51 protein-coding genes and 1 tRNA gene are annotated in these 48,257 nt (G+C 59.7%); 27 read left to right on the top strand and 25 right to left on the bottom strand.

Annotated features, from left to right (window positions below; genetic code table 11):
* Window positions 1-8 precede the first annotated feature (8 nt).
* The 7 genes from NWQ23_RS05395 to NWQ23_RS05425 form a co-directional block, all read right to left on the bottom strand.
* A complete protein-coding gene (locus tag NWQ23_RS05395; RefSeq protein ID WP_306165232.1) occupies window positions 9-512 on the bottom strand; it encodes a hypothetical protein in 504 nt (167 codons plus the stop codon).
* On the bottom strand, window positions 512-1,798 hold the full coding sequence (locus tag NWQ23_RS05400) for a SufD family Fe-S cluster assembly protein (RefSeq protein ID WP_306165233.1): 1,287 nt from the start codon (window positions 1,796-1,798) through the stop codon (window positions 512-514). The genes NWQ23_RS05395 and NWQ23_RS05400 overlap by 1 nt, the downstream gene beginning before the upstream one ends.
* Complete coding sequence (gene sufC / locus NWQ23_RS05405; protein WP_306165234.1) at window positions 1,798-2,553, bottom strand: Fe-S cluster assembly ATPase SufC; 756 nt, start codon at window positions 2,551-2,553, stop codon at window positions 1,798-1,800. Before sufC ends, NWQ23_RS05400 begins: the two co-directional genes overlap by 1 nt.
* 93 nt (window positions 2,554-2,646) lie before the next feature.
* A complete protein-coding gene (locus NWQ23_RS05410) occupies window positions 2,647-3,159 on the bottom strand; it encodes a hypothetical protein (protein ID WP_306165235.1) in 513 nt (170 codons plus the stop codon).
* Between the two features lie 231 nt (window positions 3,160-3,390).
* Window positions 3,391-4,914 (bottom strand): Fe-S cluster assembly protein SufB, encoded by a 1,524-nt coding sequence (sufB, locus tag NWQ23_RS05415; protein WP_306165236.1) that lies wholly within the window; start codon window positions 4,912-4,914, stop codon window positions 3,391-3,393.
* Window positions 4,915-4,926: 12 nt separating this feature from the next.
* Window positions 4,927-5,961: a cysteine desulfurase family protein gene (locus tag NWQ23_RS05420; protein ID WP_306165237.1), complete on the bottom strand. Its 1,035-nt coding sequence runs from the start codon at window positions 5,959-5,961 to the stop codon at window positions 4,927-4,929.
* Window positions 5,962-6,018: 57 nt separating this feature from the next.
* Complete coding sequence (locus NWQ23_RS05425) at window positions 6,019-6,480, bottom strand: Rrf2 family transcriptional regulator (RefSeq protein WP_306165238.1); 462 nt, start codon at window positions 6,478-6,480, stop codon at window positions 6,019-6,021.
* 172 nt (window positions 6,481-6,652) lie between these two features.
* On the opposite strand from NWQ23_RS05425, the gene NWQ23_RS05430 reads away from it, so the two are divergent.
* From NWQ23_RS05430 to NWQ23_RS05455, 6 genes are all read left to right on the top strand, one after another.
* Complete coding sequence (locus tag NWQ23_RS05430; protein WP_306165239.1) at window positions 6,653-7,306, top strand: alpha/beta hydrolase; 654 nt, start codon at window positions 6,653-6,655, stop codon at window positions 7,304-7,306.
* 3 nt (window positions 7,307-7,309) lie between these two features.
* Entirely contained in the window at window positions 7,310-7,684 is a 375-nt protein-coding gene (locus tag NWQ23_RS05435) for a hypothetical protein (protein WP_306165240.1), read from the top strand.
* A complete protein-coding gene (locus tag NWQ23_RS05440; protein ID WP_306165241.1) occupies window positions 7,685-8,278 on the top strand; it encodes an HD family hydrolase in 594 nt (197 codons plus the stop codon).
* A 127-nt stretch (window positions 8,279-8,405) separates the two neighbouring features.
* Window positions 8,406-10,556: a DEAD/DEAH box helicase gene (locus tag NWQ23_RS05445; protein ID WP_306165242.1), complete on the top strand. Its 2,151-nt coding sequence runs from the start codon at window positions 8,406-8,408 to the stop codon at window positions 10,554-10,556.
* Window positions 10,557-10,676: 120 nt separating this feature from the next.
* Window positions 10,677-10,844 carry a hypothetical protein gene (locus NWQ23_RS05450; RefSeq protein ID WP_306165243.1) on the top strand — a complete coding sequence of 56 codons (168 nt, stop codon included), beginning with the start codon at window positions 10,677-10,679 and terminating at the stop codon, window positions 10,842-10,844.
* 102 nt (window positions 10,845-10,946) lie between these two features.
* The gene (locus NWQ23_RS05455) at window positions 10,947-11,276 is read left to right on the top strand and encodes a TfoX/Sxy family protein (RefSeq protein ID WP_306165244.1); all 330 of its coding nucleotides are present in this window, start codon (window positions 10,947-10,949) and stop codon (window positions 11,274-11,276) included.
* Between the two features lie 80 nt (window positions 11,277-11,356).
* Here the strand turns inward: NWQ23_RS05455 and ndk are convergent, their stop codons facing one another.
* Window positions 11,357-11,779 (bottom strand): nucleoside-diphosphate kinase, encoded by a 423-nt coding sequence (gene ndk / locus NWQ23_RS05460; protein WP_007204997.1) that lies wholly within the window; start codon window positions 11,777-11,779, stop codon window positions 11,357-11,359.
* Window positions 11,780-11,902: 123 nt separating this feature from the next.
* Between ndk and NWQ23_RS05465 the strand changes: the two genes are divergently transcribed.
* Window positions 11,903-13,213 carry an MFS transporter gene (locus NWQ23_RS05465; RefSeq protein ID WP_306165245.1) on the top strand — a complete coding sequence of 437 codons (1,311 nt, stop codon included), beginning with the start codon at window positions 11,903-11,905 and terminating at the stop codon, window positions 13,211-13,213.
* Here the strand turns inward: NWQ23_RS05465 and NWQ23_RS05470 are convergent.
* Entirely contained in the window at window positions 13,210-14,103 is an 894-nt protein-coding gene (locus tag NWQ23_RS05470; protein ID WP_306165246.1) for a DMT family transporter, read from the bottom strand. The genes NWQ23_RS05465 and NWQ23_RS05470 overlap by 4 nt on opposite strands.
* A gap of 105 nt (window positions 14,104-14,208) precedes the next feature.
* Here NWQ23_RS05470 and NWQ23_RS05475 point away from each other — a divergent pair, with 105 nt between their 5' ends.
* The 4 genes from NWQ23_RS05475 (at window position 14,209) to NWQ23_RS05490 (ending at window position 17,460) form a co-directional block, all read left to right on the top strand.
* Window positions 14,209-16,062: an ABC-F family ATP-binding cassette domain-containing protein gene (locus tag NWQ23_RS05475; protein ID WP_306165247.1), complete on the top strand. Its 1,854-nt coding sequence runs from the start codon at window positions 14,209-14,211 to the stop codon at window positions 16,060-16,062.
* 84 nt (window positions 16,063-16,146) lie between these two features.
* Window positions 16,147-16,776 carry a MarC family protein gene (locus tag NWQ23_RS05480; protein ID WP_306165248.1) on the top strand — a complete coding sequence of 210 codons (630 nt, stop codon included), beginning with the start codon at window positions 16,147-16,149 and terminating at the stop codon, window positions 16,774-16,776.
* 16 nt (window positions 16,777-16,792) lie between these two features.
* Window positions 16,793-17,371, top strand: a complete 579-nt coding sequence (locus NWQ23_RS05485; protein WP_306165249.1) for a TIGR02281 family clan AA aspartic protease — start codon at window positions 16,793-16,795, stop codon at window positions 17,369-17,371.
* Window positions 17,368-17,460 (top strand): DNA polymerase III subunit chi, encoded by a 93-nt coding sequence (locus NWQ23_RS05490; protein ID WP_306165250.1) that lies wholly within the window; start codon window positions 17,368-17,370, stop codon window positions 17,458-17,460. The genes NWQ23_RS05485 and NWQ23_RS05490 overlap by 4 nt, the downstream gene beginning before the upstream one ends.
* A gap of 28 nt (window positions 17,461-17,488) precedes the next feature.
* Here the strand turns inward: NWQ23_RS05490 and NWQ23_RS05495 are convergent, their stop codons facing one another.
* Complete coding sequence (locus NWQ23_RS05495) at window positions 17,489-17,953, bottom strand: DNA polymerase III subunit chi (RefSeq protein ID WP_306165251.1); 465 nt, start codon at window positions 17,951-17,953, stop codon at window positions 17,489-17,491.
* Window position 17,954: 1 nt separating this feature from the next.
* Window positions 17,955-19,421 (bottom strand): leucyl aminopeptidase, encoded by a 1,467-nt coding sequence (locus NWQ23_RS05500; RefSeq protein WP_306165252.1) that lies wholly within the window; start codon window positions 19,419-19,421, stop codon window positions 17,955-17,957.
* Between the two features lie 143 nt (window positions 19,422-19,564).
* Here NWQ23_RS05500 and lptF point away from each other — a divergent pair, with 143 nt between their 5' ends.
* Genes lptF through rsmA form a run of 6 tightly spaced genes read left to right on the top strand, consistent with a single transcriptional unit; the run spans window position 19,565 to window position 26,976 of the window.
* A complete protein-coding gene (gene lptF, locus NWQ23_RS05505; RefSeq protein WP_306165253.1) occupies window positions 19,565-20,695 on the top strand; it encodes an LPS export ABC transporter permease LptF in 1,131 nt (376 codons plus the stop codon).
* Entirely contained in the window at window positions 20,692-21,786 is a 1,095-nt protein-coding gene (lptG, locus tag NWQ23_RS05510) for an LPS export ABC transporter permease LptG (protein WP_306165254.1), read from the top strand. Before lptF ends, lptG begins: the two co-directional genes overlap by 4 nt.
* Window positions 21,786-23,885: an LPS-assembly protein LptD gene (locus NWQ23_RS05515; RefSeq protein ID WP_306165255.1), complete on the top strand. Its 2,100-nt coding sequence runs from the start codon at window positions 21,786-21,788 to the stop codon at window positions 23,883-23,885. The genes lptG and NWQ23_RS05515 overlap by 1 nt, the downstream gene beginning before the upstream one ends.
* Before the next feature lie 20 nt (window positions 23,886-23,905).
* Window positions 23,906-25,126, top strand: a complete 1,221-nt coding sequence (locus NWQ23_RS05520) for a peptidylprolyl isomerase (RefSeq protein ID WP_306165256.1) — start codon at window positions 23,906-23,908, stop codon at window positions 25,124-25,126.
* Complete coding sequence (gene pdxA / locus NWQ23_RS05525) at window positions 25,123-26,085, top strand: 4-hydroxythreonine-4-phosphate dehydrogenase PdxA (RefSeq protein WP_306165257.1); 963 nt, start codon at window positions 25,123-25,125, stop codon at window positions 26,083-26,085. The genes NWQ23_RS05520 and pdxA overlap by 4 nt, the downstream gene beginning before the upstream one ends.
* Window positions 26,086-26,130: 45 nt before the next feature.
* Entirely contained in the window at window positions 26,131-26,976 is an 846-nt protein-coding gene (rsmA, locus tag NWQ23_RS05530) for a 16S rRNA (adenine(1518)-N(6)/adenine(1519)-N(6))-dimethyltransferase RsmA (protein WP_306165258.1), read from the top strand.
* Between the two features lie 39 nt (window positions 26,977-27,015).
* Here the strand turns inward: rsmA and NWQ23_RS05535 are convergent, their stop codons facing one another.
* The 7 genes from NWQ23_RS05535 to NWQ23_RS05565 form a co-directional block, all read right to left on the bottom strand.
* A complete protein-coding gene (locus tag NWQ23_RS05535; RefSeq protein ID WP_306165259.1) occupies window positions 27,016-27,549 on the bottom strand; it encodes a DUF4167 domain-containing protein in 534 nt (177 codons plus the stop codon).
* A 216-nt stretch (window positions 27,550-27,765) separates the two neighbouring features.
* Window positions 27,766-28,560, bottom strand: a complete 795-nt coding sequence (prmC, locus tag NWQ23_RS05540; RefSeq protein WP_306165260.1) for a peptide chain release factor N(5)-glutamine methyltransferase — start codon at window positions 28,558-28,560, stop codon at window positions 27,766-27,768.
* Window positions 28,557-29,612: a peptide chain release factor 1 gene (gene prfA, locus NWQ23_RS05545; protein ID WP_306165261.1), complete on the bottom strand. Its 1,056-nt coding sequence runs from the start codon at window positions 29,610-29,612 to the stop codon at window positions 28,557-28,559. The genes prmC and prfA overlap by 4 nt, the downstream gene beginning before the upstream one ends.
* 18 nt (window positions 29,613-29,630) lie before the next feature.
* Window positions 29,631-30,074: a DUF1499 domain-containing protein gene (locus NWQ23_RS05550; protein ID WP_306165262.1), complete on the bottom strand. Its 444-nt coding sequence runs from the start codon at window positions 30,072-30,074 to the stop codon at window positions 29,631-29,633.
* Between the two features lie 65 nt (window positions 30,075-30,139).
* On the bottom strand, window positions 30,140-31,081 hold the full coding sequence (gene speB, locus NWQ23_RS05555; RefSeq protein ID WP_306165263.1) for an agmatinase: 942 nt from the start codon (window positions 31,079-31,081) through the stop codon (window positions 30,140-30,142).
* On the bottom strand, window positions 31,081-32,049 hold the full coding sequence (gene speB / locus NWQ23_RS05560; RefSeq protein WP_306165264.1) for an agmatinase: 969 nt from the start codon (window positions 32,047-32,049) through the stop codon (window positions 31,081-31,083). The genes speB (NWQ23_RS05555) and speB (NWQ23_RS05560) overlap by 1 nt, the downstream gene beginning before the upstream one ends.
* A gap of 16 nt (window positions 32,050-32,065) precedes the next feature.
* On the bottom strand, window positions 32,066-33,226 hold the full coding sequence (locus NWQ23_RS05565; protein WP_306165265.1) for a M20 aminoacylase family protein: 1,161 nt from the start codon (window positions 33,224-33,226) through the stop codon (window positions 32,066-32,068).
* A gap of 63 nt (window positions 33,227-33,289) precedes the next feature.
* On the opposite strand from NWQ23_RS05565, the gene mazG reads away from it, so the two are divergent.
* Complete coding sequence (mazG, locus tag NWQ23_RS05570) at window positions 33,290-34,111, top strand: nucleoside triphosphate pyrophosphohydrolase (protein ID WP_306165266.1); 822 nt, start codon at window positions 33,290-33,292, stop codon at window positions 34,109-34,111.
* Window positions 34,112-34,174: 63 nt separating this feature from the next.
* Here the strand turns inward: mazG and NWQ23_RS05575 are convergent, their stop codons facing one another.
* The 3 genes from NWQ23_RS05575 to NWQ23_RS05585 are packed head-to-tail and all read right to left on the bottom strand — an operon-like array spanning window position 34,175 to window position 37,066.
* Window positions 34,175-34,486 carry a hypothetical protein gene (locus NWQ23_RS05575; protein ID WP_306165267.1) on the bottom strand — a complete coding sequence of 104 codons (312 nt, stop codon included), beginning with the start codon at window positions 34,484-34,486 and terminating at the stop codon, window positions 34,175-34,177.
* 36 nt (window positions 34,487-34,522) lie between these two features.
* Window positions 34,523-36,328 carry an ABC-F family ATP-binding cassette domain-containing protein gene (locus NWQ23_RS05580; protein WP_306165268.1) on the bottom strand — a complete coding sequence of 602 codons (1,806 nt, stop codon included), beginning with the start codon at window positions 36,326-36,328 and terminating at the stop codon, window positions 34,523-34,525.
* A 9-nt stretch (window positions 36,329-36,337) separates the two neighbouring features.
* Window positions 36,338-37,066 carry a GNAT family N-acetyltransferase gene (locus NWQ23_RS05585; RefSeq protein WP_306165269.1) on the bottom strand — a complete coding sequence of 243 codons (729 nt, stop codon included), beginning with the start codon at window positions 37,064-37,066 and terminating at the stop codon, window positions 36,338-36,340.
* Window positions 37,067-37,139: 73 nt separating this feature from the next.
* Between NWQ23_RS05585 and msrB the strand changes: the two genes are divergently transcribed.
* Window positions 37,140-37,532, top strand: a complete 393-nt coding sequence (msrB, locus tag NWQ23_RS05590; RefSeq protein WP_306165270.1) for a peptide-methionine (R)-S-oxide reductase MsrB — start codon at window positions 37,140-37,142, stop codon at window positions 37,530-37,532.
* 66 nt (window positions 37,533-37,598) lie between these two features.
* Here the strand turns inward: msrB and NWQ23_RS05595 are convergent, their stop codons facing one another.
* Complete coding sequence (locus NWQ23_RS05595; protein WP_306165271.1) at window positions 37,599-38,903, bottom strand: Hint domain-containing protein; 1,305 nt, start codon at window positions 38,901-38,903, stop codon at window positions 37,599-37,601.
* 269 nt (window positions 38,904-39,172) lie between these two features.
* Complete coding sequence (locus NWQ23_RS05600) at window positions 39,173-39,649, bottom strand: outer membrane protein assembly factor BamE (RefSeq protein ID WP_306165272.1); 477 nt, start codon at window positions 39,647-39,649, stop codon at window positions 39,173-39,175.
* 107 nt (window positions 39,650-39,756) lie between these two features.
* Between NWQ23_RS05600 and NWQ23_RS05605 the strand changes: the two genes are divergently transcribed.
* From NWQ23_RS05605 to NWQ23_RS05640, 8 genes are all read left to right on the top strand, one after another.
* Window positions 39,757-40,278: a DUF177 domain-containing protein gene (locus tag NWQ23_RS05605; protein ID WP_306165273.1), complete on the top strand. Its 522-nt coding sequence runs from the start codon at window positions 39,757-39,759 to the stop codon at window positions 40,276-40,278.
* A 163-nt stretch (window positions 40,279-40,441) separates the two neighbouring features.
* The gene (gene rpmF, locus NWQ23_RS05610) at window positions 40,442-40,648 is read left to right on the top strand and encodes a 50S ribosomal protein L32 (RefSeq protein WP_306165274.1); all 207 of its coding nucleotides are present in this window, start codon (window positions 40,442-40,444) and stop codon (window positions 40,646-40,648) included.
* Window positions 40,649-40,669: 21 nt separating this feature from the next.
* Complete coding sequence (gene plsX / locus NWQ23_RS05615) at window positions 40,670-41,794, top strand: phosphate acyltransferase PlsX (RefSeq protein WP_306165275.1); 1,125 nt, start codon at window positions 40,670-40,672, stop codon at window positions 41,792-41,794.
* Window positions 41,795-41,796: 2 nt separating this feature from the next.
* Complete coding sequence (locus NWQ23_RS05620) at window positions 41,797-42,768, top strand: beta-ketoacyl-ACP synthase III (protein ID WP_306165276.1); 972 nt, start codon at window positions 41,797-41,799, stop codon at window positions 42,766-42,768.
* A 99-nt stretch (window positions 42,769-42,867) separates the two neighbouring features.
* Entirely contained in the window at window positions 42,868-43,170 is a 303-nt protein-coding gene (gene ihfA / locus NWQ23_RS05625; protein ID WP_306165277.1) for an integration host factor subunit alpha, read from the top strand.
* 3 nt (window positions 43,171-43,173) lie between these two features.
* Window positions 43,174-43,770: a MerR family transcriptional regulator gene (locus NWQ23_RS05630; RefSeq protein ID WP_306165278.1), complete on the top strand. Its 597-nt coding sequence runs from the start codon at window positions 43,174-43,176 to the stop codon at window positions 43,768-43,770.
* 50 nt (window positions 43,771-43,820) lie between these two features.
* Window positions 43,821-43,897, top strand: a tRNA-Pro gene (locus NWQ23_RS05635).
* Window positions 43,898-43,959: 62 nt separating this feature from the next.
* The gene (locus tag NWQ23_RS05640) at window positions 43,960-45,039 is read left to right on the top strand and encodes a 2'-deoxycytidine 5'-triphosphate deaminase (RefSeq protein ID WP_306165279.1); all 1,080 of its coding nucleotides are present in this window, start codon (window positions 43,960-43,962) and stop codon (window positions 45,037-45,039) included.
* Window positions 45,040-45,109: 70 nt separating this feature from the next.
* Here NWQ23_RS05640 and NWQ23_RS05645 read toward each other — a convergent pair whose 3' ends face one another.
* Together NWQ23_RS05645 and NWQ23_RS05650 are read right to left on the bottom strand one after the other, a co-directional pair.
* On the bottom strand, window positions 45,110-46,573 hold the full coding sequence (locus NWQ23_RS05645; protein WP_306165280.1) for a pyridoxal-dependent decarboxylase: 1,464 nt from the start codon (window positions 46,571-46,573) through the stop codon (window positions 45,110-45,112).
* Window positions 46,574-46,733: 160 nt separating this feature from the next.
* Window positions 46,734-47,999: a serine hydrolase gene (locus NWQ23_RS05650; RefSeq protein ID WP_306165281.1), complete on the bottom strand. Its 1,266-nt coding sequence runs from the start codon at window positions 47,997-47,999 to the stop codon at window positions 46,734-46,736.
* Window positions 48,000-48,257 lie beyond the last annotated feature (258 nt).

Raw genomic sequence — 48,257 nt, forward strand, 5'->3', positions numbered from 1 at the left:
ATCGACTGTCATACTGAGCTTTCAGCCTCGCGTAGGGATTGGATCCAGATGATCATAAAGGCCGCGATCCACAAGGCCCCGACCAGATTTGTTTGCGGCCCGGGTCCGACAAAACCAGCAGCCAGCCCATACAACAGCAAAAGCGGCGTTGTCGCCAGCAGGCTCCAGAAAAGCGCAAGCCGTGCGCCGTAGAAGTCGCCTTTGCCTCCGACCACTTTGGCAACCAGATGCGTAAAGCCTGCCAGAAAATAAAGCAATAATGGCCAGACCATGAGCCATGCAAAGAACTCGTAAGTCATCAGCCGGTCCAGCTCTGGCACCTCTGCGCCGGGCGGCAATTCAAAGCCCGCAGCCTGACGCGACAGGCGCGGCCATTGCGCCACGAAGATCAGAAAGCAACTGATCATCAGATAGGCAATGGCGCGGTCCTCGCGTTTGCCCTGCGCCAGCAGATCACGCATGACCGCACGCGGCCGGCGCCATGTCCGGACAATGTCGTTGGTGACTGCCATCAGCTATGCCGTGACAACCAGCCTTCCAGCCGGTCGCGCAATTCATCAGCCAGCGTGTCGTCTGCGATTTCTTCAAGCGCCTCCGCGACAAATGACAGGGTCAGCAAATTGCGCGCCTCATTGTGTGACACGCCGCGCGAGCGCAGATAGAACAGGGCTGTTTCGTCAATCGCCCCAGAGGTCGAACCGTGCGAGCAGGCCACGTCATCGGCGTAGATTTCAAGCTCGGGCTTGGCAAGAAACTGGCTGTCATCATCCAGCAAAAGCGCTTGGCTGATCTGATAGCCATCGGTCTTTTGCGCGCCCGGCTTGACCAGGATCTTGCCTTGGAACACGCCTGTCGCCCCGTTGCGCAAGACCTTCTTAAAGACTTGTCGGCTTTCGCAATTCACCGCGTCATGCGTGACAAAGACCGTATCGTCGTGATGGAAATCCTTCCCGTCACCGACGCAAGCGCCCGCGACATGGGCCACGGCATCATTGCCCACGATCTCGAGGATGCATTCGTTGCGGGTCAGTACCCCGTTGAAGGTCAGGGTAAAGGATTTGAACGTCGCTGCCGCACCGAGGCGCGCAAAACAATGGGTCACCGCGCGCCGTTCGTGGTCGCGGCCTTGGGCGCGCACGTGGTGAAACGTGCCGCCATCTGCGATGTCGACTTCGAGTGCCTTGGAAAAGCGCGCCGCAGCGGGGCCGGTTTCGAGCAACGTCACCTCTGCACCCGCCTCGACCTTGACCACATTGTGCAAGATCGCATCCGAGTTTTCATCCTGATGCAGGTAGATCAGATTGACCGGCTTTGACGCTTTGCCTGTCACACGGATCACAACACCATCAGTGGCAAGTGCCGTGTTCAGCGCCGCCAAAGGCCGCGCCACAGGGGTCTGCCCGCGCGTTTCAAGCACGCCATAGACGTCCTTGGCCCAATGGATATCGGTCTTCATGGCATCGGACAGCCGTTCAATCTCTAGCCCTTCGGCGCGCAGATCGTCCGAAGCATCGGCATCAAACACACCATCCACAAAAACGACGCGTACCCGATCCACAGCTGTGAACAAAGGGCCTTCGTCATTGTGAAAAAGCGCAGCTTTCGGGGCGTCATGTGCCACCAGCGAAGCCGGATCAGTGTATTTCCAATACTCGTCCCGCTTGGTCGGCAATCCCATCGCCTGCACCCGCGCCAAAGCATCCGCACGCGCCGCATTGCCCCAAGCCGCGCCATCCGGCAGCACCACATCGGCCAGACGCGCCTGTGTTGCGTCCATTTTCAGTTTTGCCAATGCCATCAGGCGACCTCTGCCAGAATATCGGCATAGCCGTTGTTTTCGACTTCCAGTGCCAGATCAGGGCCGCCTGTTTTGACGATCCGGCCATCGGCCATGATATGGACGACATCGGGTTTGATGTGATCCAGCAGGCGCTGATAGTGGGTGATGACCAGGAAAGACCGACCCGTCGAGCGCAGGGCATTCACCCCTTCAGAAACCAGTTTCATCGCATCCACATCAAGGCCGGAATCGGTCTCGTCCAGAATGCACATCTTTGGTTCCAGCATCGCCATCTGTAGGATTTCATTACGCTTTTTCTCACCACCCGAGAATCCGACATTGACCGGACGCTTGAGCATTTCCGCGTCGATCTTGAGGTCCTTGGCCTTGGCACGGACCTCTTTGAGGAAATCACCCGCACTCAGTTCGTCTTCGCCACGCGCTTTGCGCTGAGCGTTCACGGCAGTCCGCAAAAAGGTCATGTTGCCCACACCGGGGATTTCGACAGGATACTGGAAGGCAAGAAAAAGACCCGCAGCCGCGCGGTCTTCGGGCTCCATCGCGAGCAGGTCCGCGCCTTCAAGCGTGGCCGAACCACCGGTCACTTCGTAGCCGCCTTTGCCCGACAGCACATAAGACAAAGTCGATTTGCCAGACCCGTTCGGCCCCATGATCGCATGGACCATGCCGGGCGCAATGCTCAGATCAACACCCTTCAGGATCTGCTTGTCTTCTTCTGCAAGTTTGACCTTCAGGCCCTTGATTTCCAGCATTTTATTCTCCTACATCCAGATGCATTTCAGACAAGGCAATAGCCCCCGCGCAGCGTAACCCGCGCAGGGCAAAACCTTGAAAATTGTGTGTATTTACAGACCGTAAACCGAACCGCGCACGACGACCGAATGCTGGGTCGTCGTTTCGAGCACTTGTTCGACGTGGGCCGGCGTATAGATGATCGCCAGCTGATCCGGCCACCGCCAGATAATATTGTGCCCCGCGACCATCATGACCGCGACGCCGACGACTTGCGCGATCCGTTCCGAGGTCTTGCGCCGATCCATCAGGGCCGCCAACATCACCACTGCCCAGAAAGCGATGAACAGCTCCAGATACAAGACCAGGTTGCTGGGTTCTGTCAGGCCAAAGTACCGGATTCGCACGACCTGCGCGAACATCAAGCCAAGACCGCCCAGAATCACCGATACGAGCAACGTGGACAGCACCGAGGGTTTTTTGTTCTTCTTTTTGATTTCCTTGTGCGACACGCGCTTGGGGATCTCCATCCCCAGATCGCGATCGTAATAGGACGTGTTGCGCGGGTTCCCGATGCGCTTTACGCGATCGCGAAAGTCGTTGATATCTTGCTTTGCAGTGGGCATCGGCCCCAACCCCATGATCTGTACGTTGCGTACCGGCTAGCACTGAAGTTGGGCAAAAAGTTGACGGGGCCGCAAAAGAATAGCGCCCAGCAAGACCAAAACTCATGTCATAATCCCCGCCCGGGCAGACATCATCTGCACGGCACGACCAGCAAAGTGGTTTCGCACGGTACTGCGCCAAAAAAGGATCGCGGGGATCGTTCACGTCAGCTTCCTTTGATGTGCCGACACTCAGCCGACAGAACCTTCCAGCGAGATCGCCACGAGCGCCTGCGCTTCCATCGCAAATTCCATCGGGAGCGCCTGAAGCACCTCTTTGCAGAACCCGTTCACAACAAGCGCCACGGCCTCTTCCTCGTCCATCCCGCGCGAGCGGCAATAGAACAGCTGATCATCATCCACTTTCGATGTCGTCGCCTCGTGTTCGACCCGCGAAGAGTTGTTGCGCACTTCGATGTAAGGCACTGTATGCGCACCACATTTGTCGCCGATCAGCAAGCTGTCGCATTGCGTATAGTTGCGTGATTCCTTGGCTTTGGGGTGCATCGACACCAGCCCGCGATAGGTGTTCTGCGCTTTGCCCGCCGAAATCCCCTTGGACACGATCCGCGACTTCGTGCGCTTGCCCAGATGGACCATCTTCGTGCCTGTGTCGGCCTGCTGCATATTGTTGGCGATGGCGATGGAATAAAATTCGCCCTGGCTGTCATCCCCGCGCAGAATGCAGCTTGGATACTTCCAAGTCACAGCCGAACCGGTTTCCACCTGGGTCCACATCACCTTGGCGCGGTCACCGCGACAGTCGGCGCGTTTGGTGACAAAGTTATAGATACCGCCCACCCCGTTCTCGTCACCGGGATACCAGTTCTGCACGGTGGAATATTTCACTTCGGCATCTTCTTCGATGATGATCTCGACCACCGCCGCATGAAGCTGGGCCACATCGCGCTTGGGTGCGGTGCAGCCTTCAAGGTAGGACACATATGACCCCTTGTCGGCGATGATCAGAGTCCGCTCGAACTGGCCTGTATTCTCGGCATTGATGCGGAAATAGGTGCTCAGTTCCATCGGGCAGCGCACCCCCGGCGGAATATAGACAAACGACCCGTCCGAAAAGACAGCAGAATTCAGCGTGGCATAGAAGTTATCCGAGGCAGGCACGACCGTCCCAAGGTACTTCTTGACCAGTTCGGGATGCTCGCGGATCGCTTCCGAGATCGAACAGAAAATCACGCCAGCCTTTTTCAGTTCCGCCTGAAAGGTCGTGCCAACCGAGACACTATCAAAAACCGCATCCACGGCGACCTTGCGGCCTTCCGCCGGGATATCCTCGGCGCCTTCGACACCGGCCAAAATCGCCTGCTCTTTCAAAGGGATACCCAGCTTGGCGTAAGTCGCCAACAGCTTGGGATCGACATCATCCAGCGATTTCGGCTTCACTTCCATGCTCTTGGGGCGGGCATAGTAATAGATGTCCTGAAAATCGATATCGGGGTAGTTGACCATGGCCCACGTGGGTTCCTTGATCTTTTCCCAGCGCGCGAATGCCGACAAACGCCACTCTGTCATCCACTCCGGCTCTTCGTTCTTGGAAGAGATCAGGCGCACGATATCGGGGTTCACGCCCTTGGGGGCGTAGTCCATCTCGATCTCGGTTTCCCAGCCGTATTTGTAATTGCCCGAGAGTTCCTTGACCGCATCCACGGTCTCCTGATCAACGCCTTCTTTGACTTCCGTCACATCCAAAGCAGTCATCTCATCATCCTCTCAAGCGGCCCGTCTGCGGGCGCGTTTCTCGGTCCAAGCCTGCACAAAGCGCATGACTTCGTCTTCTGTCGTCTCGATGCCCAGCGACACGCGCAATGCACCTGCCGCCGCTTCATCATCCAGGCCAAGAGCCTGCAAAACCCGGCTGACCTTGACCTTGCCGCTCGAACAGGCCGAACCCGCAGAGACAGCGAAACCAGCCAGATCCATCGCCATCACCTGCGTCTCGCCTTTCCATCCCGGAGTGACAAAACAACTGGTGTTAGGCAGGCGCTGCAACCCTTTCCCGACAAAAATAGTATTCTTTTCGGAAGCCTCAATGGCCTTTTCTAGAATATTTCTAAGTTTGGCAACCCGCTCCCACTTGCCCGCGGCCAGATCAGCCTGTGCCGCGACCGCAGCAGCACCCATCCCCGCAATCGCAATCACGTTTTCAGTGCCGGAACGGCGGCCCATTTCCTGCCCGCCACCTTTGATCTGGGCCGCAACATCGGTGCCCGCCGGAAAAATCAGCGCGCCAGCACCTTTGGGCCCCCCAAACTTATGGGCCGACAGAAACACCATCTGCACACCGGACCACGAAAAGGCAAAAGGCACCTTGCCAAAGCCTTGGGTGATGTCGCTGACCGCAAGGCCCTGCGGCAGGTCCTGCACAATCCCCGTTTCGGAATTGGCCAGTTGCACCACCGATCCCGCCGGATCATCCACCTGCACCGCACCATCCAGCAAAGGCAGACACGGATCAATCCAGGCATGGACCGCGTCATGCTCGATGGGGGCCGCCTTCAGCCCGCGCCCCGCGAGCGCCAAAGCGGCGGCCTCGGTCGCGCCAGAGGTAAACACGACATCCGCGCCAGAGGCACCCACAGCATCGGCCACTTGCGCACGCGCTGTCTCGATGATCCCCTTGGCCGCCCGCCCTTCGGCATGGACCGACGACGGATTGCCCACCACATCCATGGCCGCCAGCATCGCCTGACGGGCCTCGGCCCGCAGCGGTGTGGTCGCATTATGATCCAGATAGGTTCTCATCATCTTCTTTTGTTCAAAAATACCTCGGGGGAGGCCGCAGGCCGGGGGCAGCGCCCCCTGCTACGCCTCATCCACAACCTCAAACAAGGCAGGCACCGCCGGACAGGGGGCCAATTCGTTGCTCACCACATCCGACAGACGGGCCTGATGCAAAAACACATATACATGCGCGCTCAGCCCCTCCCACAGCCGGTTGGTCATGGATTGGGCACGCGATCCAGACGCACCACCCGATGCGCCCGCACCTTTGTGCATGGCCGACACGGTCTCATCCACCGCACCCAGAATTTCTGACACGCGGATGTCGGATGCCGCACGGGCCAAACGATACCCGCCGCCGGGGCCACGCACGGATTCCACCAGTCCCGCGCGGCGCAGCTTGACAAACAACTGCTCCAGATAGGGCAATGAGATATCCTGCCGCTTGGAAATCTCGGTCAGATTGACCAGCCCTGCGTCCTTTTGCAGGGCAAGATCAGCAAGAGCGACCATCGCATAGCGGCCTTTGGTGCTTAACTTCATCCCATGTCCCCCTGCGCGCCCGGCGCAATATCATTGACGGCGCTGCCCTGCTTCATTACTTGACCGAGATCACGACAACGCGGGCGGTACCGCCTAGTTTAGAATCTTTCTAAGGTGTCCGAGCATTTTCGTCAAGAATGCCGAAGGCACCCACAGCAGCGACGGAACACCTATGCCCGAAGTCATCTTTCCCGGACCCGAAGGTCGCCTCGAGGGACGCTATCACCCGCAAAAAGACCGTGACGCACCGATTGCGATCGTCTTGCATCCGCACCCGCAGTTCGGCGGCACAATGAACAACCGGGTCGTCTATAATTTGCACTATGCCTTCTACAACATGGGGTTCACCGTCTTGCGGTTCAACTTCCGCGGGGTCGGGCGCAGCCAGGGCGAATACGATCAGGGCGTGGGCGAATTGTCCGATGCGGCCTCCGCGCTCGATTATCTGCAATCGATGAACAGCAACGCCAAACATTGCTGGGTGGCCGGTTTTTCCTTCGGCGCATGGATCGGCATGCAGCTTTTGATGCGGCGGCCGGAAATCACCGGGTTCATCTCGGTCAGCCCTCCGGCCAATATGTATGACTTCAGCTTTCTGGCCCCCTGCCCGGCCTCCGGTCTGATCATCAACGGATCAAACGACCGCGTGGCACCGCCCGCCGATACGGTCAGCCTTGTGAACAAACTGCACGAGCAAAAGGGCATCACCGTGACCCATGACGAAATGAAGGGCGCGGGCCACTTCTTTGAAGACCCTTATATGGACCCGATGATTGACACCGTGCGCACCTATGTCCGGCGGCGCCTGACAGAGAACACGAGGTAAACCATGGCCGACTCCTATGTGGAGAAAGTTGCGGGTGAATTGGCAGATCTTGCGCTCGCGGACCAAGAAGCCTCTGGTGATATCGCGATTGTCGATATGATCGGTGAAGTGCTGGGTGCCTCGTCGCAGACCCTGCAGGAAAGCTATCTGACGGCGGTGCGGGTGCGGCGCGCCGAAGCGCGGGCGCGGGGCATCCTCGCACAGCGCCAAGCCACCAATTACGCCGAGGCGCCAAAACCACCGCCAGCCCCCCTGCAAGGCCTGACCGAAGAGCCCGAAACCGAAGATCTGCCCGCCTCTGTGGCGGAGGTGCCAGAGATCGGCGAACCCCCAACGGAAAGTTCCGCCAACGGCGCACCGCGTCGCGTCACCCGCTAGATGACCACGCGCCTTGATGGGCAGCTTGGCTTCCTGATCGAAGCGGACAAGCTGAAATCCGTCCTGCGGGGCACCACGCTTTGCGATGGCTCACGCCGCGAGAACGCGGGCGAACACAGTTGGCACATCGCGCTTTATGCCATGGTCATGGCCGAACATGCGATCAGGCCCGTCAATATCGACCGTGTCATCAAGATGCTCTTGATCCACGATCTTGTCGAAATTGACGCAGGCGACACGCCGATCCACGCGAACCACGATCCGGTGGCCATAGACCGCATCGAAAAGGCCGCAGCGGACCGTCTCTTCGGGCTTCTGCCCAGCGATCAGGCGCAGGCCTTCCGCGCGCTCTGGGATGAATTCGAAGCCGCTGAAACCGATGATGCGATTTTCGCCAAATCCATCGACCGTGTGCAGCCTGTGATTTCCAATCTGGAAACCGGTGGCGGCACCTGGCCGGAATACAAGGTGACCGCCGCACAACTGCAATCCCGCGTCGGTGTCAAAGTCGAAAAAGGGGCGCCCGCGATCTGGGCGGCCCTCAAAGCGCGGATCGACGCATGGTTCACGGCCAATCCATCTTCTTTTGAGTAAAAATATCCCGGGGTCTGGGGCAGCGCCCCAGTCCCACAATCGCCAAGAAACGCTTACATCCCCCCTATACAAACCGCCCCGCTGGGCGTAGTGCGCGTGACTTATCCGCCTTAGAAAGCCCGACCCTATGATCACGACCCTCGCCGATGCCCTCGCCAAACAAGGCTATACCGAACTGACACCTGTTCAGATCGCAGTCACAGACGAGGCACTGGAAGGCCAGGACCTGCTGGTCTCGGCACAAACCGGATCGGGCAAAACAGTCGGCTTCGGCCTCGCCATCGGCCCGACCATCCTGACCGAGGACGGCACATTCGGCCCCGCCGGCCGGCCGTTGGCCTTGGTCATCGCTCCGACCCGCGAACTGGCCCTGCAGGTGAAACGCGAACTCCAGTGGCTCTATGCCGCAGCCGGAGTGACCATGGCATCCTGTGTGGGCGGCATGGACATGCGCGACGAACGCCGCGCGCTGGAACGGGGCGCGCATATTGTTGTGGCCACACCGGGCCGCCTGAAAGACCACATCATGCGCGGCAGCCTTGATATGTCCGACATCCGCGCGATCGTCCTGGACGAAGCCGACGAGATGCTGGATCTGGGTTTCCGCGAAGACCTGGAATTCATCTTGGGCGAAGCGCCCGAAACGCGCCGCACGCTGATGTTCTCGGCCACGGTCCCTGCCGCCATCGTGAAGCTGGCCAAATCCTATCAAAAAGACGCCGTGCGCGTGGCCACCACCGCCAAGGAAAGCCAGCACGCCGATATCGAATACCGCGCGCTGAGCGTTGCCAACCACGATATCGACGCGGCGATCATCAACCTTTTGCGCTTTTACGATGCACCCAACGCGATCGTTTTCTGCAACACCCGCGCCTCGGTCACCCGACTGACGACACGTTTGGCAAACCGCGGTTTCGCGACGGTCGCGCTGTCAGGCGAGTTATCGCAAGCCGAACGCTCGCACGCGCTGCAAGCCATGCGTGACGGTCGCGCGCGGGTCTGTGTGGCGACCGACGTGGCCGCACGCGGGATCGACCTTCCCAACCTTGAACTGGTCATTCACGCCGAACTGCCCACCAATGCCGAAACGCTCCTGCACCGCTCTGGCCGCACAGGCCGTGCCGGACGCAAAGGGATTTCGGCGATGATCGCGCCGGCCAAAATGAAGCGTCGCGCGGAAAACCTGCTGACCTGGGGCAAGCTTGACGCGACATGGGCCAGCCCGCCGACAGCCGAAGACATCAAAGCCAAAGATGAAGAGCGTCTGTTGAATGATCCGGTCTGGACCGAAGACTTCAGCGAAAGCGAACAGGAATTTGCAACGCGCCTTTTGGCCGAACACACCCCCGAAAAGATCGCCGCCGCCTACCTGCGCCTTTACGCCGGCAAGCAATCCGCGCCCGAGCATCTGAGCGACTACAAGGACGGCCCCCAAACCAAGGAACGCAGCCCCCGCGAAGAGCGCGCACCGCGCGAACACAAGGCCTTTGGCCCGTCAAAATGGTTCAGCGTCGATGTGGGCCGCGAAGGCAAGGCCGAGGCCCGCTGGCTCTTGCCGATGATCTGCAAGGCCGGTGACATTACCAAGAACGAGATCGGCGCGATCCGCATTCAGCCCAACGAGACTTTCGTCGAGATAGCGGAACCCGCAGTTGCCGGTTTCCTCAAGGCCGTTGGCAGCGACATGAAGCTGGAAAACCAAGCGACGCTGACCGCCCTCGATGGCCCGCCCCAACTGGGCGAGCGTGGCCCGCGCAAAACAAAGAACGATTATGCCGACAAGCCCAAACGCGACGCGGGCGACAAGCCAAAGCGCGACTATGGGGACAAACCCAAGCGTGATTTCGGCGATAAACCAAAGCGCGACTATGCCGACAAACCCAAGCGGCATGCACCGCGCGATATGGCCCCGCCGCCACCGTCCCAGCAGGATCATGTGGCTGCAATCCAGCCCATTCCGGGCGCTGCCGATGACTACAAGGCCCGCAAACCGCGCCACAAGCCGGAACGCCGCGATCACGGCGATGCACTTGTCGAAAAACGCAGCAAGCCGCCTTACAAGGCCAAATCCGATGGGTCAAAACCCGCCGGAAAAGGTAAACCACGTTTCAATGCTGACACAAAACCCCGCAAGCCCGGTGGCGACAAACCCGCTGGCAAACCCGCCGGTAACGCAAAAGACACCTCCAAGCGGTTCGTCCCTCCGGGCGGAAAAGCCAAGCCGCGCAAGAGCTTAGGCAAGGGTGGCGGTGCGGCACCAAAGCGCGGAAAACCCTAAAACCCGGACCATTGGTCACAAATATGTCACGTCACAACCTCGTTGAAGACACAGCCATGTAGTCAGAACGGCGTTATGCTGCGTAAAGTTAACCCACGAGCAAGCTAAAGGACCAACAAAATGGCCGCTGCAAACACCCCCGCACCGCAACCCGGTGCAAACCATCAGGCCCCTTCCCAGAGCCAGCAGACGCTGGACACTGCCCAGCAAATGCAAGGCGCAACACCGCCACAGCAGATGCAAACCGCACCCGGTGCGCCGCTTTATACGGACTTCGCCAGTATCTAGGCACAGGTCTTCAGGCCGGTGAGGCCGCTGTCAACGGATTGTCCTCCCCGATCCGCCCCAAACCTCACTGGCCTTTTTTCCCTGCCGCGATAAAGTCGCGTCATGGCAGAGCTTACCTCCATCAAAAACATCGGTCCGGCCTTCGCGGCGCAGATGACAGCCGTGGGCATCACCACGGCAGAGCAATTGCACGCCTTGGGCGCCGACGCGGCCTATGCCAAGATGCTCGAAGGCGGCACCAAACCCCATTTCATCGGCTATTACGTGCTGCATATGGCGCTGCAAGGGCGGCCATGGAACGACTGCAAGGGCGAGGAGAAAAAAGCGCTCCGCCGCCAGTTCGACAAGATCAAAGCCGGCAGTTTCGACGAAGGGCGATCAGAGCTGGAACGGTTCCTGAACCAGATCGGTGTGGTCCAAGCCCGAAAATGAAAAAGCCGCCCGCACCATCCGGTGCGCGCGGCTTTCACGATATGACTGTAGGTCGGGGTTAACCCCGACTTACCAATGACTTACCCGACCAGTTCAAGACCGGAGAAGAAGAATGCGATCTCTTCGGCAGCCGTTTCCGGCGCGTCGGACCCGTGGACCGAGTTTTCACCGATGGACAGTGCGAATTCCTTGCGGATGGTGCCGGGTGCGGCGTCTGCGGGGTTGGTTGCACCCATGACTTCACGGTTCTTTGCAATCGCGTCTTCGCCTTCCAGAACCTGCACCACAATAGGTTCAGAGATCATGAACTCGCAAAGTTCGCCAAAGAATGGACGGTCCTTGTGCACACCGTAGAACTGCTGCGCCTGTGCCAAAGTCAGATGGATGCGCTTGGAAGCGACGATCCGCAGACCGGCCTCTTCGAATTTGGCCACGATTGCGCCCGTCAGGTTACGCTTGGTGGCATCGGGTTTGATGATGGAAAAAGTACGCTGGATCGCCATGTTGAGCCTCTTACATATGCTGCGGGGAAACCCCGTTGAATGGATGGCTGCGCCCTAGCATGCGGCCTCGGCCATGAAAAGCCGTGATTTACACTTGCCCCCGCGACAGGCTACACCCGCATGATGTGGCAGCTGCTTTTTCATCCCGTCTTTGGCAGGCTCTTTGCGGCGCAGGTTGTCGCACTGACAGGGACAGGATTGCTGACTGTGGCTCTTGGCCTGCTGGCCTATGATCTTGCGGGGACGGGGGCGAGCACCGTTCTGGGCACGGCCTATGCCATCAAGATGGTCGCCTATGTCGGGCTGTCCCCGGTTGCGGGCGCGCTGGTTGCGACCCTGCCCCGCCGACCGGTTCTGATTGCCGCCGATCTGGTGCGGGCGGGTGTTGCCCTGTCCCTGCCCTTTATCACCGAGGTCTGGCAGATTTATCTGGCGATTTTCCTGCTTCAATCCGCATCGGCGACCTTTACGCCCACGTTTCAGGCCACAATCCCCGATGTTCTGGAGGACGAAGACGACTATTCCCGCGCGCTGTCCATGTCCCGCCTGGCTTATGACCTTGAAAACCTGATCAGTCCCGCACTTGCAGGCGTCTTGCTTTTGGTGATGAGCTATCATTGGCTTTTTGGCGGCACTGTCGTTGGCTTTGTCATTTCGGCGCTGCTGATCTTCTCCGTCACACTGCCACACCGCCAGCCCACCAAAGACCGCCCGTTTCGCGCGCGTCTGACCCGCGGTGTGCGCATCTATCTGGCTACACCCCGCCTGCGCGGTCTTCTGGCGCTGACCCTGACCGCGGCTGCCGCCAGCGCCTTTGTCATCGTCAATACTGTCGTCGTCGTGCGCAGCGGCTTTGGCGGGACCGATGGCGATGTGGCCCTTGCGCTTGCGGCCTTCGGGGGTGGTTCGATGCTGGCGGCCCTTGCCCTGCCTGCCCTGCTCAAACAGCTGAGTGATCGGCCCGTGATGATGACCGGTGCGGCCCTGCTGACCGGCCTGATGGGGCTGCAAGCCTTTGTGACCGTCACATGGCCGGTCTTCTTGCTGTTCTGGGCGCTGACAGGGCTTGCCTATTCCGCCACGCTGACACCGCAAGGCAGGCTCTTGCGCAGGTCAGCCCATAGCGAAGACCGGCAGTCGGTCTTTACCGCACAATTTGCGCTTTCGCATGTGTGCTGGCTGGTAACCTATCCGCTGGCGGGCAATGCGATGGCCGCTTGGGGGATGGGGCCAACATTGGGGATCTTGGCGGTTGTTGGCGGGATCGGCTTGGTTGCGGCGCTGCGTCTCTGGCCCGAAGGCGATCCGGTTGTCGTGACCCACACCCACGACGACCTGCCCGACGATCACCCGCATCTGCAAGGCGGCGGCCATCGCCACGCCCACGCGCTTGTGATCGACGACGAACACCATGCCTGGCCGACAAACGGCTAGGGCAAGCGCCTTTTGCGCCGTGGCAGGAATTCCAGCACTCCGGCGATCAGCACCAAAGTCCCGCCCATCAACTCCGGCAGCGACAAAACCTCTCCGGCGATCAGCGCCGCCGAGGCAACGCTGACCAGCACCTCTGAAATCATCAAGATGCCAACCCGCGCCGGTTCCAGCTTGGTCGTGGCCCACAAAAGACCCACAATCGACAGCGCCCACCACAGCGCGCCGGTAAAGACAACCCAGACCACCACAGCACCGGGTGCCGGCAATGCGGCAAGGTCAGGCAAAGGCGCCATGAGCGGGGCCAGAATCAGCCCGCCCAGCAAGGCCCCGACCGCAAAGAGAAACGCACTCTCCGCAGGGCCCGCCGTGGCCTTGACCTTGATCCCGATCGAGGCGACCGCCCAGAGAAACCCGCTGGCAAGCCCCAGCCATTCCCCCAGTCCGCGCGGCACAGGCACCTCGCCATCAGCCCCCAGCATCAGCACAAGCCCTGCGACGCCCGCCAGCAAGGCCGCAATCCGCGCACCTGTAATTGGCCAGCCGAAAAGATAGCGGCCGATCAGCGTGCTCCAGATCGGGGTCAGGTAGAACAGGATCACAATAATCCCGACACGCCCGTAAAGCAGCCCCAGCGAGTAAAACAGCAACGAACCGCCGCCCAGAACAAGCGAGGCAATCGCCATCGGATGCGAGCCGCGCAGCGCATGCCGCCCGCGCCATCCCCAAGGCAGCAGCAAGCTGACAGCGACCACCATGATCGCCACCGTGCCCCAAGGCCCTGTCAGCCCCAGCGCATCGATCTGGCGCAAAGGCAGCCAGTAAAAGCCCCAAAGCATCCCAAAACCGATGATCACCAGACTGGCCCGCAAGATTGTGCGTTGTGTTTCCATTTCGGCTGCTTAGCAATCGGCGCCCTGCTGCACCATCCGCAACTATCGCATCACAAGCGAAAACGGGTGATTGACCCCATCACAGCGATCAAGCATAGCCCGCATATGCTCAAGATTTCAGATATCACATACTCCGTCGAAGGCCGTACGCTGGTCGAACACGCAACCGTCACCATCCCCACGGGGCATAAGGTGGGTCTTGTGGGGCGTAATGGCTCTGGCAAGACGACCCTGTTCCGGATCATCCGGGGCGAAATGGTGCTGGACACCGGCAATGTCTCGATTCCCAAAGGCTGGAAAATCGGCGGTGTCAGTCAAGAGGTCCCCGGTAACGAGGTCTCGCTGATCGACACCGTGCTGCGCGCCGATACCGAACGCGAGGCGCTGCTGGCCGAGGCGGAAACCGCCACCGACCCCTCCCGCATCGCCGAGGTGCAAACGCGGCTTGCCGATATCGAGGCCTGGTCTGCCGAAGCCCGCGCCGCAACGATCCTCAAGGGTCTGGGCTTTACACATGAAGAACAGCAAATGCCCTGTTCGGCCTTTTCCGGCGGCTGGCGCATGCGGGTGGCCCTTGCGGCGGTCCTCTTCTCCGAACCTGACCTCTTGCTGCTCGACGAGCCGACCAACTATCTCGACCTCGAAGGCGCGCTCTGGCTCGAGGCCTATCTGGTCAAATATCCCCATACCGTGCTGATCGTCAGCCACGACCGCGAACTTTTGAACCGCTCAGTGGGTGGTATTCTGCACCTCGAAGACAAGGGGCTGATCTACTATACCGGCACCTATGACATGTTCGCCAAGCAGCGGGCGCAAAAGCGCGCGCTGCTGGCCTCTGCGGCCAAAAAACAAGAGGCCAAGCGCGAGCATTTGCAGGCCTTTGTGGACCGCTTCAAAGCCAAGGCATCCAAGGCGAAACAGGCACAATCCCGCGTGAAAGCGCTGGAAAAAATGGAAACCATCCGCGCGCCCGAAGATGTGGCGCGCACGGTCTTTACCTTCCCCAAGCCCGAAGAACTCTCGCCGCCCATCATCGCCACCGAAGGGGCGGCTGTGGGCTATGGCAACAACATCATCCTGCACGACCTGAACCTGCGGATCGATCAGGACGACCGGATCGCCCTTCTGGGGCGCAATGGCGAAGGCAAATCGACCCTGTCCAAGATGCTGTCGGACCGGCTCCCCATCGCGCGGGGCAAGATGGTGACATCCAACAAGCTGCGGATCGGGTTCTTTGCCCAGCATCAGGTCGATGAACTCTATATCGATGAAACGCCACTGGAACACCTGATGCGCGAACGCGCGCATGAAGGACAGGCCAAACTGCGCGCGCGTCTGGCAGGGTTCGGACTGGGGGCAGATCAGGCCGATACGGTGGTGGGGCGTCTGTCGGGCGGACAAAAGGCGCGCCTGTCGCTGCTCTTGGCCACCCTGCCCGCGCCGCATCTGTTGATTCTCGACGAACCGACAAACCACCTTGATATCGAAAGCCGCGAAGCGCTGGTCGAGGCGCTGACCGCCTATTCGGGTGCCGTGATCCTTGTGAGCCACGACATGCACCTGTTGTCGATGGTCGCGGACCGTCTGTGGCTGGTCAAGGACGGGCATGTGACACCCTATGACGACGACCTGCAAGCCTATCGCAAGATGCTGCTGACGCCGGAAAAACCGGGCGAAAAAGACAAACCCAAACCCGCCAAAGCCGAAAAGCCCAGCCGCGAGGCCATTCAAGCGCTGCGCGGCGACGTGCGCAAGAACGAGGAAAGGGTAAAGAAAATCAACGAGATGCGGGACAAACTTGCCAAGAAACTGGCCGACCCGGCTCTTTACGAGGACGGCAAAGCAGGCGAGCTTGCCACATGGAACAAGAAATACGCCGAAGTCATGGACGGGCTGGAACGTGCCGAAACCATGTGGATGGCCGCCTTGGAAAAGCTCGAAAAAGCCGAGAAACTGTAACCGGCCCCGCCTTCTTTTGAGCCTAAATATCCCCGCCGGAGGCCTCAAATTTCTTGAAATTTGAGAGCGTCAAAGAGGACAGAGATGACCGAGATTCCCGCCCTGATCGCCGCTTTCACGACGATCTTCATTATCATCGACCCGCCGGGGCTGGCACCGGTCTTCATCGCGCTGACCCAAGGGATGACAGCCGCACAACGGCGCGCGATTGCGATACGGGCCTGTATTGTCTCGGCAGGCTTGATGCTGGTGTTCCTCTTTCTGGGCGAGGCCGTGCTGGGGTTCATCGGGATATCGATGGACGCCTTCCGCATCGCAGGCGGGATCCTGCTGTTCCTGACTGCACTTGATATGCTGTTTCAGCGCAGGCAGGCGCGGCGTGCGGACAGTGCAGCCGAAGGGCAAGCCGAACATCACGACGATCCATCGGTCTTTCCGCTGGCGCTGCCGCTGATCGTGGGGCCGGGTGCGATTACCACGATCATCCTGCTGGCTGGCGAAGCGCAAAGTGCAGCGGATTTCGGGGCGATTGCCGGCGTGCTGCTTGGCGTTTTGTTTATCGTCTTCGCGGCCTTCCTTGCGGCCCCCGCGATCGAGCGGGCCTTGGGCAAGACCGGATTGAACATCGTCACCCGCGTTCTGGGCATGTTGCTGGCCGCCTTGGCAGTTCAATTCGTTTTGGACGGGCTGAGGGGTTTCGGGATCGGGGGATAGCCCCTATATCTCGGTCATGAGCACCGATCAAATCATGCAACTGACCTATCTTGTGCTGCTGGCGGCCGCCATCGGCGGCTCTGCCATTGTGGCCGGTCGCAGCAATATGGGCAAAATGGCGCAACAGGCAGCAATCTGGGCGCTGATCTTTGTGGGCGTCATCGGGGCCTACGGGCTTTGGGAAGATATCAGCAGCGATGTGAACCCCCGCCAAGCCATGGTGGACGAGCGCACCATCGCGGTGCCGCGCGGCAACGACGGGCATTATCATCTCACGCTCGACATCAACGACACGCCGGTCCAGTTCGTGGTCGATACAGGAGCCAGCCAAGTGGTCCTCTCGCAGCGGGATGCGGCCCGGATCGGGCTTGATCTGGCCAGCCTGCAATACTCGGGGGCGGCCAATACCGCCAACGGGGTGGTGCGCACGGCACCGGTGCTGCTGGATGAGGTCCGGCTTGGCGATATCACCGATAGCGGTGTGCCCGCAGTCGTGAACCAGGGCGCAATGGATGCGTCTTTGCTGGGCATGACCTATCTGGGCCTTTACGACAGGATTGAAATCGCGAATGGCCAGTTGGTGTTGCGCAGATGATCCGGGTTATTGCACTCTTGTTGGTCCTGACCGCCTGCACACCGACAGTGGAACTGCCTGAAGACTTCGATTCAAGCTTTGCGTTCTAGGACCATGGGGCGCAACAGGTCAGGAGGATCATGATCCACCTGACTTCTCGGCTTTCTTGGTCCACCTGCCCGCCTCTTGCGCCCAATACTGGGCATGACACCCTGCATCGGTCAGCGCTTTCCACTGTCCACGCGCCAGATCGAGCGCCACGCCGTCATGGCCGTCAAACAGGATGCAGGTCCGCTCCAATGCGGCCACCTCTTCCGCCGACACCTCTGCGCCACCGACACTCATGACACAGCCAAACCCTGCACTCGGCACATCGCCCAGCAAGACCGGCTGGTCGGCATCATGCGGTCCCCCCGCCAGCCCGTGGGGTAAAAACCCGTCCTCCGGCCCCTGCCAAAGCACATCATCCAGCCGCTTGAGCAAATCCGCATCCTTCCCGCGCACCAGAACGCGCCAGCCCGCATCCCGCGCCTTGCCGATCAGCATCGGCAGTGTGGCCTCGAGCGGGCTGTCGGTCAGGTGATAGAAGAACGCGGCCCCCATTCTAGGTCTCGTATTTATCCGCAATCAACCGGTTGAGCGCCATCACGCCCCATCCGGTCGCCCCCGCAGGGGCCAGCGCTGTTTCTTTCTTCACACTTGCGGTGCCCGCGATATCAAGATGGCACCACGGCACGTCGTCCTTGACAAAGCGCTGCAAGAACTGCGCCGCGGTGATCGATCCCGCAAAGCGTCCGCCGACATTCTTCATATCGGCAATCCGCGACTTCAGCAGCTCGTCATAGGCCGGGCCCATTGGCATCCGCCATGCGCCTTCGCCTTCGGCGGCGGCCGCTTTGATGAAAGCAGTGCTGAGTTCATCGGAGTTTGAAAAGACACCTGCGTTTTCATGGCCCAAAGCCACCAGAATCGCCCCCGTCAATGTGGCCAGATTGATCATGCCCACAGGCTTGAACCGCTCTTGGGCGTACCACAGCACATCGGCCAGCACCAAACGCCCCTCGGCATCGGTGTTGATGATCTCGATCGTGTCGCCTTTCATGGATTTGACCACATCACCGGGGCGGGTTGCACTGCCAGAGGGCATGTTTTCCACAAGCCCCACCAGACCCACGACATTGGCCTTGGCCTTGCGCAGCGCCAGTGTGCGCATCACCCCGGCCACCACGCCTGCCCCGCCCATGTCCATCGTCATGTCTTCCATGCCGCCCGCTGGCTTGAGACTGATACCGCCGGTATCAAAGACCACGCCTTTGCCCACCAGCGCAAAGGGGGCTTCCTTGCCGCCGCCGTTCCATGACATGACAACCACTTTGGAGGGGCTGTCAGACCCTTGGCCCACACTCAGCAACGTCCGCATTCCGAGTTTGACAAGGTCGTCCTCTTCCAGAATCTCAACCTCCAGCCCCAGTTCCTGCATGGCCGCAAGACGGGCTGCAAAATCATCCGTCGTCAGCACATTCGCAGGCTCGTTCGTCAGATCGCGGGTGAAAAACACGCCTTCGGCAATCGCGGCCATTGGCGCAGCGGTTTTGGCCACCTCTTCGGGCTGTGCGACCATGAATGTCACGGCCCCTGCCGGTTTCGCCTCTTCGGTCTTGTGGGCATCGAAACTATAGCCACGCAGCGCCAGACCCAAGGCGATCTCGTCCGCGCGTGCGACACTGCCTGCGAGCACCAAAAGGTCTTTGCCGCCCTGCGCCTTGGCCAGTTGCGCGCCGGCCTTGCGGGCCTCCTGACTGCTGGGTCTGCGGCCCAGTTTGATGACGCAAACGGCCTCTGCCGCCATGCCAGCGGGATAGGCAAGCGTCGACAGATCGCCGGCGGCCATCTTTTCAAATGCGGCACTTTCCACGAAGCGCGCCAATGCCTTGCGCATCAGTGCGTTCACCTTGCGGGCCCCTGCGCTCAGCTTTCCCTCCAGATCCACGAATACGACGACCTTGCCCGTGGCATCGGCCACGGCATCAAGATCGACATCTTTGAATTGAATTTCTGCTGGCATTGTCATTGGCATTCCTCGGGACCGGATCTGATTGATGCGGCAATAGGTAGCCCGCAGCCCGCATAATGACCAGATAGCTGTTCAATCCGCCGCAGGGATCGGCTAGTTTGACCCCAATCAGGCGAGCGGCCACGGCAAAGGACAAAACATTGGCACGATTTGACAGATATTTCCTGTCGCAGTTGATGGTGCTGTTTGGCTTCTTCAGCCTCGTGCTGGTTTTGGTCTATTGGATCAACCGTGCGGTCGTCCTGTTTGACCAATTGATTGCCGACGGGCAATCGGCGGTTGTTTTCCTTGAGTTCACGGCGCTGTCCCTGCCTTCTGTCATCAGGCTCGCTTTGCCATTGGCGGCTTTTGCGGCGGCTGTCTATGTGACCAACCGCATGTCAACCGAAGCAGAGCTGACGGTGGTGCAAGCCACCGGCTATTCGCCCTTCCGTCTTGCGCGGCCTGTGCTTTATTTCGGTATTGTCGTGGCGCTCTTGATGTCGTTGCTGATGCACATCCTCGTTCCGCTCAGCAGTGCTCGGCTGGCCGAACGGCAAAGCGAGATTGCACAGAATATCACATCGCGGCTGTTGACCGAGGGGCAATTTCTCGAACCCATCAACGGTGTGATGTTCTATATCCGCGAGATCACGCCCGAGGGCGAATTGCGTGATATCTTTATCTCTGACACACGAGACACTGATGATCAGGTCACTTATACCGCCGCGCGGGCCTTTTTGGTCCGGGACGGTGACACAACGCAGCTGGTGCTGATTGACGGGCTGGTGCAGACATTGCGCATCGCCGATCAGCGGCTCTTTACGACCTCATTTGATGATTTCGCCTATAACGTCGGCAATCTTATTGCGCCTCTGCAATCGCGCGGGCGCAGGGATACGCATATTTCAACCTGGGAACTGCTCCATCCCACGCCAGAGCTTCAGGCGGAAACACGCCAGACTGCGGCAGATTTGCTCACAAGGGCCCATGACAGGTTCAGCCAGTCCATTCTTGGTGCGGTCGCAGCCCTATTGGGGTTTGCGGCACTGATGGTCGGCGGCTACAGCCGCTTTGGTGTCTGGAGGCAGATCATCGGTGCCATCATCTTGATTATCATCGTGAAGGCTGTTGAAACCACCGGTCTGCGACTTGCGCGCAGCGACCCGCACCTTTGGTTCGCGGCCTATCTGCAAAGCGTGGTCGGCCTTTTGATGATCTGGTTCCTGCTTTTCTGGGCAAGCCGCCCTTACCTGTTCAAACGCCGGATCAAGGAAACAGCCGCCCCATGATCCTGCATCGCTACTTTGCCCGGCGCTTTTTGACGACATTCCTTGGTGTCGCCGGCGTCTTCTTTTTGATCATGCTTTTCATTGATCTGGTCGATCAGGTGCGCCGCTATGCGTCAGCGGATGCCAGTCTTGCCGATTTGCTTGTGCTGAGCCTTTTGAACATCCCGCAAGGCATTTACGCCATCCTGCCCTTGATCATGATCCTTGCATCCATCGCACTTTTTCTCAGTCTGGCACGATCGTCCGAACTGGTGGTCACCCGTGCCGCAGGCCGATCGGCGTTGCGGGCCTTACTGGCACCATTGGCTGTTGCGCTGATGATCGGCGTTCTGGCGGTGGCCATCCTTAACCCGATCGTTGCAGGCACCTCGAAGGAATACGAAGCACGCGGTGACGCGCTGCGCGGGAATGCCTCGGTCTTGTCTATCGGCTCATCGGGGCTCTGGTTGCGCCAAGGCTCTGACGAAGGCCAAACCGTGATCCGGGCGCAAAGCGCCAATCTTGATGGCACACGGCTGACCGATGTGACATTCCTGACCTTCGGCCCTGCGGGTGGCCCGAATTTGCGGATCAGCGCAGCATCGGCAGAGCTGATCACTGGCGCATGGCTGCTGCGCGATACAAAATCATGGGTGCTCGACGACGAGACAACGCCGGAAGCAAGCGCGACAAGCCGGCCCGAGTTGAACATTCCCTCAACCCTGACCCCCGACCAGATCAGAGACAGCTTTGGCACACCATCCTCGATCCCGATCTGGGAGTTGCCAGCCTTCATCGAACGCCTGCGCACTGCCGGTTTCTCGGCACAGCGCCATTTGGTATGGTTCCATACCGAACTTGCCATGCCTGTCTTTCTGGTTGCGATGGTCTTGATCGGAGCCGCCTTTACATTGCGGCATCAACGGGGGGGGCGCACGGGGTTGATGGTGATGTTGGCCATCATTCTTGCCTTTGTGGTCTATTTCATCCGGAATTTCGCGCAAGTGCTGGGTGAGAACGGGCAGTTGCCTGCCCTTTTGGCTGCTTGGGCGCCGCCTTTGGCCGCCATCGGCTTGTCGCTTGGCATCTTGCTGCACAACGAGGACGGCTGATGCGCCGACTGTTGCTTTTGCTCATGCTGTGGTTTCCCGGATCGGCTGGCGCCCAGGGGGCGGCGACTTTGGTCGCGGACACCGTGCAGCTGAACGGGGAGGACCAGTTGATCGCAAGTGGCAACGTCGAGGTTTTCTTTGAGGGAAACCAGCTGACGGCTTCGCAAATCATCTATGATCAAACCAGCGACACATTCGAGGTCACGGGCCCCATCTTTATCAAGGCTGCTGATGGGACGATCCTGACCGCGACAACAGCAACGCTCGACCCGCAGCTGGAAAACGGCATCTTGCAAGGTGCGCGGATCGTGCTGGACCAGCAACTTCAACTGGCGGCAAACCAGATCGACCGGCGTGCGGGCCGGTATTCGCAGCTTTACAAATCCTCTGCCACCTCTTGTCGCGTGTGCGGGACCGGGCCACCCTTGTGGGAAATCCGTGCCGAGCGTGTCGTACATGATCTGCAAGAAAAGCAGCTTTATTTCCGCAACGCGACATTCCATGTGCGCGGCGTGCCTTTGTTCTGGCTGCCAGCCATGCGCCTGCCCGACCCTACCCTGGACCGGGCGACAGGATTTCTGGTCCCGATGCAGCGGAACACCACCCAGTTGGGATTTGGGATCAAGCTGCCGTATTTCATCACACTTGGGGATTCCCGCGACCTGACCGTGACGCCCTATGTTTCGCCCGAAACAAGGACGTTGGAACTGACCTACCGCCAAGCATTCCTGCGCGGCTATATCGAAGCGAATGCCGCGATCAGCGACGACACACTACAGGAAGAGAACAGGTCTTACATTTTTGCCAGAGGCAACTTTGATCTGAATAGAGACTATAAGCTTGCCTTTGACATCGAGGCGGTCAGCGATCCCGCTTATCTGGCAGACTACGGTTATGCAGACAAAGACCGGCTGGACAGCGCTATTTCCCTGCTGCGCGTGGCCGACGCATCCCTTTTTCAAACGCGGTTCATCTACTACCAAACCTTGCGCGATGGTGAATCCAATGCGTCCCTGCCGCCAATCATCGCCGACATCAACTATGAAGAGCGCTTTGCGCCCACTTTCGGCGGGACCCTGAAATACAGGGCCAGTGCTGATCTGGCCCATCGCTACAGCAATACCGATGGTGCCGCCGGGCGGGATCTGGCGCGGGGCGGCGTTGCCGGGGCGTGGCAAAACAGCTGGGTGCTGCCGCAGGGTTTTGTGGCCGATGCCGAGATCGGTGTGCGCACGGATTTCTATGTTGTCCAAGATGACAGCGCTTTTGCGCAAAACGACCTGAGATTGGTGCCAAGCGCCGGTGTCACGCTGCGGTGGCCGATGGCGCGCCAAGGCGCAGAAGGCACAACGCACCTGCTCGAGCCGACAGTCAGCCTCGGTTGGGCCGAGCTTTACGGCGGCACCCCTCCCAATGAGGACAGCACACGCACGGAACTGGACCGCGCGAACCTCTACGCGATTTCGCGCTATGCTGGCGATGATGCCGTTGAAACCGGCGCGCAGGTCGCCGCCGGACTGACATGGACGCGGTATGGCGCTGCGGGGGTCACCTCGAGCCTGAGTTTTGGCCGGATCATGCGCGCTGACGCCGCCACAGGCTTTACACCGTCCTCTGGACTGGATGGGCAGCAATCCGATTGGCTTGTTGCCGGGCAACTGATTGCGCCAGGCGGGTTCTTGATAGATGCACGCAGCCTGTGGGACGAAACTGATGGTCTGCGTGTCGCGGACAGCCGTATCAACTGGCAAAATGACACGCTGACTTTGCGTGCGAACTTTTTGTGGCTGGGCCCAGATGCGCAAGAAGATCGGACCGGCACTAAATCGGAATGGACGCTGAGTGCAGAATCCAAGCTCAGTGAAACGTGGTCGCTGGATGTAGATGCGCGCTATGACTTGGTCACCGACAGACCCGTGCGCGCGGGCATCGGTTTGCGATGGCGAAACGAATGCGTGACCGTCGACGTTTCGGCCTCGCGCCGCTTTACGTCTTCGTCTACGGTTGAATCGTCCACCACATTTGGGCTAAGCGGCACTATCGGCGGCTTCTCGACGGGACGTGCCGCAGGCGGGATCGCAACAGGTTGTGGCAATTGAAACGAATGATGGGTCTTGGGATGCATAGAGGTTGGATCGCTGTTGCCTTGATCGCAATAGCCGCAGTGATGTCTGGCGGGCAGATGGTTGTGGCGCAGGGGCAGCTTGCACCGGCCATTACGGTCAATGATCGCGTCATCACACAATACGAACTGAACCAGCGTGAGCGCCTTCTTGAAGTGTTCCGCACCCCCGGAGACCTGAGGGAAGTGGCCCGGAACGGGCTGATCGAGGATCGTCTGAAGCAGCAAGAGATGGCGCGCTTCAACCTGCGACTGTCAGACGAGGCCCTGCAGCAAGAACTCGAAGCATTTGCCGGCCGTGCCGATCTGACCCTGCCGCAGTTTACCCAGATGCTGTCGCAGGAAGGGGTGGACATCAGTACGCTGCAAGACTTTGTCAGTATCGGCGTGCAATGGCGTGACTTTGTCCGTGGACGCTTTGGGCGCTCGGTGAACATCAGCGATGCGGATGTCGAACGGGCACAGGCGCGCCAAGGTGCGGGTACGACGCAGTTGGAAGTGCTCTTGACCGAAATCATCATCGCAGCCCCGCCAGAACGCGCCGCAGCAGCGCAGCAAGCCGCGGACCAGATCGCGCAGATGCGGTCCTTTGCCGCTTTCGAGGATGCCGCACGTCAGGTCTCTGCCCTGCCGTCGCGTGAAAATGGCGGGCGACTGGACTGGTTGCCGATTGACAACTACCCGCCGCAATTGCGCGGACTGATCCTGTCGCTTGAACCCGGCGAAGTCACAGCCCCCATCAATATTCCCAATGGGATTGCCCTGTTCCAACTGCGCGGACAGCGCGAAGCCGCGCGCCCCGTACAACCGCCCGTCAGCATTGACTATGCGATCTATGCGATTCCCGGTGGCCGCAGTGACGCCGGTTTGCGCCAAGCGGCGCAAGTGCGTGATCAGGTCGATACCTGTGATGACCTTTACGGCGTTGCCCGCAATCAGCCCGCAGAGGTGCTGGAGCGCGTCACAAGGGACCCTTCGGACATCTCCAGCGACGTCGCCATCGAACTCGCGCGTCTTGATCCGGGCGAGGTGTCAACGAACCTGACCCGCGATAACGGGGAAACGCTGGTGTTCTTGATGCTGTGCGCACGCAATAACGCCGGTGCGGGCAGCGCGGATCCGGAAACGATCCGTGGTCAACTGCGCAGCCAGCGGCTCACTGCTTTGTCGGATGCTTTGCTGGAAGACCTGCGCGCCTCGGCCATCATTCGTCCGTGACCAAACCGGTTGTCATCAGTTGTGGCGAACCTGCAGGCATCGGACCCGAGATTACTGTCGCCGCCTGGGCCGCGCTGAAAGGTGAAATTCCGCTTTTGTGGCTGGGCGACCCTCGGCACTTGCCCGCAGGCACAGCCTATCATGCAGCCACCGATCCGCAGGATATCCACCCCGGCAAACTGACGGTCTTGGCGCGCGACTTCGGCAGTCTGGCGGTTGCAGGCAAACCGAACCCCGCCCATGCCCAAGGGGTGATCGACGCGATTGCGGATGGTGTGGCGCTGGTCCAATCCGGTGCGGCGCGGGCGCTCTGTACCGCCCCCATCCACAAAGCGGCGCTGATTGACGGGGCTGCCTTTTCCTATCCCGGCCATACGGAATATCTTGCCGCTCTTGCGGGCACGGATCGGGTTGTCATGATGCTGGCTTGCGCGGCACTGCGGGTCGTGCCCACCACGATCCATATCCCGCTGGCCCGCGTGCCAGAGGCGCTGACCGCAAGTCTTCTGACCGACACGCTTTTGATCACCCATGCTGCCTTGCGCCGTGATTTCGGCATCGCCAAACCACGGATTGCGGTGGCCGGTCTGAACCCGCATGCGGGCGAAGGGGGCAAGATGGGCCAAGAAGAGATCGAGATGATCACGCCGGTCCTTGATGCCCTGCGCGCGCAGGGCATGGATATTTCCGGCCCTCTGTCCGCGGATACGATGTTCCATGCAGGGGCGCGCAAACACTATGACGTCGCGGTCTGCATGTACCATGACCAAGCCCTGATCCCGATCAAGACGCTGGATTTTTCCGGCGGCGTGAATGTGACATTGGGGCTGCCCTTTATCCGCACGTCCCCCGACCACGGCACCGCCTTTGATATCGCAGGCCAGGGGATCGCCGATGCGACATCAATGATTGCCGCAATCCGTATGGCCGCGCAAATGGCTGATGCACGGGAGGGCTGAGAGTATGGGAGCCTCCGGCGGGGATATTTATGCTCGGAAGAAACGATGAGCGGGATTGATGATCTGCCACCCTTGCGTGATGTGATCGCGACCTATGAACTGGCCGCGAAAAAGTCGCTGGGCCAGAATTTTCTGCTTGATCTGAATCTGACGGCCAAGATTGCACGGCTGGCCGGTGATCTGACCGGCGCGGACGTGCTGGAAATCGGGCCGGGTCCGGGGGGATTGACGCGCGGATTGCTGGCCGAAGGGGCGCGGCGCGTGCTGGCCATCGAAAAAGACCCCCGCTGCATGCCCGCTTTGGCCGAGATTGCAGCAGCCTATCCGGGGCGTTTGCAGGCCATCAACGGGGATGCGCTGACGGTAAACCCGCTGGAGCACCTGACCCCGCCCATCAAGATCGCGGCCAATCTGCCCTATAATGTGGGGACCGAACTGCTGGTGCGCTGGCTCACACCGCCGGAATGGCCGCCGTTCTGGGTGAGCCTGACGCTGATGTTCCAGCGCGAAGTGGCCCAAAGGATCGTCGCCACACCGGGGAGCAAGGCTTATGGGCGCTTGGCACTGCTGGCGCAGTGGCGCACGGACCCCAAGATCGTGATGGACCTACCGCCAGAGGCCTTTAGCCCGCCGCCCAAGGTCAATTCGGCCGTGGTGCATCTGACCGCCCTGCCCGCGCCGCGCTATCCGGCGGATCCCGCCGTGCTGAACATGGTGGTGGCCGCAGCTTTCAACCAGCGGCGCAAGATGCTGCGCTCTGCGCTCAAGTCGGTCAGCCCCCAGATTGAAGACCATTTGCACGCCGTGGGCATCAAGCCGACAGAACGGGCCGAGCAGGTGGGGCTAGAAGCCTTTTGTGCCTTGGCCCGCAGCCTCGCCACAGCAGGTTGACCCCAACAAAAAGCCCCCCGAAATCGGAGGGCTTGTCATTCACTCGGCTGCTTCCGGGGTGTTTCCCGCATCGGGCGCAGGGCGCGGTTTGCGCGGTGCCCGCGGTTTGCGCGGGCGCTGCGGCTTTTCTTCGGGTGTTTCGACCAGACCGCTGTCGCTCTCGTCCAGATCGCCCATGATATCGGGTGCACTGTCAGGCTGGTCCCCGCTTCCGGGCACATTCGACGCTGTCTCTTGCGCGCTGAAACGGTCCTGACGCTCGCGATCCCGCTCGGCCTGACGTTCGCGGTTCTGCATTTCCTGCTCATCACGCCGCTGGTCCACTTCGCGTTGCGCTTCGGCGAGCATGCGGGTGTAGTGTTCCGCGTGCTGGGCAAAGTTTTCTGCATTCACGCGGTCATTGGACAATTGCGCATCGCGGTGCAACTGGTTGTATTTCTCGATGATCTGTTGCGGCGTGCCGCGCACTTTGCCATCCGGGCCAGAGCTGTCAAACACCCGGTTGATGATGTTCCCGCCCGTAGGACGCGTATTGCGGTTTTTATTCCGCGACCGTGACTTCGATGATCTCATTGATGTGCTTTCAAGCCTTTGGCTGTCGTTGCGCTGGCTCATGTCGCGCCTTCATGCGCGTCTTGACTGTATGGCCCTGCGATATTTTGGCGACTAACCGGAGGAGAGGGTTGAAAGTGGCCCTCATCCCGTCCGATGGCTATGAATAAACACGCGTGCAGGTTCAAGACAAGCCCAAATTGCGCGAAGACGCGGAATTTGCATGATATCGCTGGGTTACGCCGCTGTTTTGGCGAAATATCCCGCCACAACCCGGTCGCGACCGTCCAGATCGGGGATGACACGGATATCCGCGAATCCCGCATCTTTCATCAAGGCTGTCACCGCTGCGCCCTGCGTCGGGCCGATTTCAAAGATCAACCGCCCGCCGGAGCCGAGATAGTCCGGCGCCGATTGCGTGATGACGCGGTAGGCGGTGAGCCCGTCTGCCTCGTCTGTCAATGCGATGCGCGGCTCGTAAAACTGGACCTCGGGTTGCAACGCCGCCATCTCTGCGGCGGCGATATAGGGCGGGTTCGAGACAATGAGATCGAAGGCCCCTGTGACTTTTTCAAACCAGTCCGATTGCACAAAATCCGCACGTTCTTCGAGTTGGAGAGCCGCACTGTTCTGCCGTGCAATATCCAGGGCGGCGGGCGAGATATCCGTGCCAACGCCCGTCGCCTGCCCTTGCGCATCCAGCAGCGACAGCAAAATGCATCCGCTGCCAGTACCAAGGTCGAGCACGCGCGCGAAGGGGTGCGCCAATGCCGCTTCGATCAGGGTTTCGGTATCGGGGCGCGGGTCCAGAACATCGCCTGTCACAATGAACCGGTGCTTGTAGAAATCGCGGTAGCCCAGAATATGCGACAGCGGCACGCGGCCTGCACGTTGTTCCACCTTCGCCAGAAAGGTTGGCCCGTCCTCGTCCGGTGTGGCACGCCACAACAGGCGCGCTTCGCGTTGGGGATCAGGGATTTGCGCCGCTGCCAGCAAAGCCGCCCCTTTGCGCAGCCAGTCGTCCGGTGTCACGCGCCCATTTCCGCCAGAAGCGTCGCCTGCGCATCGGACTGCAACGCGCTGATCACTTCTTCCAGATCGCCCTGCATGATCTGCCCCAGCGAATAGAGCGTCAGGTTGATCCGGTGATCCGTCATCCGCCCTTGCGGGAAGTTATAGGTCCGAATGCGTTCAGAGCGGTCCCCCGACCCTACCTGATTTTTGCGATCGGCAGAGCGTTCGCCGTCAATCCGCTGCCGCTCCAGATCAAAGAGCCGCGTTTTCAGCACCTGCATCGCGATCTCGCGGTTGCGGTGCTGGGATTTTTCGGCGCTGACGACGATCATGCCCGTGGGAATATGCAAAATCCGCACCGCACTATCAGTGGTGTTCACGTGCTGCCCGCCAGAGCCGCTGGCGCGCATCGTATCAATCCGCAGATCACCGGGATTGATCTGCACATCCACGTCCTCCGCCTCTGGCAGAACTGCCACCGTCGCCGCAGACGTGTGGATACGCCCGCCGCTTTCGGTTTCCGGCACGCGCTGCACACGGTGGACGCCGCTTTCGTACTTCAGCTTGGCAAAGACGCCTTCGCCCGCCACGCGCGCGACAACTTCTTTGATCCCGCCCAGTTCGGTCTGGCTTTCTTCCAGAATTTCGAATTTCCAGCCCTGCCCTTCGGCATAGCGCTGGTACATGCGCAGCAGATCACCGGCAAAAAGCGAGGCTTCATCGCCGCCGGTGCCGGGCCGGATCTCCAGCAGCGCGGGCCGGCCATCGGCGGAATCCTTGGGCAGCAGCGCCAGTTGCACCTCATGTTCGGACGCGGCCAGCTGGGCCTTGAGTTCAGGCAACTCTGCCTCGGCCAGTTCGCGCATTTCGGGGTCTTTGAGCATCGCTTGCGCGTCGGCAATCTGGGCGATCAGGTTTTTATAGGCCGTGACGGTTTCCACCACGGGGCGCAGGTCTGCATATTCCTTGCCCAGCGTCGCGATTTCAGCGCCAGCGGCACCATCAGCCATCTTCGCCTCCAGAAACTGGAAACGGTCGATGAGTTGTTCGATTTTGTCAGATGCGATCATAAGGCACCGATTGGCCGATCACAGAGGTTCGGTCAAGGGGCCAAGCGTTGAAAGCCACTCTTCGACCCGTGCGCGGTTTACACCAAGGTCGGACTGGCCAAAGCGCAAACGCCCATAAATCACCAGTAAATCGCCCTGCACACCGACGGTGGTGTGATCGGGAAAACCCCAGAACCGCGAGCGGGTTTGAAAGGTCAGCAGACCTTCGGCAGGGCTGCCCGCCAGCAAAACGGTGCGCGGTGTGGCCAGAGCGCGCGTTTCGACCGCAGCAAGGACCTGATCGGCGGGCGCTGTGATCCGCCGCGCGGCCAGAAAACTGCCATCCCCTGCGGTATCGCCGGGTTCTGTCACGTCAGGCAGGCTGTGCCATTGCGCCACATGCGTCGGCGCCAGACGGACATAGATCATCAGCCCCGCAATCAGGACCACGATCAAGGCGACAAGAAGGGCTGCGATACGCATCAGAAAAAAGACCTTTGGGTTATGTGTAAGGGGTATTTAGGCCGTCTTGCCGCGTGCTGCCAGCCCTAACGGTACGGCACACCGGGCAGGATCGAGAGCATTTCGAACATGATGTTGGCCCCCGTCAGCGCGGTATTGCCTGACGGATCATAAGGTGGGGACACCTCGACCAGATCGCACCCGACAATATTGAGCCCCCGCAAACCACGGATCAGTTCCATCGCTTGCGGCGTGGTCAGACCGCCGATTTCGGGCGTGCCTGTGCCGGGAGCATAGGCAGGATCAAGGCTGTCGATATCATAGGTGATATAGCAAGGCTGATCGCCGATTTTCGCTTTTATTTCAGCCGCTAAGGGGGTCAATGACTTGTGCCACAACTGCGGGGCAAGGAATTGGTTGAACCCCCATCCCGCCGCCTCGTTAAAGTCGTCGGCGGTATATCCTGTTCCGCGAAGACCGATCTGGAACACCTTGTCGGGGGTGATGATCCCTTCTTCATAAGCGCGGCGGAAGACCGTGCCATGGGTCTCGCGTTCGCCGAACATCTCGTCGTTCACATCGGCATGGGCATCCACATGCACCAGCGCCAAAGGTCCGTGCTTGGCCGCGACCGCCCGCAAGACCGGAAGGGTCAGCGTATGGTCGCCTCCAAGGGTCATAGGGATGAAATCATGCTTGAGGTGTGCCGCGTAAGTCTCTGTAATAATGCGGATACTGTCGCTGAGTGAAAACGTATTGATCGCCACATCCCCAAGGTCGGCGCATTGCAGCGCGTCAAAGGGTGCGGCCCCTGTCTGGATGTTGTAAGGCCGGATCATTGCCGATTGTTCGCGCAACTGCTTTGGCCCCATCCGTGTACCGGACCGCCAAGAGGTACCGATATCCATCGGGATGCCGATAAAACCCACATCAAGGCCCTCGGCCGATCCCACTTCGGGCAAACGCATAAAGCTTTGTGGGCCAGAGAAACGGGCCAGATCATTGCCGGAGATCGGTTGGTTCGGCATCATTTTGTCCTTTTATTCCAGAGTGCAAGACAGCAAAGCTCCATCGCGACATGGGCCCCTGCGATCGCTGTGGCCCCGGTGGTGTCATAAGGCGGCGAGACCTCGACGATATCCCCGCCCACCATATTGATCCCTGCCAGATCACGCAGGATCGCAGCGGTCTGCCAGCTTGCAAGTCCGCCCCAGACAGGCGTTCCCGTGCCCGGGGCAAAGGCGGGGTCAAGCGCGTCGATATCAAAGGTCACATAGGTCGGGTGATCGCCAACGCGGGTCTTGATCTGGTCGGTGACCCATGCGCTGCCCTTTTCGTGGCAGGTGCGGGCATCAATAAAGGGCATGCCCAGATAATCCGCGCAGTCTGTCCTGATTCCGATCTGGATCGAGCGGGTCACATCGACCAGCCCCAGCTTGACCGCCTTGTACATAAAGGTGCCATGGTCGATCCGGCTCATGTCGTCGTCTTGCCAAAGGTCGGAATGGGCATCGAACTGCACCACCGACAAAGGCCCGTATTTTTCGGCGTAGGCGCGCAGGATCGGCAGGGTGATAAAGTGATCCCCTCCCAGTGTGACCGTGCCACAACCCTGCGCCAGAATGCCCGCGATATGGGCCTGCACCAGCGCGGGCACGCCCGCAACATTGGCATAATCGAACGGCATGTCGCCATAGTCCGCGATGGCGCACTCACCCAAGGGGTCAAACCCGTCCCAGCCATAGGGCGGATCAAAGGGCTGCAAACTCGATGCCTCGCGGATGGCGCGCGGGCCAAAGCGGGTGCCGGGGCGGTGCGTGACCGCCTGATCAAAGGGAATCCCCGTGACGGCAAGGTCATAACCCGCCAGATCCTTGGTGTAATTGCGGCGCATGAAGGATGTGGCCCCGCCAAAGGCATTTTCAAAGGCCAACCCGCGCCGGTCCTCGCGGGTAAAGGCCGCATCCACCTCTGATTTTGCTTGATCCAGTGTCATCGGTCTATCCTCTTTCTTAGCCCGCGACAGGCAGGGCCCGCTCGACCAGCCGCGCAAAAAACGACGCCCCTGCCGGAGCGGCACCATCGTCAAAATCATAGGCGGGATGGTGCAGCCCGGCGCTGTCGCCATTCCCGACATAGAGATATGCACCGGGGCGCTTTTCCAGCATATAGGAAAAATCCTCTGCCCCCATGTCATACTGGCGGGCATCATCGACGAGGGGAGAGATCTCGCGCGCCACAGCGGCGGCAAAGGCGGTTTTCTCGGGGTCGTTGATTGTCGCGGGATAGCCGTATTCGTAAACCAGCTCGGCCTGCACATTATAGGCCGCCGCGTGGCCGGCTACGACCTCTTTCAGGCGCTTGTGGACCATGGCCTGTGTGTCCTTGTCCATCGTGCGGACCGTGCCGTTGATATAGGCCTTTTCCGGCACGATATTGTCCGCCGATCCGGTGTGGATCTGGGTGATCGAGATCACCAGATCGTTGTAGGGCTTGTGGTTGCGACTGACGATTGTCTGGATCGCATTCACGATGCCCACCGCAGCCACCACGGGATCAGCGGTCTCGTAAGGATAGGCACCGTGGCCACCAACCCCTGTGATATGGATGTGGATGGTATCGGCAGCCGCCATGATCGGCCCGGGCGTGGTGTAGAATGACCCGACAGCATCACCGGGGCCACTATGCAGCGCAAAGACCTCTGCAATATCGAAGCGGTCAAGAATACCCTCTTTGACCATAACCTCGCCCCCGCCGCCGCCTTCTTCGGCGGGCTGGAAGATCAGCGCCACGCGGCCGGCAAAGTTGCGCGTTTCCGCCAGATAGCGGGCGGCCCCCAAAAGCATCGTGGTATGTCCGTCGTGGCCGCAGGCATGCATCTTGCCGGGCACGGTCGAGGCATAGGGCAGACCTGTCATCTCCTGCATCGGCAGGGCGTCCATGTCTGCCCGCAAGCCGATTGTCGCACCCTCGCGCTGGCCATTGATAATCGCGACAACGCCGGAGGTTGCGATGCCTTCGTGGATTTCGTCGACACCGAATTCGCGCAGCCGCTCTACCACAAAGGCCGCCGTCCCGTGGCAGTCGAACCCCACTTCGGGATGTGCGTGCAGATGGCGGCGCCACGCGGTCATATCCTCGGCATAGTCTGCGATACGGTTGATGATTGGCATCTCTGGTGCTCCGGGCGCTCTGGCAATAGGGTTCCAGTTGACCGCAACAAGAGACCCTGTGCAATGGCTGATGATACCCTGATACACGATCCCGAAGGCGGGATGCCCCGTTTGCTGGAAATCATGCGCCGATTACGTGATCCAAAGACCGGCTGCCCTTGGGATATCGAACAGGATTTCGACAGTATCGCACCCTATACCATCGAAGAGGCTTATGAAGTGGCCGACGCCATCGCCCGCAGCGATTGGACCGAGTTGGAAGGCGAATTGGGCGATTTGTTGCTGCAGACCGTCTATCACACCCAGATGGGTGCCGAGGCCGGGCATTTTACCTTTGAAAGCGTCGTGAAAGCGATCAGCGACAAGATGGTCGCCCGCCACCCCCATGTCTTTGGCGACGAATCGCGCGAGAAATCCGCCGAACAGCAGGTGGCGGATTGGGAAAAGATCAAGGCGGCGGAACGGGCGGGCAAGGCACAGATGCGCACGCTGGATGGGGTGGCTGTCGGCCTGCCTGCCCTGACCCGCGCTGTAAAACTGCAAAAGCGGGCCGCCCGTGTGGGGTTCGACTGGCCCGATGTGAGCCATGTGATTGACAAGATCGTCGAAGAGGCCGGCGAACTGGTCGAGGCGCGCGACACCCTCACCCAGCGCGAGGTTGAAGAAGAGTTCGGCGATCTGCTGTTTGTCGTCGCCAATCTGGCGCGGCATCTGGAGATTGATCCCGAAGCCGCCCTGCGCGCCACCAATGCGAAATTCACACGGCGGTTTGAGGCGGTGGAGGATGCTTTGGCCGCCCGCGGCAAGACACCCGCGCAAAGTGATCTGGCCGAGATGGACGCCTTGTGGGATGCCGTGAAACAGGTGGAAAAAGGCCAGCGCTGAGGGGGCTGTCTGCCCCCGCCCTGACGGGCCCCCCGAAGGTATTTTTGAACAAAAGAAGCTGGATCAATCAGGCTGGCAAGTCTTGCGTTGGTTATCACGCGCTGCAATGAGTATCCCGTCGCTGAACGTGACATGGGCGAACTTCGCGCCAATCACTTCATCGTAAATATAGCTCTTGCAGATAATCGATGGATCGCTTGGCGAAGCTTCTTCAAATTGCGGCGCACCGATGGTCGCTTCGACCTGCGCAGGTGTCATCCCGAGTTGCAGACGATTTACTCCGCTGTCATTTGTTCCCTCAATAGGACCGAGAGGCGCACAGGCAGCAACCCCAATGGCAAGACAAATGGTGATCGTTCGATGAAGGGCAGGCATGAAAGGGCTTTCTGAAAGGTTGAATACAACCTTAGGTTATCCCGCCTTTTCTTCGAGCGTCAACCATTCTTCTTCGGCATCGGAGAGCGCGTTTTGCCGCGCGATCAGGGCATCTGTCGCCTTTTCGAATTTCAGCGGGTGTTTGGTGAAAAGCTCGGGATCGGCGAGCAGCTCTTCCAGTTTACTGATCTCGGCGGTCAGTTTGTCGATCACGCCGGGGAGTGCCTCTAGACGGTGCTTTTCTGTAAAAGACAGGCCGGCGTTCGTTTTCTTTTCAGGGGTTTTGTCTTTTTTGGCCAAGGGCTTGGAGGCTTCTTTGGATTCAAGGAAATCGCCGCCCCGTTGTGCGCGATAGTCGGTCCAGCCGCCGGCATAGACCACCGCCTGCCCGTTACCTTCCATCGCGATGGTCGTTGTGGCGACACGGTCGAGGAAGTCGCGGTCGTGGCTGACCAGCAGCACGGTGCCGTCATAATCGCCCAAGATGTCCTGCAACAGATCCAGCGTTTCGATGTCCAGATCGTTGGTCGGTTCGTCCAGCACCAGAAGGTTGCTTTCGCGCGCCATCAAGCGCGCCAGCAGAAGCCGTGCTTTTTCACCGCCAGAAAGGGACTTTACAGGGGCGCGGGCCTGCGCTTCGTTAAAGAGAAATTCCTTGAGGTAGCCCACAACGTGTTTGGGGGTGCCGCGCACCATGATCTGGTCGGATTTGCCCGACACGCCCAGTTCGGGATCATTGGCAAGGTTTTCCCACAGCGTCATATCGGCGTTCAGCGCCGCGCGGCTTTGGTCAAAGACCGCGATATCAAGGTTTGTGCCCAGTTTGACCGTGCCCGCATCAGGGGCCACCTGCCCCAGCAGCATTTTGATCAGTGTGGTCTTGCCCACGCCGTTGGGCCCGACAAAGGCGATCCTGTCGCCGCGCTGCACGGTCAGGTCCAGCCCCTGCACGATCTGTTTGCCGTCAAAGGATTTGGTCAGGCCTGTCGCCTCGACCACTTTCTTGCCCGAGGTGCTGCCGCCGTCAAAGGCCATGGCGGCCGTGCCTTGCCGCTTGATCTGACTTGCCTTTTCGGCCCGCAGGTCCTGCAACGCCCGCAACCGCCCTTGGTTTCGCGTCCGGCGGGCAGAGATGCCTTCGACCGCCCATCGCGCCTCGGCCTTGATCTTGCGGTTCAACTTGTGGCGCTGCTGGTCTTCTTCTTCCCAGATCTTGTCGCGCCATTCCTCGAACCCGTCAAAGCCCTGTTCGGCCCGGCGCACAGCGCCCCGGTCGATCCAGAGCGTGGCACGGGTGAGTGCGCGCAGGAATGCGCGGTCATGGGAAATCAGGACAAAGGCGGCGCGGGTTTGTTTCAGCTCTTGTTCCAGCCAGGCAATCGCCTCGATATCAAGGTGGTTGGTTGGTTCGTCGAGCAGCATCAGTTCGGGCGCTTCGGCCATCAGTTTGGCCAGTGCCGCACGGCGCCGTTCCCCGCCCGAGGCTGTGTTCACATCGCCCGCGGGATCGAATTTCAGCCCTTCGGCCACCATTTCGACCTTATAGGCCTCGTCCACGTCCAGCCCGCTGGCCGCATAATCGCCCAAAGTGGCAAAGCCCGCCATCGTGGGGTCTTGCTCCATATAGCCGACCTGCACGCCGGGTGAGGCCACGCGGGTGCCGCTGTCGGGCAGGACAAGCCCCGCCATGACCTTCATCAAGGTCGATTTTCCCGATCCGTTGCGGCCCACAAGGGCCACCCGGTCGCCGGGTTGAACAACCAGTGACAGGTCTTCGAATACGGGATCGCCGCCGAAGGTGAGGGCGATATCGGAAAGCTGGAGTAAGGGTGCGCGTGCCATATGCGCCTGCTATGACAGCGGCGCATCCTGCGCAAGAGCCCGCAGCGCGCGGGCGCGTGCTGGCGGAACTTTTGCGACCTCCAGACAGGTGAAAACATGCATGGTGTTCAGGCTGCGGTCGATCACCGCATGGTCCCCGACCCAGCCGCCCATCGCAAGGTAGGTGCGCAAGAGTGAGGGCATCGGCGTCGTGCCCGCGTGGTCCATCTGGGCAAACCGCACGGTCTCGCAGGCTTTCATGCCGGGGCGCAGCGTATCGGGGCCAAGATGACATCGCGCCAACTGTGCAAAGGCCTGCCCGTAGGGTGCGGCATCGGTCCCTGCAAAGCTGGTACACCCAAAGAGCAGCCCCACGTGCTGGCGATCAACCAATTGCGTCAGATGCCCCCATGCGACCCGCAGCACATCCGCATCCAGCACATCCGCCGCGACACAAAAGCGCCCGATCTCGATCATCGGACTACCGATAGCCGCCAGCCCGCGCAGATCATAGTATTGCGCCGCATAGCCACAGGACAGCGCCGCGCCGCTTGCCATTTCGAACAGGCGCACCGTGGCGACCAGCCTGCCTGCCTCATTCTCGATCATCAGATGCCGGCAAAGCAGGTCAAACCGGTCCGCATCAACGCCGGGGCGGCCAAAGAAACACTGGTGGCGCAAGCGCTGGCAGACACCGACATCCCTGGCGGACACGGCAAACCGTGCCGTATAGTGCCCTTTGTGAAACGGAATTGTCATCAACTCTTACCTTGGCGAACCTGACACCTCGTCCTAGGTTAACGACCAAGCGAGGAAAAGGAACACCAAACAGATGGACAAGATCGTCAAGACCGATGCCGAATGGCGCGCGCAACTGTCAGACATGGCTTACAAGGTCACCCGCAAGCACGGGACCGAACGCGCTGGAACCTACGAGGATTTCCCCAAAGACCCGGGCACCTATATGTGTGTCTGCTGCGGCGCGCCCTTGTTCGATCAGGATGCAAAGTTCGAGAGCGGCACAGGCTGGCCATCGTTCTATCAACCCATTGATCCTGAAATGGTGGGCGAAACCATCGACCGCAGTTTCTTTATGAAACGGACCGAAGTGCATTGTAACCGCTGCGACGCGCATCTGGGGCATGTCTTTCCCGATGGGCCACGCCCCACGGGGTTGCGCTATTGCATCAACGGGGTGGCGCTCACCTTCGAACCGGAGGGATAACGAACACCTCAACAGTTTCCGGGGCTTTTGCTGGCAGTGGGCTTGCCGCAATGGCCTGTCCAGAGCTTACGGGGCGCTCTCGACCGCAACGGTTTGCTCGTCTTGGCGCGCAATCGTCGGGCGAAGGTGCTGGCCCACAAGCATCTTGTTGTTCTTCAGGTGCCGGCCGACCAGTTTTCTTTGGGATTTGCCGGAAGGGATCAAGGCGGCAGACCTTGCCGCATAGTCCAAAGACTGCAATTCGGGAAACAACGTGAACAATTCTGCCCGTGCCGCGGGCGGAACAGACTGCAAGGCTTGCGGCCCTGTAAAGAGACTTTCACAGGTGGTGTTTTCGGCCCAGATGATTTCGTGGTTGTCAAAGAGGATATGGAAATACTCCACCTCTTCGACGCTGTCGTCGACATAAATGCCCGGCAGCGCGATCAGTTTGATTGCAGAAACCAGCACTTCGGATGTGCCGAACATGCGCGCGGCAATTTTCGAAGAGACCAGTATCCGGTGTTGCCGTGACACGCTCAGGTCGCGCGACGGCAAACCGTTTCCAAGCGCGCCTGCGGTAATGCGGATCGGGCGTAAGGCCGGTGTCTGCCGCAACTCTGCGCCGCTGACTTTGGTGGAACCGATCCATCGGATCGGTTGGGTTCCGCCGCCCATCACAGCGATCTGATCCCCCACCACAAGTTGTTCGACGCAGCGCAGACCGGTTGCGGTTTGGATCAGCGTGCCGCGCGCAAAGCAGATCACATCCAGTGTGTTGCCAAAAAGCGTTAATATCTCGGCCGGTGTAATCGCCGCATTTGAAGAACCGGTATAAAAATCCAGCGGAATTGTAGAGTAAAAGACATTCCCCGACCCCACCGGATAGGTAAAGGCGACGATATGGGTCGGATCGGATGTCGTCAAAAGCGCTGTCGATCCGGGAGGGAGCGAACTGAGTTCGACATAGCCGTGGTTGGAAAAATTACCGCCATCAAATGTCGCGTCGGTGATGACACCGTTTGCGCCATTGGTGAAGGCCGTTGGCGCACCGGCGGCAACGTTGATATCTGTCCCGCTCGCAAAATCGCGCACAGGGGTGATCGTAGAACCGCCGGGGAGAATGATATTCGCGTTGGTCACTGTGCGATCAAAAATGATCAGCTTCATGCCATTGTTGACGGCAGCCGAGATGTTTCCAAGGTTGGAAAGATACTCTGCACCAAAACCAGAATTGCTGGGGTTGACGACATAGAGCGCATCAAGCGAGGCAAGTTGCGCGGCATTCGGCACCGTGACGTTGACGGCAATATCGCCGTTGTTGGTAATCTCATTGACCTGAGACGCCAGACCTTGGCCGTTGGTCATGGAATAATAGCCGATGGTGGGCACTTCAGTCTCCGGGCAATCGCTAAATGCACGGGAAACGAATCCGGGCAATCTCTTCAAAAGTCAAGAAATCAACGTGTCAGGCTTTCAAAAGGACAAGGGGACTGTGACGCGGCAGCACCTGAGTGGTCGATCAAGCGAAGCCCCGATTACACAGACCTTCGCCCGTCGCAACGACATCTTGGCGTGATGGGATCAGTCCCAGCCCTTCGGAAACGGGTCTTTCTTGGCGGCAGAGCGGTCAACAAGCCAAGGTAGGCACAAACAAGCGTCTACTGATCGTCACCCAAGAACTGCCCCGCGTCGATCCGCCCGAACGAGCCCAGCAACTGCCCGAGGAAAGTCACGTCGTTAATGCCATCTTCGGTCACGCGGCGGTCGAGCACGACAACGCGGCCGTCTTCCAGCGTGTAACGCGAGATGTTACGGACACGGTCATTGCTGTCGAAATCAATGGCAAGCACCTGCCGGTCCACTTCTTCCGGCGCGAAAGGCCCGAAATAACGAAATTGGCTCGAGGCATAGTAGATCGTGTTGTTTTCCAACGCCCGTTCCGAGATCGGCGGCCCGAACCGGCTGACCACCTCGTCTTTGGTGGTCGTCCCCACATCCAGCGTGGACAGTTCCTCTGCTGGCGGGATGAAACCGTGAAACCGGTCCATCTGGGTACAGCCTGCTGCCACGGCCAGAAACGACACCAAACCCGCTGCCTTTACGGATTTGCGCAGTTTGCCTGTCATCGCGCCCATGTGATCGCCCTCTTGCCTTGGCCTGTCTGGCCTTTTATCCCCGATACAGCACACCCCGTCCCGGTTCAAGAATGGAAGCAGCTTTGGCCCAATTGCCCCGATCACAGATGCGTTTGGCCGATCTGCCGAACCGCAAGCCCACGACATTCGACCTGATCCCCACCGCCGATGAACGCAAGGCGGTTGCAGGCGAACTGGGAATCGTCGGGATCAAGAAACTGCGTTTTGCTGGCGAACTGGCCCCCATCGGGCGCAAGGACTGGGCGCTGACGGCCCAGTTGGGGGCAACAGTGGTCCAGGAATGCGTCGTCACGCTCGACCCGGTCACAACCCGGATCGACGAGGGGTTGCAGCGCTCTTACCTCGCTCAAATCCCTGAAATCGAGGCCGCCGAGATCGAGATGCCGGTGGATGACACGGTCGAGGCCCTGCCCGAGACACTGGATATCGCGCAGGTCATGATCGAGGCGCTGGCGCTGGCCTTGCCACTTTATCCGCGTGCGCCGGGCGCCGACCTGCCAACAAGCGTTTTCACCGAACCGGGTGTCGCCCCGATGACCGAAGACGACGCCAAGCCCTTTGCGGGCCTTGGGGCGCTGCGCGCAAGTCTTGAAAAGAAGGATAAATAATCCCCTTTGAAATAAGGGTAAAAAGGGGTTGCACATACAAGGAATCGCAGTATGTTCGCGACCTCTTTTAGATCGTGTCTCGACAGGGCTGCCGCAATGGCGTAGGACCCCGCAAGACGCAAAGAAATCTGGGCCACGGCCCTTTATATCATAGGGTTGAGACATGGCTGTCCAGCAGAATAAAGTATCCAAATCCCGCCGCAACAACCGGCGTGCACATGATTCACTCGTCGCGGCAAACCCCAACGAGTGTGACAACTGTGGTGAGCTCAAGCGCCCCCACCATGTGTGCCCGTCTTGCGGCCACTATGCGACACGTGAAGTGATCGCAAGCACCACAGAAATCGACCTCGACGAAGACGCTGCATAAAGCGACAAAAGGCACTTCGGCATGAAACCAGCCCAGACGGACACTGCTCCGACGCAGGGACATGCTGCAAATCGAGTGCTTTCGGTCGATGCGATGGGCGGAGACAAAGGGCCTGCAACTGTCGTTGCGGGCCTTTCGAAGTTCCTGAGCGCTGAACCACATGCCCGCGCCATTCTGCACGGTCCCAAAGCCGAACTTGATCCCTTGGTCGCTAAGCATGGCATCACGGGGCGCGTCGCCATCCATGACGCAGCGGATGTGGTCAAGATGACCGACAAGCCCAGCCATGTGTTGCGCAATGGCAAGACAACCTCCATGTGGTCGGCAATCGAGGCGGTGCGCAGCCACGAGGCTGCGGTGGCGATCAGTTGTGGCAACACAGGCGCGCTGATGGCGATGTCGATGTTGCGCCTGCGCAAGGCCGAAGGGGTGAACCGCCCTGCCATTGCCTGCCTTTGGCCCTCGCGCAATCCGGCGGGCTTTAATGTGATGCTGGATGCCGGTGCCGATATCCGCGCCGATCAGGACGATCTGCTGACCTATGCGCTGATGGGGGCATCTTACGCCCGCAACGGTCTTGACATCGCGCGGCCACGGGTTGGCCTGCTGAACGTGGGCACCGAGGAACACAAAGGCCGCGCCGAGTTGAAGGTCGCCCACGAACTTATTGCAAATGCAGCGATTCTTGGTGATTTCGACTATGTCGGGTTCATCGAAGGTGGCGATCTGCCCTCTACCAAGGTCGATGTGATTGTCACGGATGGCTTTACCGGCAACGTGGCTCTGAAGACCGGTGAAGGCACTGCCAACCTGATCAGCGAATTGCTGCGCGGGGCCTTGATGACAAACCCGTGGTCGATGTTCGGCGCCCTTCTGGCGCGCGGGTCCCTGCGCGCCTTGCGCAAACGGATCGACCCGCGCCGTGTGAATGGCGGCGTCTTTCTGGGCCTGACCCAGACCGTGATCAAAAGCCATGGCTCTGCGGATGAAACCGGGGTGGCTGCGGCATTACATTTGGCCTACCGCCTCGCGCAAAGCGGATTTTCGGATAAACTGGCCGCACGGGTTGCATCTGCAGCATCCCTTGCCCAAGATGCAGGGCAAGACAATGAGACGGGAAGTCTCAATACGAAGGCAGGCAAGTAGTCATGATGCGTCGCGCAGTGGTCAAAGGGGTTGGGCATTACCTGCCGGAACGCGTGGTCCCCAACGCAGAATTTGAAGCAACGCTTGATACCACCGACGAATGGATCAAGGCGCGCTCCGGCATCGAACGGCGGCACTTTGCGGCCGATGACCAGCATACCTCTGACCTTGCCACCGAGGCTGCGAAAGCCGCGCTCGCCATGGCCGGAATGCAGGGATCGGACATTGACGCGATCATTCTCGCGACTTCGACCTCTGATCTGACCTTTCCCTCTGCGGCCACAATGGTGCAGCACAATATCGGCAACTCCACCGGCTATGCCTTTGATGTGCAAGCGGTTTGCGCCGGCTTTGTCTATGCGCTGGCCAATGCGAATGCGCTGATTGCATCGGGTCAGGCAGACCGTGTGATGGTGATCGGGGCCGAAACCTTCAGCAGGATCATGGATTGGACCGATCGGTCGACCTGCGTTTTGTTCGGTGATGGTGCGGGCGCTGTGATTCTGGAGGCCGAGGACGGCACCGGGGCGAATACCGATCGCGGTATTCTGTCAACCGACCTCAATTCCGACGGGCGCTACAAGGACCTGCTTTATGTCGATGGCGGCGTGTCGACCCAAAACACAGGCATGTTGCGCATGGAAGGCAAGGAAGTTTTCCGCCATGCGGTCGAGAAACTGGCCAAAACCGCCGAAACCGCCTTGGAAAAAGTGGGCCTTGGCGCGGATGATGTGACATGGGTCGTGCCGCATCAGGCCAATATCCGGATCATCCAATCCACCGCCAAGAAGCTGGGCGTGGGCATGGAGCGCGTGATCGTGACGGTGCAGGACCACGGCAATACCTCGGCTGCATCGATTCCTTTAGCGCTATCGGTCGGGGTCCAAAACGGACAGATCAAGCAAGGTGATCTGGTCGTCACCGAAGCAATTGGTGGTGGTTTGGCGTGGGGTTCCGTCGTTATTCGCTGGTAGACGCCCGAAACCGGACTCAAACACCGTTTGCCAAGCCGTTGTTATTGACTCTGAATTTGCTGGGGGCATATGCTTCCCTACAATTGTAGGGGGTGTGTTATGGCGGAAAAGACTTTAACGCGAATGGATTTGGCAGATGCGGTGCACAACGAGGTGGGGTTGTCGCGAAACGATAGCGCCGATCTCGTTGAAAGCGTGCTGACGCATTTGTCTGACGCGCTTGTGGCGGGCGAAACGGTGAAAGTCTCGTCTTTTGGCACGTTCTCGGTCCGCGAAAAAGCGGCGCGCGTGGGGCGCAATCCAAAAACCGGTGAGGAAGTGCCTATTCATCCCCGCCGCGTTCTGACCTTTCGCCCTTCGCATCTCATGAAGGATCGCGTTGCCGCAGGGAACAAAAGCTAGGTCATGGCCAAAGCCCAAGACGCGTTTCGCACGATCAGTGAAGTGGCGGAATGGTTGGACACGCCCACCCATGTTCTGCGCTTTTGGGAAAGCAAGTTCAGCCAGATCAAACCCGTGAAGGGTGCAGGCGGGCGGCGCTATTACCGCCCCACCGACATGGACCTCTTGGGCGGGATCAAAAAGCTTTTGCACGAAGACGGGCTGACCATCAAAGGCGCCCAGAAGCTCTTGCGTGAGAAAGGCGTGAAATATGTGGCGGGGCTGGGTCAGTCAATGACGGACACCCAGCAGGCGCCAACCACTGCGCCCGCGCCAGTCGTGCGGATCGCCACGCCTTTGCCGCCACAGACAACCAGACCCGCAGCGATCGAGCCCGACTCACCGCAGGGCGCGCTCCCCTTTGACATGGAGGCACCGACAGGCACACCTCAGTTTGCCATCGCCCTCCCCTTGCCACCAAAGGGGCTGCCTGACGCCAAACCGCGCCTGATCGGGCGGGCGCCTGTTGACGCAAGCGTCTTGCATGACCGTGCTGCAAAGATTGCGCCGCTCTTGGCCCGGCTCGAAGTGCTGCGCAGCCGGATGCAGCGCAGCACGTGATGCTTTTCGGGCTTGCCACTTTACGTGTTTCGGGTATGAAAGCGCTTCGTCGGGCTATAGCGCAGCCTGGTAGCGCGTCCGTCTGGGGGACGGAAGGTCGCAGGTTCGAGTCCTGCTAGCCCGACCAATCATAACCGCCCGTCTGTGCGCAAGCACGGCGGGCGTTTTGGTACCTCGGAGGGGGAAAAGATGACGACTGCAGGTGTCCTCGCCGACCATCAGATCCGCGACATGATCGCATCTGGCGGCATCGCGGCAGACTTGCCCATCACGCCCGAACAGATCCAACCTGCCTCGCTTGATCTGCGTCTTGGGCAGACGGCGTACCGTGTGCGCGCGTCTTTTCTTGCGGGCCGCAAACGGACCGTGAAACAGCGGCTTGCTGACTTCCAGATGCATGCGGTTGATCTGACGGGCGGTGCTGTGCTGGAAAAAGGCTGCGTCTATGTCGTGCCCTTGATAGAGCGCCTGACCCTGCCCAAAGGCATGACCGCCGCAGCAAGTGCCAAATCCTCGATTGGCCGCCTTGATCTGCTGACCCGCATCATCACCGATCACGGCGTCGAGTTCGACCGCGTCCCCGAAGGCTATGACGGCCCGCTTTACGTCGAGATTTGCCCGCGTTCGTTTTCCGTCGTGGCCCAGCCGGGACAGATGTTGAACCAGATCATCTTTCGCCAAGGCAAGACCTTGATGTCAGACGATGATTTGCGCGCCTTGCACGCGCAGACCCCCATCGTGTCAGGTGATCCGGTGATCTCTGATGGCTTGGGTTTCTCGGTTGATCTGAAGCCCGCCAAAGGCACTCTGGTCGGCTACCGCGCCAAACCGCACACTGGCGTTGTCGATCTTGCCAAACTGAACCACTACGACCCGACCGAGTTCTGGGAAGAGGTGCATACCAAGGACGGCTGGATCATCCTTGATCCCGGTGCCTTCTATATTCTGGTCAGCCGCGAGGCGATTGTGATCCCGCCGATGCAGGCCGCCGAAATGGCCCCCTATCTGGCGATGGTCGGTGAATTCCGGGTGCATTATGCGGGATTTTTTGATCCCGGTTTCGGATATGCCGAAGCAGGCGGCGCCGGATCGCGTGGTGTGCTTGAAGTGCGCTGTCACGAGGCCCCTTTCGTGCTGGAGCACGGGCAGGTCGTGGGGCGCTTGGTTTATGAGCATATGGCAGCCCTGCCCGCAGCACTCTATGGCCGCGAGATCAAGTCGAACTATCAGGGCCAAGGTTTGAAGCTGTCCAAACACTTCAAATCTTGAAGCGGCGCAAACTTTGACAATCAGGGCGCGATCCATGAAGCACCGGCAAGCGGGACGGAGCCGAAGCGCGCTAATCCTGTAAAGCGCGTTCCCTGTCAATTTCCTGCGCGATTTCAAGTACATCGACGAGGAAACCATCAATATCCTCTCGTCGGGTACGGTGGTTGTTGAACGCGCAGCGCAGGCCATGTTTGCCTTGGACCGTTGTGTCCGAAGGCACAGCAAGGCCGCGTTCCTGTAGTCGAAGCATGATCTCTGTATTGAGCGCCTTCGACGCGTCCTCATCTTCGGCTATGTGGCGGAAGCAAACGATATTGAGATCAACAGGGGCAAAAAGTTCGAGCAGCGGATGTGCCTCGACCTGCTCTGCCATATATCGCGCGAGTGCAATGTCTTTGGCGATCAGCCGCCCAAACTTGGCCGAGCCTTGCTCTTTGAACGCCATCCAAATCTTGAGCGCACGGAAGCCACGGCTTAGCTCGAGGCCGTAGTCGGCAAGAAACTTGCCTGCAATCATGCCCCGCTCTTGCAGTTGTAGATATGGGCCATGCATCTCGAATGTCGCGAAATGGGCCTCAGGGTCCTTTATCAGCACGGCTCCTGCTTCGAAGGGTGTGTGAAGCCATTTATGCGGATCAATTGCCACCGAGCCTGCCCGCTCTATTCCGGCGACCAAATGCGCATGATCCGGTGCAAGGCGGAGCACCCCACCGATGCATCCGTCGACGTGAAACCAAAGGCCCTCTCGATCGCAAAGATCTGCAATCGCAGTCAGATCGTCGATCGCCCCCGTATTCGTCGTGCCAGCCGTCCCGATCACGCACGCCGGTTGCAGCCCGTTTGCCCGGTCTTGTGCGATCGCGGCTTCCAGCGCATCAAGTCGCATCCGTTGACGGTCATCGCTCGCAACCTCCACCAGCGCCTTTGCGCCAAGACCTAAAGTCTCCAACGCTTTTTGATGACAACTGTGCACTTGATCAGAAGCGTAAAAGCGTAACGGTTTTTTGAGCCCGGCGATGCCCTCCTTGCGCACGTCATATCCGGCGGCAAGATTACGAATAACTGTATGTGCAACAAGGTTCGCCATTGAACCACCGCTGGTGAGCGTGCCACTCGCGCTTTTGGGAAAGCCAGCGATCTCCTTGAGCCAATCGACGACTTGTTGTTCGACCTGCGCCGCACCCGTGTTGCCACCACCCAGGTTGCTGCCCTCCACGGCGGCAAGAAAGTCGCCCAAAGCGCCCGTGAAGTTGCTGGCCCCCATGTACCATCCCCAGAAGCGGGGGTGGATGTTGCCCATCGGATAAGCTGCAACGTTGTCCCGGTATTCACGATAGACTTCGTCCAATTGGGCAGGATGTTCCGGCATGCCTGTTTGTAGTCGGGCGCGCACATCTTCGGGCATCGGCGTCCACACAGGGCGCTCTCGCACGCGGACCAAATGCTCGATCGCCTCATCTACCATACGATGTGCGAGGGCACGGGTGGCTTCCCAATCGTCTGGGTCAAGCGTCTCTTCTTTGGTATTCCGCATTTGCCACACCCTCCTGCTTCAAGCAAACCGTGGGTGAAAAGCGGAATTTTTGCAAACGTTCTGTGCAGGAGCCAGAAATCTGAAGAGCGATTGTCAGCAATACCTCTTGGTGCCCGTCCTATCTGTAGGTGAAATCTCGCATCGAACGTGCTCCTGCTGACTATGTCACGTGCTCGCCCGCAACATGCCGGACCAAAGCGTCCATCGCGTTGCAAGTATAGTCGTGGAAGTACCAACTGTCCGCTTCCGGCTGGCTTGATTGCTTGATGACCGCAACCTCCCTGTTTCGGTCAATGTAGATCCATTGGCCGTGCACCCCGAGCGCGATGATCGCTTCCGACCCGGGCGTGTTTCTGATCCACCATTGTGCGCAATAGCTCCAATCGCCATTCGCCATGCTTTCTTCCGCACTCGGGCCCCTCAGGAAGGCTTCGGTGGACCCCCCTTGCGAAAGCGTGTCGATCACCGCTTCGGGGATGATCTGGTCACCGCCCACACGGCCATTCCGGAGCATTGCCGCGGCAAAGCGCGCCATGTCCTCTGCCGTGGCGTTTAGCCCACCCCCGGCACAGAGGTTGCCCGTGGCATCAAGAAGGACATAGGTCTCGCCGGTCATGCCGAGCCTTGACCACAGGCGGTTTTCCAGCAGGGTCACGAAACTCTGACCGAACAGTCGACTGACCGCCCAGTTCAGGACATCGGCCTGCGGCGTCTGGTACTCGAACACCGCCCCATGCGCGCGCCCCTCGAGCTTGGTCAGTGTGCTAGCATAGTCATAGAGGCTCTTTGGTCCGTCCCAATCGACCGCCTTGATGCCGGCCCCTAGAACCGCGACGTAATCGTGGAACTCTGCGTCGGGGTCGTCATAGTACTCACTGAATTTCAGCGATGCCGTCATGTCGAGGACCTGACCGAAGGTCGCATCGGAAAAACCCGATCCGTTGTCGAGTTCCGGTATGATGTCCACGATCGGGGTGTCCCGCGTGACCAACCCCTCTTCGATCGCCATCAATGCGAAGAGGCCGACGAAGGACTTGGTGCAGCTGAACATGATGTGCGGCGTGTCCGGCGTCATGCCGTTGAGGTAACGTTCGTAGACGACCGTGTCCTTGTGAACCACGATCAGGCTGTCGGTGAATGTCTGCCGCAGGAAGCACTCGAAATCAGCGAGAGAGCCATCCTTGCGTCGCACCGACAGGCTGCCGATGTCAGCGTCGATCTCGCGCCTCAGCGCGGTACCGGCATCGCTGGGCCGCACAGGTGCTGTCGGCCAGATCTGCCGCATATTCTGGTAGGCCCACCGATTGAATGGCGGCTCAAATACACCATTGAAGCGATCCACCCGCTTTCCGGCAGGCGGCGGAAACCCCTGCATAAGACCAAGCTCCAGATGAGTTGCGGTATCGAAGGGTTCGGAGATCGCCATGGCAGTAGTCGCCTTTCCTACACTGTCTTCCTGGGCTCCCGCGCCAGAAGTGAACGGTTGGGCGCGCGCGGGTCTGAATATCAGGCTAGCATTGCGATTTACGCATGACGACCCCCGAAACCGCCCCTGTGCGCTTCGGGCGCGAACCTGCCATCCGCCGCAGCCGCGGGCAAGGTTTGAAGCTGTCCAAACACTTCAAGTCTTAAAGCGGCGCAAATTTGGACAATTGGCGCGCAGGCCATGAAGGGTCGGGAAGCG

Source organism: Yoonia sp. (assembly GCF_030731595.1).
Classification (GTDB): Bacteria; Pseudomonadota; Alphaproteobacteria; order Rhodobacterales; family Rhodobacteraceae; genus Yoonia.

Coding starts and splice junctions, on each gene's coding strand:
- speB (WP_306165264.1), bottom strand. CDS start 32,049: ATGACACTGGATCAAGCAAAATCAGAGGTGGATGCGGCCTTTACCCGC.
- NWQ23_RS05435 (WP_306165240.1), top strand. CDS start 7,310: ATGGCCGACTCCTATGTGGAGAAAGTTGCGGGTGAATTGGCAGATCTT.
- NWQ23_RS05440 (WP_306165241.1), top strand. CDS start 7,685: ATGACCACGCGCCTTGATGGGCAGCTTGGCTTCCTGATCGAAGCGGAC.
- rpmF (WP_306165274.1), top strand. CDS start 40,442: ATGGCTGTCCAGCAGAATAAAGTATCCAAATCCCGCCGCAACAACCGG.
- NWQ23_RS05475 (WP_306165247.1), top strand. CDS start 14,209: ATGCTCAAGATTTCAGATATCACATACTCCGTCGAAGGCCGTACGCTG.
- NWQ23_RS05535 (WP_306165259.1), bottom strand. CDS start 27,549: ATGAGATCATCGAAGTCACGGTCGCGGAATAAAAACCGCAATACGCGT.
- NWQ23_RS05400 (WP_306165233.1), bottom strand. CDS start 1,798: ATGGCATTGGCAAAACTGAAAATGGACGCAACACAGGCGCGTCTGGCC.
- NWQ23_RS05515 (WP_306165255.1), top strand. CDS start 21,786: ATGCGCCGACTGTTGCTTTTGCTCATGCTGTGGTTTCCCGGATCGGCT.
- speB (WP_306165263.1), bottom strand. CDS start 31,081: ATGCCGAACCAACCGATCTCCGGCAATGATCTGGCCCGTTTCTCTGGC.
- NWQ23_RS05550 (WP_306165262.1), bottom strand. CDS start 30,074: ATGCGTATCGCAGCCCTTCTTGTCGCCTTGATCGTGGTCCTGATTGCG.
- prfA (WP_306165261.1), bottom strand. CDS start 29,612: ATGATCGCATCTGACAAAATCGAACAACTCATCGACCGTTTCCAGTTT.
- NWQ23_RS05410 (WP_306165235.1), bottom strand. CDS start 3,159: ATGCCCACTGCAAAGCAAGATATCAACGACTTTCGCGATCGCGTAAAG.
- NWQ23_RS05420 (WP_306165237.1), bottom strand. CDS start 5,961: ATGATGAGAACCTATCTGGATCATAATGCGACCACACCGCTGCGGGCC.
- sufB (WP_306165236.1), bottom strand. CDS start 4,914: ATGACTGCTTTGGATGTGACGGAAGTCAAAGAAGGCGTTGATCAGGAG.
- NWQ23_RS05605 (WP_306165273.1), top strand. CDS start 39,757: ATGCGTTTGGCCGATCTGCCGAACCGCAAGCCCACGACATTCGACCTG.
- mazG (WP_306165266.1), top strand. CDS start 33,290: ATGGCTGATGATACCCTGATACACGATCCCGAAGGCGGGATGCCCCGT.
- NWQ23_RS05490 (WP_306165250.1), top strand. CDS start 17,368: ATGATCCGGGTTATTGCACTCTTGTTGGTCCTGACCGCCTGCACACCG.
- NWQ23_RS05580 (WP_306165268.1), bottom strand. CDS start 36,328: ATGGCACGCGCACCCTTACTCCAGCTTTCCGATATCGCCCTCACCTTC.
- msrB (WP_306165270.1), top strand. CDS start 37,140: ATGGACAAGATCGTCAAGACCGATGCCGAATGGCGCGCGCAACTGTCA.
- rsmA (WP_306165258.1), top strand. CDS start 26,131: ATGAGCGGGATTGATGATCTGCCACCCTTGCGTGATGTGATCGCGACC.
- NWQ23_RS05585 (WP_306165269.1), bottom strand. CDS start 37,066: ATGACAATTCCGTTTCACAAAGGGCACTATACGGCACGGTTTGCCGTG.
- lptG (WP_306165254.1), top strand. CDS start 20,692: ATGATCCTGCATCGCTACTTTGCCCGGCGCTTTTTGACGACATTCCTT.
- NWQ23_RS05495 (WP_306165251.1), bottom strand. CDS start 17,953: ATGGGGGCCGCGTTCTTCTATCACCTGACCGACAGCCCGCTCGAGGCC.
- NWQ23_RS05470 (WP_306165246.1), bottom strand. CDS start 14,103: ATGGAAACACAACGCACAATCTTGCGGGCCAGTCTGGTGATCATCGGT.
- ndk (WP_007204997.1), bottom strand. CDS start 11,779: ATGGCGATCCAGCGTACTTTTTCCATCATCAAACCCGATGCCACCAAG.
- NWQ23_RS05425 (WP_306165238.1), bottom strand. CDS start 6,480: ATGAAGTTAAGCACCAAAGGCCGCTATGCGATGGTCGCTCTTGCTGAT.
- NWQ23_RS05455 (WP_306165244.1), top strand. CDS start 10,947: ATGGCAGAGCTTACCTCCATCAAAAACATCGGTCCGGCCTTCGCGGCG.
- NWQ23_RS05650 (WP_306165281.1), bottom strand. CDS start 47,999: ATGGCGATCTCCGAACCCTTCGATACCGCAACTCATCTGGAGCTTGGT.
- NWQ23_RS05500 (WP_306165252.1), bottom strand. CDS start 19,421: ATGACAATGCCAGCAGAAATTCAATTCAAAGATGTCGATCTTGATGCC.
- NWQ23_RS05485 (WP_306165249.1), top strand. CDS start 16,793: ATGAGCACCGATCAAATCATGCAACTGACCTATCTTGTGCTGCTGGCG.
- NWQ23_RS05395 (WP_306165232.1), bottom strand. CDS start 512: ATGGCAGTCACCAACGACATTGTCCGGACATGGCGCCGGCCGCGTGCG.
- NWQ23_RS05480 (WP_306165248.1), top strand. CDS start 16,147: ATGACCGAGATTCCCGCCCTGATCGCCGCTTTCACGACGATCTTCATT.
- NWQ23_RS05640 (WP_306165279.1), top strand. CDS start 43,960: ATGACGACTGCAGGTGTCCTCGCCGACCATCAGATCCGCGACATGATC.
- NWQ23_RS05600 (WP_306165272.1), bottom strand. CDS start 39,649: ATGGGCGCGATGACAGGCAAACTGCGCAAATCCGTAAAGGCAGCGGGT.
- NWQ23_RS05575 (WP_306165267.1), bottom strand. CDS start 34,486: ATGCCTGCCCTTCATCGAACGATCACCATTTGTCTTGCCATTGGGGTT.
- NWQ23_RS05450 (WP_306165243.1), top strand. CDS start 10,677: ATGGCCGCTGCAAACACCCCCGCACCGCAACCCGGTGCAAACCATCAG.
- NWQ23_RS05520 (WP_306165256.1), top strand. CDS start 23,906: ATGCATAGAGGTTGGATCGCTGTTGCCTTGATCGCAATAGCCGCAGTG.
- plsX (WP_306165275.1), top strand. CDS start 40,670: ATGAAACCAGCCCAGACGGACACTGCTCCGACGCAGGGACATGCTGCA.
- NWQ23_RS05565 (WP_306165265.1), bottom strand. CDS start 33,226: ATGCCAATCATCAACCGTATCGCAGACTATGCCGAGGATATGACCGCG.
- NWQ23_RS05465 (WP_306165245.1), top strand. CDS start 11,903: ATGTGGCAGCTGCTTTTTCATCCCGTCTTTGGCAGGCTCTTTGCGGCG.
- sufC (WP_306165234.1), bottom strand. CDS start 2,553: ATGCTGGAAATCAAGGGCCTGAAGGTCAAACTTGCAGAAGAAGACAAG.
- NWQ23_RS05630 (WP_306165278.1), top strand. CDS start 43,174: ATGGCCAAAGCCCAAGACGCGTTTCGCACGATCAGTGAAGTGGCGGAA.
- NWQ23_RS05430 (WP_306165239.1), top strand. CDS start 6,653: ATGCCCGAAGTCATCTTTCCCGGACCCGAAGGTCGCCTCGAGGGACGC.
- ihfA (WP_306165277.1), top strand. CDS start 42,868: ATGGCGGAAAAGACTTTAACGCGAATGGATTTGGCAGATGCGGTGCAC.
- NWQ23_RS05620 (WP_306165276.1), top strand. CDS start 41,797: ATGATGCGTCGCGCAGTGGTCAAAGGGGTTGGGCATTACCTGCCGGAA.
- NWQ23_RS05645 (WP_306165280.1), bottom strand. CDS start 46,573: ATGCGGAATACCAAAGAAGAGACGCTTGACCCAGACGATTGGGAAGCC.
- NWQ23_RS05445 (WP_306165242.1), top strand. CDS start 8,406: ATGATCACGACCCTCGCCGATGCCCTCGCCAAACAAGGCTATACCGAA.